The sequence below is a fragment of the Actinoplanes nipponensis genome (assembly GCF_016862275.1).
GTDB lineage: Bacteria > Actinomycetota > Actinomycetes > Mycobacteriales > Micromonosporaceae > Actinoplanes > Actinoplanes nipponensis.
The window spans coordinates 57,672-115,342 of record NZ_BOMQ01000060.1; the positions used below are offsets into that span (position 1 = coordinate 57,672).

The 57,671-nt window shown below is 66.3% G+C and carries 51 protein-coding genes (1 of these 51 only partly in view); 34 read left to right on the plus strand and 17 right to left on the minus strand.

Annotation, left to right across the window (positions count from 1 at the left end):
• On the minus strand, position 1 holds a 1-nt sliver of the coding sequence (locus Ani05nite_RS25295; protein ID WP_203772175.1) for a CDP-alcohol phosphatidyltransferase family protein. 728 nt of this gene lie to the left of the window's left edge; a 1-nt sliver of its 729-nt coding sequence is all that appears in the window; its start codon straddles the left edge of the window (only 1 of its three bases is visible, at position 1); its stop codon lies beyond the left edge, outside the window.
• Positions 2-263: 262 nt separating this feature from the next.
• On the opposite strand from Ani05nite_RS25295, the gene Ani05nite_RS25300 reads away from it, so the two are divergent.
• Together Ani05nite_RS25300 and Ani05nite_RS25305 are read left to right on the plus strand one after the other, a co-directional pair.
• Positions 264-1,004: a creatininase family protein gene (locus Ani05nite_RS25300; protein WP_239130604.1), complete on the plus strand. Its 741-nt coding sequence runs from the start codon at positions 264-266 to the stop codon at positions 1,002-1,004.
• Positions 1,001-1,843, plus strand: a complete 843-nt coding sequence (locus tag Ani05nite_RS25305; protein ID WP_203772179.1) for a carbon-nitrogen hydrolase family protein — start codon at positions 1,001-1,003, stop codon at positions 1,841-1,843. The genes Ani05nite_RS25300 and Ani05nite_RS25305 overlap by 4 nt, the downstream gene beginning before the upstream one ends.
• Before the next feature lie 144 nt (positions 1,844-1,987).
• Here the strand turns inward: Ani05nite_RS25305 and Ani05nite_RS25310 are convergent, their stop codons facing one another.
• From Ani05nite_RS25310 to Ani05nite_RS25320, 3 genes are all read right to left on the minus strand, one after another.
• Positions 1,988-2,164 carry a hypothetical protein gene (locus Ani05nite_RS25310; protein ID WP_203772181.1) on the minus strand — a complete coding sequence of 59 codons (177 nt, stop codon included), beginning with the start codon at positions 2,162-2,164 and terminating at the stop codon, positions 1,988-1,990.
• Positions 2,165-2,447: 283 nt separating this feature from the next.
• Positions 2,448-3,227, minus strand: a complete 780-nt coding sequence (locus Ani05nite_RS25315; RefSeq protein ID WP_203772183.1) for a phosphotransferase family protein — start codon at positions 3,225-3,227, stop codon at positions 2,448-2,450.
• A gap of 296 nt (positions 3,228-3,523) precedes the next feature.
• Positions 3,524-4,057 (minus strand): NUDIX domain-containing protein, encoded by a 534-nt coding sequence (locus Ani05nite_RS25320; RefSeq protein ID WP_239130605.1) that lies wholly within the window; start codon positions 4,055-4,057, stop codon positions 3,524-3,526.
• 95 nt (positions 4,058-4,152) lie between these two features.
• Here Ani05nite_RS25320 and Ani05nite_RS25325 point away from each other — a divergent pair, with 95 nt between their 5' ends.
• The 7 genes from Ani05nite_RS25325 (at position 4,153) to Ani05nite_RS25355 (ending at position 15,405) form a co-directional block, all read left to right on the plus strand.
• Positions 4,153-4,971: a hypothetical protein gene (locus tag Ani05nite_RS25325; protein ID WP_203772185.1), complete on the plus strand. Its 819-nt coding sequence runs from the start codon at positions 4,153-4,155 to the stop codon at positions 4,969-4,971.
• A gap of 375 nt (positions 4,972-5,346) precedes the next feature.
• Complete coding sequence (locus tag Ani05nite_RS25330) at positions 5,347-6,861, plus strand: DUF2397 family protein (protein WP_203772187.1); 1,515 nt, start codon at positions 5,347-5,349, stop codon at positions 6,859-6,861.
• The gene (locus Ani05nite_RS25335; RefSeq protein ID WP_203772189.1) at positions 6,858-8,159 is read left to right on the plus strand and encodes a DUF2398 family protein; all 1,302 of its coding nucleotides are present in this window, start codon (positions 6,858-6,860) and stop codon (positions 8,157-8,159) included. The genes Ani05nite_RS25330 and Ani05nite_RS25335 overlap by 4 nt, the downstream gene beginning before the upstream one ends.
• Positions 8,152-13,581 carry an SbcC/MukB-like Walker B domain-containing protein gene (locus Ani05nite_RS25340; RefSeq protein WP_203772191.1) on the plus strand — a complete coding sequence of 1,810 codons (5,430 nt, stop codon included), beginning with the start codon at positions 8,152-8,154 and terminating at the stop codon, positions 13,579-13,581. The genes Ani05nite_RS25335 and Ani05nite_RS25340 overlap by 8 nt, the downstream gene beginning before the upstream one ends.
• Positions 13,578-14,741: a DUF2399 domain-containing protein gene (locus Ani05nite_RS25345; RefSeq protein ID WP_203772193.1), complete on the plus strand. Its 1,164-nt coding sequence runs from the start codon at positions 13,578-13,580 to the stop codon at positions 14,739-14,741. Before Ani05nite_RS25340 ends, Ani05nite_RS25345 begins: the two co-directional genes overlap by 4 nt.
• Before the next feature lie 206 nt (positions 14,742-14,947).
• Positions 14,948-15,145 (plus strand): hypothetical protein, encoded by a 198-nt coding sequence (locus Ani05nite_RS25350; RefSeq protein ID WP_203772195.1) that lies wholly within the window; start codon positions 14,948-14,950, stop codon positions 15,143-15,145.
• Positions 15,142-15,405, plus strand: coding sequence for a hypothetical protein (locus Ani05nite_RS25355; protein ID WP_203772197.1), 264 nt, complete (start codon positions 15,142-15,144; stop codon positions 15,403-15,405). Before Ani05nite_RS25350 ends, Ani05nite_RS25355 begins: the two co-directional genes overlap by 4 nt.
• Positions 15,406-15,547: 142 nt before the next feature.
• Here the strand turns inward: Ani05nite_RS25355 and Ani05nite_RS25360 are convergent, their stop codons facing one another.
• Positions 15,548-15,811 (minus strand): hypothetical protein, encoded by a 264-nt coding sequence (locus Ani05nite_RS25360; protein WP_203772198.1) that lies wholly within the window; start codon positions 15,809-15,811, stop codon positions 15,548-15,550.
• Positions 15,812-16,012: 201 nt separating this feature from the next.
• On the opposite strand from Ani05nite_RS25360, the gene Ani05nite_RS25365 reads away from it, so the two are divergent.
• From Ani05nite_RS25365 to Ani05nite_RS25375, 3 genes are all read left to right on the plus strand, one after another.
• Positions 16,013-17,356, plus strand: coding sequence for a hypothetical protein (locus Ani05nite_RS25365; RefSeq protein ID WP_203772200.1), 1,344 nt, complete (start codon positions 16,013-16,015; stop codon positions 17,354-17,356).
• A gap of 420 nt (positions 17,357-17,776) precedes the next feature.
• Positions 17,777-17,989: a helix-turn-helix transcriptional regulator gene (locus Ani05nite_RS25370; RefSeq protein WP_203772201.1), complete on the plus strand. Its 213-nt coding sequence runs from the start codon at positions 17,777-17,779 to the stop codon at positions 17,987-17,989.
• Between the two features lie 194 nt (positions 17,990-18,183).
• The gene (locus tag Ani05nite_RS25375) at positions 18,184-18,990 is read left to right on the plus strand and encodes a hypothetical protein (RefSeq protein ID WP_203772203.1); all 807 of its coding nucleotides are present in this window, start codon (positions 18,184-18,186) and stop codon (positions 18,988-18,990) included.
• A 54-nt stretch (positions 18,991-19,044) separates the two neighbouring features.
• Here Ani05nite_RS25375 and Ani05nite_RS25380 read toward each other — a convergent pair whose 3' ends face one another.
• Positions 19,045-20,088, minus strand: a complete 1,044-nt coding sequence (locus Ani05nite_RS25380; RefSeq protein WP_203772205.1) for a phosphotransferase — start codon at positions 20,086-20,088, stop codon at positions 19,045-19,047.
• Positions 20,081-20,959, minus strand: a complete 879-nt coding sequence (locus Ani05nite_RS25385) for an aminoglycoside phosphotransferase family protein (RefSeq protein ID WP_203772207.1) — start codon at positions 20,957-20,959, stop codon at positions 20,081-20,083. Before Ani05nite_RS25385 ends, Ani05nite_RS25380 begins: the two co-directional genes overlap by 8 nt.
• 420 nt (positions 20,960-21,379) lie before the next feature.
• Between Ani05nite_RS25385 and Ani05nite_RS25390 the strand changes: the two genes are divergently transcribed.
• The 8 genes from Ani05nite_RS25390 to Ani05nite_RS25425 all read left to right on the plus strand — a co-directional run bounded on the left by Ani05nite_RS25390 (position 21,380) and on the right by Ani05nite_RS25425 (position 29,254).
• Positions 21,380-21,823 (plus strand): hypothetical protein, encoded by a 444-nt coding sequence (locus tag Ani05nite_RS25390; protein WP_203772209.1) that lies wholly within the window; start codon positions 21,380-21,382, stop codon positions 21,821-21,823.
• Positions 21,824-21,946: 123 nt separating this feature from the next.
• Positions 21,947-22,765, plus strand: coding sequence for an MFS transporter (locus Ani05nite_RS25395; RefSeq protein WP_203772211.1), 819 nt, complete (start codon positions 21,947-21,949; stop codon positions 22,763-22,765).
• Positions 22,726-23,310 carry an MFS transporter gene (locus Ani05nite_RS25400; RefSeq protein ID WP_203772213.1) on the plus strand — a complete coding sequence of 195 codons (585 nt, stop codon included), beginning with the start codon at positions 22,726-22,728 and terminating at the stop codon, positions 23,308-23,310. Before Ani05nite_RS25395 ends, Ani05nite_RS25400 begins: the two co-directional genes overlap by 40 nt.
• Positions 23,307-23,900, plus strand: coding sequence for a hypothetical protein (locus tag Ani05nite_RS25405; protein WP_203772215.1), 594 nt, complete (start codon positions 23,307-23,309; stop codon positions 23,898-23,900). The genes Ani05nite_RS25400 and Ani05nite_RS25405 overlap by 4 nt, the downstream gene beginning before the upstream one ends.
• Positions 23,901-24,163: 263 nt before the next feature.
• Positions 24,164-24,907, plus strand: coding sequence for a hypothetical protein (locus Ani05nite_RS25410; RefSeq protein WP_203772217.1), 744 nt, complete (start codon positions 24,164-24,166; stop codon positions 24,905-24,907).
• A gap of 432 nt (positions 24,908-25,339) precedes the next feature.
• Positions 25,340-28,141, plus strand: coding sequence for a tetratricopeptide repeat protein (locus Ani05nite_RS25415; RefSeq protein ID WP_203772219.1), 2,802 nt, complete (start codon positions 25,340-25,342; stop codon positions 28,139-28,141).
• Positions 28,050-28,361, plus strand: coding sequence for a transposase (locus Ani05nite_RS25420; RefSeq protein WP_203772221.1), 312 nt, complete (start codon positions 28,050-28,052; stop codon positions 28,359-28,361). The genes Ani05nite_RS25415 and Ani05nite_RS25420 overlap by 92 nt, the downstream gene beginning before the upstream one ends.
• Complete coding sequence (locus Ani05nite_RS25425; RefSeq protein WP_203772223.1) at positions 28,358-29,254, plus strand: IS3 family transposase; 897 nt, start codon at positions 28,358-28,360, stop codon at positions 29,252-29,254. Before Ani05nite_RS25420 ends, Ani05nite_RS25425 begins: the two co-directional genes overlap by 4 nt.
• 531 nt (positions 29,255-29,785) lie before the next feature.
• Here Ani05nite_RS25425 and Ani05nite_RS25430 read toward each other — a convergent pair.
• Both Ani05nite_RS25430 and Ani05nite_RS25435 read right to left on the minus strand, forming a co-directional pair.
• Positions 29,786-30,085, minus strand: coding sequence for a hypothetical protein (locus tag Ani05nite_RS25430; protein WP_203772225.1), 300 nt, complete (start codon positions 30,083-30,085; stop codon positions 29,786-29,788).
• A 177-nt stretch (positions 30,086-30,262) separates the two neighbouring features.
• Positions 30,263-30,646 carry a hypothetical protein gene (locus Ani05nite_RS25435; RefSeq protein WP_203772227.1) on the minus strand — a complete coding sequence of 128 codons (384 nt, stop codon included), beginning with the start codon at positions 30,644-30,646 and terminating at the stop codon, positions 30,263-30,265.
• Between the two features lie 170 nt (positions 30,647-30,816).
• Here Ani05nite_RS25435 and Ani05nite_RS25440 point away from each other — a divergent pair, with 170 nt between their 5' ends.
• Positions 30,817-31,983: an AbiJ-related protein gene (locus tag Ani05nite_RS25440; RefSeq protein WP_203772229.1), complete on the plus strand. Its 1,167-nt coding sequence runs from the start codon at positions 30,817-30,819 to the stop codon at positions 31,981-31,983.
• Positions 31,984-32,449: 466 nt separating this feature from the next.
• Here Ani05nite_RS25440 and Ani05nite_RS25445 read toward each other — a convergent pair whose 3' ends face one another.
• A complete protein-coding gene (locus tag Ani05nite_RS25445; protein ID WP_203772231.1) occupies positions 32,450-33,367 on the minus strand; it encodes a hypothetical protein in 918 nt (305 codons plus the stop codon).
• Positions 33,368-33,883: 516 nt separating this feature from the next.
• Here Ani05nite_RS25445 and Ani05nite_RS25450 point away from each other — a divergent pair.
• Entirely contained in the window at positions 33,884-34,657 is a 774-nt protein-coding gene (locus tag Ani05nite_RS25450; RefSeq protein ID WP_203772233.1) for an adenylate/guanylate cyclase domain-containing protein, read from the plus strand.
• Between the two features lie 359 nt (positions 34,658-35,016).
• Here the strand turns inward: Ani05nite_RS25450 and Ani05nite_RS25455 are convergent, their stop codons facing one another.
• The gene (locus tag Ani05nite_RS25455) at positions 35,017-36,321 is read right to left on the minus strand and encodes an MFS transporter (RefSeq protein ID WP_239130607.1); all 1,305 of its coding nucleotides are present in this window, start codon (positions 36,319-36,321) and stop codon (positions 35,017-35,019) included.
• A complete protein-coding gene (locus Ani05nite_RS25460; RefSeq protein ID WP_203772235.1) occupies positions 36,318-38,072 on the minus strand; it encodes an FAD-dependent oxidoreductase in 1,755 nt (584 codons plus the stop codon). The genes Ani05nite_RS25455 and Ani05nite_RS25460 overlap by 4 nt, the downstream gene beginning before the upstream one ends.
• Positions 38,073-38,237: 165 nt before the next feature.
• Here Ani05nite_RS25460 and Ani05nite_RS25465 point away from each other — a divergent pair, with 165 nt between their 5' ends.
• The 7 genes from Ani05nite_RS25465 (at position 38,238) to Ani05nite_RS25495 (ending at position 43,832) form a co-directional block, all read left to right on the plus strand.
• Positions 38,238-38,609 carry an ArsR/SmtB family transcription factor gene (locus tag Ani05nite_RS25465; protein WP_203772237.1) on the plus strand — a complete coding sequence of 124 codons (372 nt, stop codon included), beginning with the start codon at positions 38,238-38,240 and terminating at the stop codon, positions 38,607-38,609.
• An 88-nt stretch (positions 38,610-38,697) separates the two neighbouring features.
• On the plus strand, positions 38,698-39,381 hold the full coding sequence (locus Ani05nite_RS25470) for an arsenate reductase/protein-tyrosine-phosphatase family protein (protein WP_203772239.1): 684 nt from the start codon (positions 38,698-38,700) through the stop codon (positions 39,379-39,381).
• Complete coding sequence (locus Ani05nite_RS42140) at positions 39,378-40,034, plus strand: arsenate reductase ArsC (RefSeq protein WP_203772241.1); 657 nt, start codon at positions 39,378-39,380, stop codon at positions 40,032-40,034. Before Ani05nite_RS25470 ends, Ani05nite_RS42140 begins: the two co-directional genes overlap by 4 nt.
• Before the next feature lie 43 nt (positions 40,035-40,077).
• Entirely contained in the window at positions 40,078-40,830 is a 753-nt protein-coding gene (locus Ani05nite_RS25480) for an aquaporin (RefSeq protein WP_203772243.1), read from the plus strand.
• A gap of 121 nt (positions 40,831-40,951) precedes the next feature.
• Positions 40,952-41,359 (plus strand): arsenate reductase ArsC, encoded by a 408-nt coding sequence (locus Ani05nite_RS25485; protein ID WP_203772245.1) that lies wholly within the window; start codon positions 40,952-40,954, stop codon positions 41,357-41,359.
• A 1-nt stretch (position 41,360) separates the two neighbouring features.
• Positions 41,361-42,326 carry a thioredoxin-disulfide reductase gene (trxB, locus tag Ani05nite_RS25490; protein WP_203772247.1) on the plus strand — a complete coding sequence of 322 codons (966 nt, stop codon included), beginning with the start codon at positions 41,361-41,363 and terminating at the stop codon, positions 42,324-42,326.
• Between the two features lie 144 nt (positions 42,327-42,470).
• Positions 42,471-43,832, plus strand: a complete 1,362-nt coding sequence (locus tag Ani05nite_RS25495; protein WP_203772249.1) for an FAD-dependent oxidoreductase — start codon at positions 42,471-42,473, stop codon at positions 43,830-43,832.
• A 137-nt stretch (positions 43,833-43,969) separates the two neighbouring features.
• Here the strand turns inward: Ani05nite_RS25495 and Ani05nite_RS25500 are convergent, their stop codons facing one another.
• Complete coding sequence (locus tag Ani05nite_RS25500) at positions 43,970-44,794, minus strand: sulfite exporter TauE/SafE family protein (protein WP_203772251.1); 825 nt, start codon at positions 44,792-44,794, stop codon at positions 43,970-43,972.
• 282 nt (positions 44,795-45,076) lie between these two features.
• Here Ani05nite_RS25500 and Ani05nite_RS25505 point away from each other — a divergent pair, with 282 nt between their 5' ends.
• The gene (locus tag Ani05nite_RS25505) at positions 45,077-45,517 is read left to right on the plus strand and encodes a hypothetical protein (protein WP_203772253.1); all 441 of its coding nucleotides are present in this window, start codon (positions 45,077-45,079) and stop codon (positions 45,515-45,517) included.
• Between the two features lie 112 nt (positions 45,518-45,629).
• Here the strand turns inward: Ani05nite_RS25505 and Ani05nite_RS25510 are convergent, their stop codons facing one another.
• The 4 genes from Ani05nite_RS25510 to Ani05nite_RS25525 form a co-directional block, all read right to left on the minus strand.
• The gene (locus Ani05nite_RS25510; RefSeq protein WP_203772255.1) at positions 45,630-45,977 is read right to left on the minus strand and encodes a histone-like nucleoid-structuring protein Lsr2; all 348 of its coding nucleotides are present in this window, start codon (positions 45,975-45,977) and stop codon (positions 45,630-45,632) included.
• A 205-nt stretch (positions 45,978-46,182) separates the two neighbouring features.
• The gene (locus Ani05nite_RS25515) at positions 46,183-46,800 is read right to left on the minus strand and encodes a hypothetical protein (protein WP_203772257.1); all 618 of its coding nucleotides are present in this window, start codon (positions 46,798-46,800) and stop codon (positions 46,183-46,185) included.
• Positions 46,801-46,959: 159 nt separating this feature from the next.
• On the minus strand, positions 46,960-48,309 hold the full coding sequence (locus Ani05nite_RS25520) for a tyrosine-type recombinase/integrase (RefSeq protein WP_203772260.1): 1,350 nt from the start codon (positions 48,307-48,309) through the stop codon (positions 46,960-46,962).
• 566 nt (positions 48,310-48,875) lie between these two features.
• On the minus strand, positions 48,876-50,087 hold the full coding sequence (locus Ani05nite_RS25525; RefSeq protein WP_203772262.1) for a tyrosine-type recombinase/integrase: 1,212 nt from the start codon (positions 50,085-50,087) through the stop codon (positions 48,876-48,878).
• A 486-nt stretch (positions 50,088-50,573) separates the two neighbouring features.
• Here Ani05nite_RS25525 and Ani05nite_RS25530 point away from each other — a divergent pair, with 486 nt between their 5' ends.
• Genes Ani05nite_RS25530 through Ani05nite_RS25545 form a run of 4 tightly spaced genes read left to right on the plus strand, consistent with a single transcriptional unit; the run spans position 50,574 to position 57,590 of the window.
• On the plus strand, positions 50,574-52,106 hold the full coding sequence (locus tag Ani05nite_RS25530; RefSeq protein ID WP_203772264.1) for a DUF3375 domain-containing protein: 1,533 nt from the start codon (positions 50,574-50,576) through the stop codon (positions 52,104-52,106).
• Positions 52,103-52,843 carry a DUF4194 domain-containing protein gene (locus Ani05nite_RS25535; protein WP_203772266.1) on the plus strand — a complete coding sequence of 247 codons (741 nt, stop codon included), beginning with the start codon at positions 52,103-52,105 and terminating at the stop codon, positions 52,841-52,843. The genes Ani05nite_RS25530 and Ani05nite_RS25535 overlap by 4 nt, the downstream gene beginning before the upstream one ends.
• Positions 52,840-56,376, plus strand: coding sequence for an ATP-binding protein (locus Ani05nite_RS25540; protein ID WP_203772268.1), 3,537 nt, complete (start codon positions 52,840-52,842; stop codon positions 56,374-56,376). The genes Ani05nite_RS25535 and Ani05nite_RS25540 overlap by 4 nt, the downstream gene beginning before the upstream one ends.
• A complete protein-coding gene (locus tag Ani05nite_RS25545; protein ID WP_203772270.1) occupies positions 56,373-57,590 on the plus strand; it encodes a DUF3322 and DUF2220 domain-containing protein in 1,218 nt (405 codons plus the stop codon). The genes Ani05nite_RS25540 and Ani05nite_RS25545 overlap by 4 nt, the downstream gene beginning before the upstream one ends.
• The last annotated feature ends 81 nt before the right edge of the window (positions 57,591-57,671 follow it).

The window sequence follows — 57,671 nt, forward strand, 5'->3', positions numbered from 1 at the left end:
CCACAAAATCTCCTCATCGCGGACAAGCAGCCATCATGCCAGTTCCGAGAGGGCCTCTTGGCTTCGGCCAGCCGGCGAACGCCACGGGCGTGCGTAGTCATTGGCGATGAGGTCTACGTCGGCTGCAGTGATAGCCGGCGCGGGGTCCTGCGGAACACCAGCATCCGATGGACCCACTACGGCGACCTGCCCCCGCTGATCCACGCCGGCGAAGCACGCCATCGTCGACCACTATCAAGCCGTGGAGATGCCAGGATGAGCCGGTGGATCTGACCCCGCACACCACGACTGCTGACATACGGCGGTGCCGTCCGACGACGGCGGTCCTGCCCGTCGGCAGTTTCGAGCAACACGGCGACTTCCTGCCGCTGGCGACCGACACCCTCATCGCGACGGCCATCGCCACCCGTATCGCCGCCATTTACAACGTGCTGCTTTTGCCGGCCGTGACGATGTCCTGCTCTCACGAACACGCGGCATGGCCAGGCACCGTCAGCATCAGCCACCAGACGTTGGCCGCCATCATCACCGACGTAGCCGACTCCCTGCATGCCCAAGGTGTGCACCGCCTGGCGATCGTCAATGCACACGGCGGCAACTATGTTCTGAGCAATGTGGTCCAGGCGGCCAACGCGAACGCGCCTCGCTCGATGACGCTGTTCCCGACCCGGACGGACTGGGACACGGCCCGGCGTGACGCCGAGCTCGAGACCTCCGCGCACGACGACATGCACGCCGGCGAACTGGAGGCGTCCATCCTGGTCGCGGCATACCCCGAGGTCCTGCGTGACGGGGCGCTGGAGCAGGACCATGTCGGCGGCGATCGGTCCTTGCTCCTGGTGGGCGGTATGAGTGCCTACACGCCTAGCGGCGTCATCGGCAAGCCCTCAGCGGCAACCGCAGCTAAGGGAAAGGCCCTGCTGGACAGCCTGGCCAGCTCCTTCGGTGCCCATCTGCAGTTTCTTGACGAACAGCAGTTAATGCATGGCCGGGCGCAGAAATGAGCGCGCCCCTGCGTCTCGCTATCGGCCAAACCCGGGTGACCACCGACCCGCAGCGCAACGGTGCCACGATCCGGGCAGCGATGCGCGCCGCCGCCGCTGCAGGCGCCCAGCTGATTCAGCTGCCAGAGGGTGCTCTCACCGGCTACGTCGGCCCGGCCAAGCGCCACTACGCCGGCTGGCGCATCGACTGGACCCCAGTCACCGAACAACTCGAGGGCACTATGGCCCTGGCCGCCGAGCTCGGTATCTGGGTAGTGGTCGGCGGTAACCACCGCCTCACCGGCGACCACCGGCCGCACAACAGCCTGTGGGTAATCAGCGGCCGCGGAGAGCTAATCGACCGCTACGACAAACGCTACCTGTCGCACAACGAGGTCACCGGCTTCTACACCCCCGGCACCCAGGCCCGCGTGGTCGAAGTTGACGGCTGGCGCCTGGGCCTGTTGATCTGCATCGAGGTGAATTTCCCGGAGCTGTGGATGGAACTGGAGGAGCTTGAGGTCGACGCGGTGCTGTTCTCCACCTTCTCCGAGGACCCGATCTTCGAGGTGATCGCCCGCGGGTACGCCGCAACCCACGGGTTCTGGATCAGCACCGCCCTGCCGGCCCAATGCGCCGCATCGATGCCGTCCTCGCTGATCGGCCCTGACGGCACCGTGCTGCGCCAAGCCGCCGCCGACGGTGAAGATCTGGTCATCACTGACCTCGATCGTGACGACCCGGCCTTTAACATCGCCTTGACCAAAGCCCGGCCCTGGCGGCGTGCCGCCCGGGCCGGCGACATCTACAGGGCAGCCCGCATCGATGATCCCCGCAGCACCGACCGCACCTGCATCTGACATAGGCCAGGCTCGCTTCTCAACTGCACCTCGTGGCGCTGTCGCGAGCTCGATGCTGATTCCGGGGCGGTGCGAAAATACGTCGATCACCGGCGCGGTGCCCCGTCTCGCGGTCCACGCGACGGAGCACAGCGGTGAAGGCGACTACTCGGTGTCGTAATCGTCGTAGTTATCCGGATCCTGTGGCGGATCGTTGCGATCCGCAGCCTGTTGCGCCCGGTCATCGAAGTCGCTGGCAGCGGTCGGCGAGCTGGGATCGCGGACGGCGGCAGCACTGATGCGATCTGCTGCCTGGTGATCCATCGGTTCAAGTCGGGCCATGACGGTGTCCTCCGTCGGCTCATGCCCTCGGTTACGCCTGGGGCTTCTCGCACTCGCACCGCACCATGCGGCCGGGTGATCTGATCCCGCGGGCTACGTCGGCGCCGGGCCCGCGTCCTACGGGCTGCCCGTGCTGGTCACCGCGCACGAGATGTCCGGTGGGATCAGCCGGAGAGTCGCACCTCGTGAATCCGGCTAAGGAATGCCGGTCCCTTCCGATAGTGATCACGCTACGCCCTCCGCCGTGAAGGGGTCCGTCCAATGCCGTTAACTAGAACGTCCGTTACACGTTCCGCCCGCGGTGAGACGACCACGCGGCGAACCAGGAGGCGAGATCGCGCATCCAGGCGGCGCTGCTCTGCTGTGACTTACGCGCCCACTTCTCGGCGTTGCCTGTCACAAACAGGTCTACGACCTCGGGGTCCGTGTCAGCCCAGGTCGGGTGCTGTGCCAGCCACTGTTCGGCCTGTAACGGGGTGTGACCACTACCGATCAGCCAGGGGGCGAGCATAGCGAGTTCCAGCCACGGCGCGGCCTGGGTGGTGAACGCCCAGTCCACGACGCGTAGGCCGTTGGCGGTCACGATCAGGTTGGCCGGGTTCAGGTCGGTGTGCACGAGCGTGTCGCCGTGCAACTCCGGATGGTCGAATCCGAGTCGGGCGTGCGGGCGCAACCACGGCCCGTCCGGAGCGGGTTGGTCGGCGAGCTCGGACAGGGCCGCGGTGAGCAGGGGCAGATCGGGGCTGCCCGGTGACAGATCGCCGGGTCGGCCGTCACAGTGCTCGAACCCCGCCACCAGCCAGCCGTGTGCTTCGAGGTCCCAGAGCACCGCCGGGGCGTAACGCCGGTTGACGTTCCGGTTCGCCTGCACCTCGTAGCGCAGTGACCGCACGCCCAGCGGTGACGAGGCGCCTTTGACGAAGATCGGTCCACGCGGCCCGCTTAAGCTCACGGCGAGCTCGGCATGATCGCCGGTAGCCGCCGGGAAGACTTTGGAGCCACCGGCCCGCCGCAGGATTTCCTGTGCCACTACAGGCGGTACCGCGGTCCAGCCACGAGTCATCCGTCATTCCTTTGTGTGAGTCGACACCCTTAGCCTGATCCGGGTTGTCGAGGTGGCCTGCCGCTCAGCGCAGGGACGCGGCGCCAGCTTCTGCGTCCTACCGTGCATTTCGACAACCGGGGGAGGGCACCCCGCTATGACGCTGAAACAACTGCGCGACTCCGACCTGACACCGGTCCAGCAGACTCCGCTGTCGTACCCGCGCAGCTGCGCCGTAAGGTACCGCGATGCCGGCGGAGCTTCATCGGGCTCGCGTCGAGCCGGAGGGCCCAGCCCCGCTCGGCTGAGCACATCTCCTAACGATCGATGACGGGCTGGCCCATGCCCCGTGCTCCCGTGCTCACCTGCTCCACGTACGTGCCGTTGTGCAGATAGGCGACACCGCCGGACGTCCGCGCGGCCAGGGCAGCTTCCACCCGGTCGGCCGTATTGGCCGTGAACCGGTCCCGCAACTGGGAGCATTCGACGAACTCGACCGCGTCCAACTCTTCGGACTGCAGCTCGATCCCCGATAGGTCGGTCAGGACGCCCCCGTCGAACACGTAGCCGAACCACGCCTTGCGGACGGCGTTCGGAGCCACCCAATCCATCACCAGCAGCCGGCCCAACGCCACCTCAACCCCGAGCTCTTCGGCAATCTCTCGAGCGCAACACACGTGCGGCGGCTCGTCGGCCTCCATGATGCCGCCCGGCACGTTCCACCACGTCCGATAATTCGGCTTCACCGCCAGTACCGCAGTGCCCGCAGGATTGGTGATCAACGCGCTCGCCGAGGACAGGAAACTCGGCAGAGTCGCGTACCACTGTGCCGGCTCCAACCATTTACCCACGCCCGTGACGCTACGCGTTGCGGCAGGGGGAGGTTCGGTTGCAGACCGCGCGCCGGTCCGGACTGTCGGCAAGCGGAATGCCCATAATGTTCGGTATGGCGGGTGTGAGTGATACGAGGCAGGCCGATCCCGCGGAGCGTGGCAGCCCACAGCGGACCTGGCCGCCGAAGAGTGGGGGCGTTCTCCTCATCGACCTGGAGAACATGATCGGCCGCAATGCCAAGTCCAGCGTCCTGGCCGCACGCATCCCGGTGCTGATCGACCGGGCCGGGCCCACCGTTACGGCGGTCGCCGCGTGCGCCGGCAACCGGATCACCCCAGCCGGTATGAAGATCCTGAAGGACAACGGCATCGAACTGCTCACCGTGGATTGGTCGAAGGACGCCGCCGACGACGCGCTGCTGGCCGAAGCGCAGCGCAGGGCGGACGCCGGGTGCAGCCGGTTCGTGGCCGCGTCTAACGACAGCCGGTTCGCTCGGCTCGCCGATCTCGGCGACCTGGAGGTCCTGATCTGGGCGACGCAGAAGCCCCGCACGGCCTACATCGAGCGTGCTGTCCAGGTCTACCGGTTGCCAGTCCCCGCAGCGGCCTCCACCGTAGCGAGCACAACGCCGAGGAAGGCGCCAGCCGACCCCTCCGGAAAAGCCGGCGCCGTACGCGAAAGCCGTAGGCCCGTGTCCGCCACAACCAAGGTCATTCCGTCGACGCACAACGCCGCGCCCGACACGAGGTCTGAGCGGCCCGCTTCGGACCACCCATCAGTGCTGGCGCCATGGGGCTTTGCCATGCCACCGGCGGCCCGGCCGGTACTGGCGGGCGTGGGCGTGCTCGTCGCCGGGCTTCTCTTCGGTACCGGTGCAGCGCTCGGTGAGCTGACCGTACGCCATCTGCACCGCCAGCTCACCCTTCGTTGAATTCAGCGCTCCGAGGCCGGGGCCGTGCCGCGGTCCCCGGCCAACCAGAGATGCCGAAGACCGTTGACAGGATCGAATCCTTCGGTGCATTCGGGCAGGTCAATCACACTTCAAAATGCACGCGCCCGGCCGGATGATCTGCTTCTCGAACGGACTCGCCGCGCCCGTACCAGCCAACGAATTAGCACGTCCGTTCCACAAGGGAGGACGCGCTGCCGTGATCTTGGAAACCACTTACCTCGGGCTCGCAGCTCCCTGACCTGCAGTTTCTGATATCGCAGTATTCGCTGGGATAGCACATATGTACGTAGCCACATTTTTGTCGTACCCACCTGCCAAACTCCTGCCCGAATCAGAAACACCTTGGGGAGGATCATGAACGCGGACTGGTGGCGGGGCATCGAGCCGGATATGTGGAGGTTTGCCGGGGAGCCTCGTGGTGACGCCCGCGAAGACTACGCGGCTGTCCTGTCTGCGTTGCTCCGGCTCAGCGGCACCTCTGCGATGTCCACCATGCAGGACATCGCGGCGCAGATGGCCCAGGAGGGCTATCAGGAGCCGATGACCTCGGAGCTTCTTCGCGATCGCCTGGACGAGCTGGTTCAGATGCGGCTTGTTCTGGTGTTCCTGAGCCCGACGGCAGCGCGAGAGGATTTGCGGGACGGCAACCGCAGACAGGAAGCGTGGTCGCTCAGTAAAAAGGGCCGCATTATCGTGCGGTCGGTCCGGGATGCAATTAATGATCTTAACCGTGTGCTCGCCCTGCCGCCGCGTTTAATCGATTCTATCCAAGAAACGTTGCGTCAGCTGCTCCTGCACTTTCACGACGAGCCAATGCGGCTGGCATTGGATGTTGCGGCGGTGCGGTCACATGTCGCGCAGCTCCTCAATGCTGCTGGTGACTACTACGAGGCGACTCGCATGCTCAACCAGCACGACGTCACCGATGATGAGGTGTTCGGCGAGAGCCGGCGCCGGATCATGACGGTGCTGCGGCAGTTCGTTCAGCACACGCAAGCGGCGCTCGTTCCCCTACGGCGCAGTTTGGACGACGTCCGCCTGACGGGGTACGACGTCATTGCCGAGGCCGCCGCTCCGGGCGCCGGCGCAGTGTTCGCTGACACCACAGCCTGGGTCGATGACGCAGTGACGCAGCTGAAAAGTCTGGACGCATGGTTCGTGCAGGGCGGCAACATCGACAAGATCATCGACTCGGCGAACTTTGCCATCGACGCCCTGCTGTCTGCCATCATGCGTCGCTACCATGCCGCCCACCGCGCGAGTGATCTTGCCGCGGACTTCCGGCAGCTGGCCTACATGATTCACGCCCAGGAGAACGACTCCGACGCGTATGCGGTGTTCGCCGCGGCGACGGGGCTGTGGGCCGCTCAGCATCCCCGAGGAAGCAGCGACGAGGACGACGTGCGTCCGGTGGAATGGTCCGAGCACACACTCGGCATTGCCATGCCTGTCGTGCTCGGCCGTCGGCCGGCCACGACGACACCGGGCCCACGCGCCGCCCGGCAGCTGGAGAATCTTGCTCTCAAACGAGAGGCAGAAGAGCAGGCGGCCCTGGCAGAAATGGCGCGTTGGGCCGACTTGTCTGCCGGCTTGGTGACCCCAGGGATCGTGAACCTGGACTTCTTCACCGGCGTCGACGACGAGCACCTCGAGATCCTGGTCGAGCTGATCGAAGAGGCGATGGACAGTTTCGACCCCGATCTTGGGTACGGAGAGGCGTTGACTTTGCGATGCCGGCTTCGGCTAGCCCCGGGCCGGCCCGGTGTCGTGCACCGCGTGCTTGCGGGTGATGGCTTCCTCACAGCGCCCGACGTCCTGATCGAAATCTCACAGATCGACCATCAGCCCAGGCTGGCAGGCACGCGATGAACGACTTGGATACCGCGTTCGACCTGCCCGAAGATCCCCAAAGCAGCGAGCTGACGCCCATCATCTCGGCCCTTCTGAAAGAGCCGCTGCTGACCGAGGAGTCGAGGCCGGACATCTACCGGCTGGCTCGGCACCGCGACAAGGAGCTGCTTGGCTGGTTCCAGAGCAACGCGGGGTGGCACGTCAAGACATCGGAATTTGGGCGCTTCATCAGGCTGTTCAAACGCCGGCAGGAACCACCGCGTGACCGCTGCGTGCTCGCCGGCCCCGGTGGTGGCCCGTCATCGCCGCTGGTCCTGGTGTTGCTCAGTTTGATCGGAGAGCAGTTGTGGCGTCGACCTATGGCCACCTACGGCGGCCTGCAACGCGAAGTCATTCGAGTGTGCGCCGGCGAGTCAGCGCGAGATGCCCTGCCCGCCTTCAAAGTTGTCGCCGAAGCTGGCGAGTCGAAGGCTCGCGCCGACCAGCACCGGCGGGCGTTCGTCGAAGCGCTGGAGCTCCTGCGGCATTGGCATGTCATCAGCACCGATCGACCCCTGACGGCCGACGAGCATGCCGCCAGCAACGACGTCGTGATCACTTGTGACCCGGAACGGCTGAACGACTTCCTCGCGGTAACAGCCCTCTCCCAGATGCCTATCGACCTCGATCAACCGAAGACCCACGTCGCCGTCCTTTGCCAAGACCAGCAAGACCTGCCTGAGCACGCCTCCGAGAGCCAGCAGGACTTACAGCGACGCCACCGGGCGCTGCGGGCCGTACTCGACGACGCCGCCGTAACGCTCAACCACGAAGGCCCAGTGGCCCGCTATCTCTCCACGTCGGGTGGACGGCGGCAGGCCCTGCAGACCGCGATGGTGGCCGGACTCAACTGCTTCGTACGGCGCGATGTCTGGCTCACCTGCGACGCTGACCAAGCAACGACGGATCTGGAATTCCCGCACACTCAGTCCATCCGAGGACAGGCGGCACTCCTGATCGTGCACTGGCTCCGGGCCCACAGGCCCGAAAGCGTTCAAATTGAGCAATGCGTAGCCGTCATCGAACAAGCGATGTCCGCTCACAGTGACTGGGCGAGAAGCCACCGCGCCGCCGGCTCGATCCAAGCCCTGACCAAGGACGCGCTGGTCACTCTGGAACGGGCCGGTGTTCTCGCTCGCCGAGCCGACAATCCCGCCGAGTGGGTTCCCACCGGCGCTCACTTCTTCTGGCAGGTCCGCCTCAGCAGCCCTGAGCGACAAGCAGCGACGCCCCCCATCGCGGACGACCTTTTCACACAGGACGGTAGCCATGACTGACCAGCTCAAGCCGCCCACAGAGGTCACCTTGTTCGACGGGCTCAACACCGCTCGCCCACTGAATGTCGACGCCGAACCAGGCGCGACCGGCCGCTGGCAGCCGGTCCGGGCCGGAGTGGTGAACTCCTGGGCATGGATCGACGAACAATTTCTGTTCCGCGACGGCTGGACAGCCCTCGTCGGCCCTAACGGATCCGGCAAGTCGCTCACCAGCGGCGGTTGGGTTCCGACCATGCTCGACGGCGATGTGCGCCCGGCGGCCTTGTCGATGTCACAGCGCGCCAGTGGCACCCTGGCCGATCGCCATCACAACCGCAACCCGGATCGCGAGAAGACGGGTCTCTGGTGGCTGGAGTTCGGCCTTCGCGGCACCGACGAGGCGACGCAGTGGTTCACGCTCGGCTTGTGGATCAGGTGGCGCGGCGCTAACGCCGACCGACTGGAACAGGCATGGTTCACCGTGCCCGCCCGAGTCGGTAGCGAGCTCATTCTTCAACGTGACTCCGTACCGGCCGACATCGACGGACTCACCGAGCAGCTCACCGCACTCAACGGGCAGCTGTTCACCTCGCACGACCGTCTCCTGAAAGCCGCCAACCGGCAGCACACCAGCGTTCACGACGACTCGGCCTATGCCGAGGCCGTGCGTACTCAGCTATTCCCCATGATCGACGGCGATCAGATGGACGCGATGACCAGTGTGCTGCGGGCGCTACGCAGCGTGCGCGTCAACGACCGGATGACGGCGAACGAGATGCACAGCACTCTGACATCTGCACTGCCGGCCCTTCCGTCGCAATACACCGGGCTGCTGGCCAACAACCTCGGTCAGCTCGAGGACCTGCAAGGCAAGCTCGACAAAGCTGGTCACGAACGCGACCTGCTGGTTCGGCTCTCCCGCTTGTACGTCCGCTATGCCGACAACGCCGCAGCCGTCATCGCTTACGCCGTATTGGCTGCTGCTGCCGAGGTCCAACGAGCCGAAAAAGCGGCCGCCGACCTGGAACGTGAAACCGGTGAGGAAAAGCGCCGACAAACCGCGGCGGACGAGGCACACCGCGAGGCCGAGCAAGAACTGGCGAAGCTCCGCATCAGCGCCGAGGTGCTCAAAAACCGAACGCAAGGTCATCCGGGCGCACACCTGCCTGCGATGACCGGAATGGTCAAAGCCGCCCAGGAGACAGCAAGACTCGCCGCCTCCCATGCAGATCAGCGGCTTCAAGAGTCCGGTCGCGCCCGAAAAGAGCAAGACGAGGCCACTGAGGTTTTCACGACGAACGCCCGGCACGTGTCGACGCTTGCCAACAAGACACGCGAGCACGCCCAGGTGGTCAAGGCCGAGGCCTTCTGCGAACCCATACGACAAGTAACCACCCTGCTGACCTCAGGGCTCGATCAGGATGCGCACCTTGAAGCAAACGGCATTCCCGCTGCGGCCGAGGCGGTGTCCACCTGGGTCCATCAGCGAGAAACCACGATACAAAAGATCCACGCAGCGAACTCCGAGGTCGAGGCCCGTCAACGCGCACAAGACCAGGCTGAAGGCAGACACCACACGGCCGCGACAGAACTCCGCGACGCTCAACAGCAGGTCGAGGCAGACCAGCAACTCGTCGACACGCAAGACGCCGACGCCCAGCGAACGCTGGAAGAGTTCAACACTGAGCACGGCGCCGTGCTGGGCCGCGTCCCGATGGTCTTGCTGGCCTCGATACCGCTGAACCCCGGCGAGGTCAGTCGATGGGCAGATCAAGCACTCAACAAAGCCATCGGCGAGATCAACCTCGCAAAAGTCGAAGCCGACGCAGCAGCAGCTACTCGCCGCGCAGACTTGGCAGCACAACTGCTCGTGGCCGCCGAGGCCGACGCGGCCCGAGCGGTCGACGCTGCACAACGGTCAGGAAGCCAACTCACCGCGACACTCGCAGACCTGCCGGACGCCCCGTCGACGACAATCCGATGGGCCACCACCCTCCAGGACGCTGCAGTCACCGACGACTTCGAACAACCCACCGGCGACGATCAGGCCATCACCGACGCGGACGAGCGCGCACGGGCGCTGCGGCGGGCCAGCGACGACATCGGTGAAGCGCAAGGCCATCAGCACCGCGCGGACGAGGACGCCGCCCATGCCGGTGCCACGGCAGAGAACCTTTCGCAGGCCAGTGAGATCCATCGGCGGCAGCTGACCCGGCGCGACGACGAGGTCGCAGCATTCCTGGGTCAGGTTCAGCAGTGGACGTCCGGCCTGCGCGTCCTCGTGCTCGAACCTGATGAGATACCGGACCTTTCAGCCGCCCGCGATGGTGACCTCTCCTCCCACGCGCTGCGCGTGGCCGACGCCCAGAGACGCGCAGAACCTCCGCTGCGGGACCGCATCATGCACGCCGAGCGCGCCGCCGAGCAGCTCGGCGTCGAACGTAACCAACTGCTCGTCAAGATCGCTGAACGGGAAACCGGCCAAGCGACGCCGCCTGCGCCGAGCTGGAGGCCCGACCGATCTAGCCGACAAGGCGCGCCATTCTGGGATCTCGTCGACTTCGCGCCATCAATCACCGAGGACCGCCAAGCCGCAATCGAAGGTGCCTTGCTGGTCGGCGGACTCCTAGACGCCTGGGTCGACCCCCACTGCGTAAACGCTGACCCGGGCGACACCTTGCTTCGGCCAGCTCCGGCAGTGAGCGGGCCCAGCCTCGCTGATGTTCTCGTGGCGCACCCGAACGCCGAGACCAACGCTGAACACATCGAGCAGATCCTGCGCGGCATCTCGCTGAGCGCTCCGACAATCGACGGAACCGTTTTAGCCGCAGACCAGTGGCACACACCCTGGCTGACAGCAGCGGCGCCGGCAGGATGGCAACCCCAATACATCGGCGCAGCCGCACGCGCCGAACGGCAACGCCAGGAGCTGGAACAGCTACGCGCGCAGCTTGCCGAGCTGGAGCCGCGAGTTATGGCAGCATCGGACAAGGTCGTCGAGCTGCGAGAGCTCCTTGCCGTTCTTGGCCAGGAGGCGCATCTGCCGAACTTCGACAGCCTCGTACGCGAGCGCGACCAGCTAGTCGCGACCAACGCCGCAGTGGTGGCCGCACAGTCGGCCAACCGCGACGCCACGACGCGGGCCGGCATCAGCGCCAAGAAAGCCGAGGACGCTTGGCAGACGGCAGCCGCCTCGTGTGCAACCGCTCGCGTTCCGGTCGACGCCGCCGCCATCGAAGCGGCCGCCCGAGCGTGCGCGACGGCGATCCGGCACCTGCACGAGAGCCGGACCGTGGTCCAACTTCTCGTCGCCGCCCAGTCGGCCAACCACGACGCCACGACGCGGGCCGGCATCAGCACCCAGAAAGCCGAGGACGCTTGGCAGACGGCAGCCGCCTCGTGTGCAACCGCCCGCGTTCCGGTCGACGCCACCGCCATCGAAGCCGCCGCCCGAGCGTGCGCGACGGCGATCCGGCAGCTGCACGAGAGCCGGACCGTGGTCCAACTTCTCGTCGCCGCGATGACCAGCCGCACTGCTCAAATCGGCGAGAAGGCGGCACTCGATTCCGAACTTGACGCCGCGCAGCTCGCCCTGACGGCGGCAGAGCAGCGCGACCGGCAGGTCCGTTCCAGTCGAGCAGCACTGCCCCATTTCACCGAGCTGGAAGCCGGTCTCCAGGAGCTCGCCGCCTCGGAAGTGCGCAAGGAGCAGGCCGAAGCAGCCGAACGGCGAACCCGTGGCGACTATGAACAAGCCCGCACGGCGACCGACCTTTCCCGCACCGAGCGCCGACGGGTGGCTACCACCCAGGACGGTCGCCAGCTACCGGTAGAACGTGATGCCCTGGACCACTTCAGGGCAGATGTCCGGCGACTGGCCGCCTCGTGTGCTGCGTGGGTTCAGAGCAGTGAGCGGCTGCAGCTGGAACGCGGCCACGCCCAGAAGGCTGTAGTCGCGGCAACCGAGGCCCTCCGCCAAGCCAAGCGCGCCGAAGTTGAAGCCCAGAACAGACAAGAAGCCGCCGACGCTAAGCAGTACCAGCTCGATGAGGAAACCAGGCTCTACGAGAAGCCCTATCGAGACATGCTCGAAGAGCTCCGCATTAACGGCGAAGCCCAAGAGGAACTCGGACGGCAGTCCGAGCGTCACCGTGAACTGAGGCGCGCCGCAGAGATTCTGCTGGGCCGTCTCGAAGAACGAGCGACGACGACCGCGACCGTACTCAACGCAGCCCACGAGGATCGGCGCATCGCCGACGAGCAACTCAACGAGCTGTTCGACCACAACATGATCGCCGACATCACCGACGGCGACAGCTACCAACGCCCAGCGGACTCACAACAGAGCAGCAAGCTCGCACAACGGTTGACACGGCACAGCAATACTGAGCACGCCCGCGACCAACTCAAGCGTGAGGGCCACCTGCTCAACACCGAACTGCGCCGGGTAGCCGAGGTGTTCCTCCGTATGGGCCGTCACATCATCGACCAAGAATTCGGCACCGCCGGCCTGCGGCGAATCGTGCTCGCTGAGAGCGTTACCGCCGCGGACACCGGTAACGGCAAGTCGCTCAAGCAGGCTGTCGACGAGATCAGCGACCGGCTCGAACGTCTACAGAACGACTACGACGAGCAGTTGCGCAAAGAGATCAAGGGATCTCTGCTCGAGCAGCTCCGCGGTCAGATCCTCACCCGGATCCAGCTCGCTGACGACATCGTTAAAGGCATCTCTAAAACGCTCAAAGGAGTGAGGACCGGCGTCGAGAACGTCGGCGTCCGCATCGCGTGGGACCGCCGGACCGACGATCCCGAAGCTGTGGAAGCGCTCTACCACATCGAAAAGCCCAACGCCGACGGCAACTACGACGACATGTACAACTTCTTCACGACGCGGCTGAGGACCGAGTCCGGCAATGAGACGACCGCCGAGCGGATCGCCCGCGTCTTCGACTACCGCAACTGGTTCGCCTGGAAGATCGAAGTCACCCACAAGGCTTTCTCCGACGACGCCCACCCCGGAGAAGTCTTCAAAGAGATCACCAGCCGCAGAAACCCGCTCGATACCTTGTCCACCGGCGAGAAGCGCCTCGCCAGCATGCTGCCGCTGCTCGCCGCCATCCGTTCCTTCTACGCGACCCCCGGCCACAACGGCCCTCGGCTCGCCTATATCGACGAACTTGACGCGGCGTTGGACAAAACCAATCTACGTATGCTCCTTCACCTTCTTCGCGACTGGGACTTCGATGTCATCTCCACACTTCCCAGCATGAACAAACTCCTCGTGCCCGAGGTGCGCTCGACCGCCATCCACAAGATCATCAAGAGCTCGGGCGGCAACCGGTTCAGCATCCCGTACATCTGGGACGGGACCGGGTTGCCCCAAGCTGTACGCATCGCTGTGCCAGGAGCCAACGCCAGCGACGAAGGCGGCCCCGCCGCATGAGCGACCTGAACGACCCTCACCTCTTGCCCCTGTGGCACGCCATCAAAAGCAGGCTGATCGATACCGGTGACCTCACGAAAATACGCACCGTCAGAGTCGAGCTGAGCACCGCTGGGCTTGCCCGGCTAAACGGATGGTTCGCCCAGAGCCGAGCCGCCAGGCTGTCCGCCAGCAATGGTTGGGTGAGAGTGCCTCTCGACAAACTTGCAGCAGCTCTGGGTCCCGAGACCGATCTCCACACCATCCTGCAAGACACTGTCGGACTGCCCGACGTCGTCCAGCCACGACGTCGGCTGCGAACAATGAAGGCTGACTTCTGGACCTCTGCTAAACTTCGCCTGCCCAAGACCCCCGCCTTGGTTCATTACCTGAGAAGCGGTGGGCTGACCGACACTACCCTCGAACAGCGCGGACGCTTAATCAACGCGCTGTCGCGCGCCCACGACGCGCTTCCCCTGCGGCGGCCCGTCCCGCTGCCGAGACTCGCGTATTACTGCGCGGCGGATCCCCACTACTTCGACTTCAGCCATCCGGGGAACGGCTCCAAGCTCGTCCTCCTTGCTGCCGAACTTCTCGGTGAGGAGCCCGCGGTCGCCAGAACCCCGCTCGAACGCTTCCACCTGCTGACACGCTGCGGCATTGTCCCCGACCGCATCAGCAGTACCGTGATTGTGCTTGGCGTCGATGCCGTCGGGCAGGGCCAGATCGACAATGTTATGCGCCAGGCACGAGCTGCACCTCGACCACTGCATCTCAGCCTGCACGATCTGACGATGAACCCACCGAAATTCTCCAACGCCGAAACGGTCCGCGTGGTCGAGAACCCGTCGGTTCTGGAAGAAGCGCTAATTCGCCGCTACCGTGGACCGCTGGCCTGCACCTCCGGCACGCTGTCCGCCGTCGACCACTGCTTCCTCCAAAAGCTGGTCGACGACGGAGTCCATATCGTCTATAGCGGTGACGAGGACCCCTCTGGCAGATTGATCACTCAGGCGGTCCATAACCGCTACGGCGCAGAACCCCTAATTTTCAGGTCCTCGCCAGAGAGTGAATTTGCTGGCGATTCTCCAATCTATCAGGAAGACCACCGCATCCTCGATGCGCTTCTCAGCGTGGATTCCAATGACCCACTTCGAGAAAGTCCGCAATGGACGCTTTAGTAGGCGGCCGCCCGTTCGCGGATTTCGTCCTGCCGGCAAGGCGCCGCGATGCTCAGTGGCGATCTGGAATCGAGTATTCAACTGTCGCGGATTGCCTTCGTCGTACCCTTCCGAACAGGTCAGCAGGCGAGGCGGTGAAGGGCGTAGCGCCCGCATACGGCGATCTACCTTGCACTGCGACCAATCGGGAGCAGGGGCCAGCGGCGATGACGCTGGAGCAACGACGCGGAACCACCCTGACGGCGGCACAGCACACCCTGCTCGCCTACATCCACGGCTGCGCCACCGTCTCGGAAGTCAACGCCCAGCCGCCGGGGTGGGCGTTCCGCTCCACCTGGCACCTGCTCGCCGCGCACGGCGCGTTCTTCACCGCCGCTCGGCGTCCGATCGAGTGCCTAAGTTGACCGACCGGCTGTACTACGGCAACGCCGCGACAACGGCGGCCACGTACGCCGCCGAGGGTCCGCTGTACGCCGAGGGTTTCGCTACCGCCACCGTAGGGAGCCGGCAGCTGTCTTTGGCCCACGGTTGGTGCGTCACTGCGGACGGGACCGTGGTCGATCCCACCTGGGACTTCGATCCGAGCACGGTCTACTTCGGCATCGTCTTCCGGGAGCCGACAATGTGGCCGTACGACGGCGGACGGCGTGCTCACCGAACCTGATCGGCTGCTCCCGCTGCTGTGCGACGGCCTGCCCGCGGCCTCGCCGACCAGCTGCCAGGGGTGAATTTACCGCGCCTGGTGTCCTGGTCTGCCGGCCCGGTCCTTCTCCGGCGTCATGGTGGCTGCGGTGCACCATGGGGCCCTACCGGTGGCGGCGAACGGCGTCGTAGGCGCGCCGTGCACTCAGCATCTGCCCGAGCGCTTCGTGCAGTTCCTGCAGCACCTGCACGTCTTGCACCTGCCACTCCCGCACGTCGTGAGCGCTGCGGCCCGGATCGACCGGCACCCCGCGGGCGATCACTGTGGCAAACGCGCTCACGTAGCGGCGCGCCGCCGCGACGTACGTCGTACGCGCCAGCGGCTCCTCGCGCTCAGGCCGGGTCGATCCCACCAGCGGATCGTACATGTGTTCGAAGTCGTCCCTGGTGAAGGTCTCACCCGGGCTCTCGTTCAGCGCGAGGATCGCCTCTGTGCGGCCGATGCGGGAGGGGCCGGTGCGTTGGGCCGCCGTCGCAGCACCCCGTTTACGCGCCGCGGGGGCGCGGGGAATTTACTTGTCCGCTCTTCCGTGACCAGCGAGAATGCGCACCGAAGAAACGGATGGGACATGGGTGACTCGCTAGTCGAACGGCTGGGCCAGGGGCAAGCGGAGGATCTGCTTACCCACCCGGTTCACCGGTGGGCCATCGGAAAGCTGGTCGAGCTGGTACGCGAGCTTCGGCAATGCGGGTCGCCGGAGGACGCTTACCACTTCCAGCAGCGCCTGCTTGACCTGTTGCTGCAAGTAGAACAAGACCGCGGTGCCGTCAGCAGAGCCCGCAAGATGCTGCGCAAGAAACCGGGCAAGATCCCGAACCATGCTCCTGAACTGCGCAGCGGACTCGATCCCCTCGATCTTTACTCATGGGAGCTTGAGTACGAGGTGTTCGAACGGGTCTGCCGCCAGCTGCGTACCGTCGGCGACGGTCTGGCCTGGCGCATGTTCGGCTACGAACGCAACATCATCTTCGCGCTGTCGCGCAGCGACCCAGCTGGGCCGATGTTCGACAAAAAGGGACTCGAGCGGGAGCGCGAGATCATCGCGGAAGCTTGGCGGGACAACGGCGAGTTCGTGCTGCACCACGACTCGACCTCTGCCCTGCGTATCGGCGACCTCAGCATCTTCGGCAAGGACGGCGGGGTCCTGCTGCGCGAGATCAAGACCAACGATCGGTATCGCGACAAGGCGCAGGATCAGAAGATCCTCGACACTGTCAACGCCTTGATCAACGGCGGCCCGCTGGCGGCCGGCGGCTATACCCTGGTTCCGTCCAACGTCGCTTATCGAGCCAACATGAAGGGCTTGCGCGAGATCTTGATTCTCGCCCATAAGCGGGGTATCCAGGGAGCCCAGCTTCCCGGACGACGGGCGATCGTGGCGGTGAATTTTTCCTCTGCCCCCGACCACTTCTCGCCTCATCAGTTCAACGCCCGCTTCGCAGCTGAGACCAAGCGGCAACAGCGCCGGGCCGCGATCCGCTCGGAACACCACATCATCGCGCTCAACAGCGTGGACCGAGCCGCCCGGTCACCGGCCGAGCCGCCCTGGGCGATCTACCCGATCGAGCCGGAACTAGCCGTCGGGCTCATCACCGACGTGATTTTCTACACCGTCTGCATGGCCCCGGAAACTTTGCTTGACGCGCTCGCCAAAGTCGGCGTTCAAGGCCGCTGGCTTCAACAGCTGAACGGCACCGAAAACCCGGCGAAGCCGCTGCTGCAGGTGTCGATGCGTACCGGCAATAAGCTGAGCTACACCAGCATGAACGTCATCGAGCTGGCCCGGCTGTTGATCGAGCTAGTAGACCTACCCACCTGGTGCCAGCATCTATCGGTGCTGTTACAGGCGGACCTGCCCGCCGGGACCCGGCCCTGGACCTACTTCGCCGGCGAGAACAACGTCTGGTGCTGAACACCGCACACGCCGGTCAGCACACGGAAGCCCGAGTCGTCGAAGCCAGGCCTTATCTGCCCGTCGTGCTCGTCCTGCCTGTCGCCCCGGCGTTGCTCGCCATCGCCTACGCAGACTTCAATGTCCCGGAACCCATCCGGAGACCACGGCGGCAGGCATGGGGTGGGCAAGCCCTGTCGGCACGGCAAGCCGCGCATCAGCTGACCTACCGCCGTCATAGCTGCGCTAGGTTGGCCTGCCGAATTCACCGGAGCTCGGTCACGTCCCCGCCGAAGCTGATGGTGCAGGTGGGCACGGGACTCGACGGCGCCTGGAGCAAGGTCCGGAATCGCTGCCAACGCGTCTGCGCAAGCCCCGACCAAGCGCCTGGATGTGCGATACGCGGTTGGCTGCTACTAGTCTAGAGACTAGGATTGTCGCATGACGGGTCGAAGTATTCGACTGTTGGGCGCCCACGAGATCCGCATCCGACTCGGCGGGGTGAGCCGGCAGCGGACCTACCAGATCACCTGCCGCGATGATTTCCCCCGGCCTGTTGCTGACCTGGCGCAAGGAAAGGTCTGGTTCGCGGAGGATGTCGACGACTGGATCAGAACGCACCGGCAGCATCAAGCGGCTGTCGCCGAACCGTGACCCCTTCTTCGCAGCACGTCGAACGAGGATCCGTTGTCCCGGCTCGTGTGGTGTGAAGTTCCGGTCGAGCGCAGGTCGTGCGGCCAGCTCGGGGCGCACTGGCGGGTACGGTAGTCGCGCTGTCGCTGAGGTCACTCGGTGTCGCGACTGGTGAAGAAGCGAGCCGTGCCGTGCGGTCGGCGAAGGGAGCAGTCGTGGTGATCGTACGTACGCGCTACGAGTCTTTGCCGTTGACGGTGCGGTCGCTGATCGAAGAGTCCACCGGGTCGGTCCTCGCCGTCGAACCGGTTGAGGGTGGTCTCAACAACGCGCTCTCGGCCAGGTTACGTACCGCCGGTGGGGAGTTCTTCGTCAAGGGCTTGCCTGCTGATCACCGCTGGGTGTGGACACAACAGCGCGAGGCAGATCTCGCTCCGCACCTGAAGTTCGTGGCGCCGTCACTGGTGACGCACGTTGTCGCTCGGGGCTGGGACGTCCTGGTGTTCGCTGCGGTGACGGCCCGTCCCGCCGACTATCGGCCGGGTTCGCCCGACGTGCGAGTGGTCGCCGGTCTGCTGCAGCAGCTCGCCACGATCGCGGCGCCGCCGCTGGAGCTGCGTCGCGCCGAGCAGCGGCTCGCCGCCTACGTCGAGCGGCCCGACGATGCAGCCTTGTTCGCTGGCGACGCGTTGCTGCATACCGACTGGAACAACACCAACGTCTTGATCGGCGAACGGACCTGGCTGGTCGACTGGGGGTGGGCCACCCGCGGCGCAGCGTGGCTCGACGCCGCCTACTGGATCATCTGGCTGATCGCCGCCGGCCACCAGCCCGACGCGGCGGAAGGCATCGCCGCGCGGGTGCCGGCGTTCGCCGTGGCGCCGATTGCTGCAGTGACTGCATTCGCGGAGGCGAACGAGCGGCTGTGGGCGGAAACCGCCGGCACTGGCGTTGACGAGTGGACGTCGCGCCTGCATAAGGCCAATCAGGCATGGGTCCGTCACCGACACGACGTGCGTTGACCCCGTCCATGCCGGCTCGACGGCGGCAGTCGGAGCCCGCGTCGGGAGGCTTATTCAGCGTGGAGCCGTGCTCGCGGTGAGCGCGGTGTTGACTGCCTCGGTGCGGGTGAGCCACCACCGCAGTAGCCGTCCGTCGGAGAAGAGCAGGTGATCGCAGCCGCGGTCGTGCTGCTCGTAGTGCAAACGCAGTTGCCAGGTGCCTGTGAGCAGGTGCCACCAGCGGCGCTGCGAGGCATCGAGTAACTGCTCGTCGCTGATCGAGCGGCGGGTGCGGTAGCCGTGGATGAAGGCGGCGATGCGGTCGAGGTCGAGGGCGCCCGTGCCGGTGTCGGTGAACCAAATTGTCGCAGTCCGTACGATCTCGGCGGCGTAGCCGCGCGTTTCCAGCCGATCCCAGTCAAGGATCGCGCTCACCTGAGCAGTGCTCGGGTCAATGAGGATGTTCAGCGGCTGCAAGTCCCCGTGCGTCCACCCGGCCGGTCCGATCTCTCCGGCGGGTGGCTGACGGTCTGCGACACGGTCCAGCAGAGCGTGCCGCTGGCGGATCTCGCGGCGGGCCAGCTCGTCGAAGTTGTCCCCTGCGCTGCTGGCGGCCCGCGCGTAGTTCTCCAGCCGGGCCCGGGCCTCCCCGACCCCGGTCGGACGGTCGAGCAGCCGTTCAGGCGCCTCGGGCAAGACCGACGCGAGGGCGTCGTGCAGCCGGCCGATCAGCTCGCCGAGCTGCGCGCACGCCGTCATCGTGAGGTCGTGGCCGTGGAGGTGGGTACCGGGCAGCCAATCGCTGGCGGAGTACCACTGGCCGTTGAGGCCCAGCACCGTGTCGCCCTGGGTGGTGGTGCGGGGCAGCGGGACCGGAATGCCGTGCTCGGCGAGCCGAGGCAGGACCTGGTGGACGTCGCGCACTGTTTCTGCAGGCCGATCGTGGAGCTGTTTGATCGCATAGCTGCCGGTGGTGGTTGTCATCCGCCAGTTCGGGTTCATCAAACCTTGGGGGATCTGCTGGCACGACAGCACCCGGCCGAGTCCGAACCGCTCCGCGATGCACCCGGCGAGGGGCGCCGCGAGGGTGTGGTCCGGCATCGACGCGGCCTCAGTCACGGCCTGCGGTCCGGCGTAGCCCGGTGATCGCGTCAGCGATTTGGTCGTCGAGCCACTGCCGGTGCTCGTGGTCGTCGACCATGTCGAACAGAGTTTGGTAGAGCCGCTGCTCGCGGGCGAGCCACAGCACCCGCATCGCCCGGTAACGGTGCAGCGATCCGCCGGCCTCGGCGATCTGGGCGCACCGCTGCTCGGCGCGCGGGTCGTGGCGGCCCAGCCACAACCCGAGAAGCGCAAGGTCAGCGCCGGGCGGATACATGCCGGCGAACTCGAAGTCGATGAAGATCAGCGTATGACCGGCACCGGCCAAGGCGTTGCTGGCCAACGGATCGCCGTGGCCGAAGACCAGCGGAGCGCTGGCAACCGCTTCCAGTAGCGGTTGCTGAACGTCGTTGGGCAGATCCCCGGCCGCGGCGTAGCGGCGGATCCGTGCCGGCCAGTCGGTGGCGGGCACGCTCAGCGGTCCTGGGGGAGGCTGCCACGCCGCGAAGCCTGTCAGCGCGTCGATCATGGCTGTCACGGTGGGCTCGGCCAGCAGGGGTGGGTATCGGTCTGTGTTCGGGGACGCCCCGGGCAGCCGCTCAATGATCAGCAGACGCTGGCTGGCGTATTGGAGTTGCGGTACCGGCCATGGTGGCGGCGTGGCCTCGAACGCTCGGTAGGCGCTGACCTCGTGCGCGAAGCGTTTGACCCAATGCCGCTCGGAACTGGTCAGCTGCTTGGCGACCACGTCACGACCGCGCCAGCGGCCAGCAGTGGTGACGGCCTTGTCGGTTCGTCGCAGCTGCTCGCCCGGCTGCCAATCGGGCAGATGATCGACGGTGTCAACGTCGGCGGAAACCTGACTCGAAGAGCTGACTGTCTCGTGCACACGACCATCCTGCTGACCGGCGAAGCAATGGTCGAGGACCCGGCGAGCCCGAGTGAACCGCGCCGCTTGACGAGTCGGCGCCGAGCGCGCCGCTGATGCCTTGGTACGCCGGACCGCGGCTGCCGACCGGGCATCGCGCCACGCTTGCGCGTGCCGACCCGGTCGAGGATCACCGCGTTGCAGGACAGCCCAAGACAGCTACGGACAGCTATATCGCGGAGCTCTGAGCAGGCAGGGTCGTCAAGGAAGCGATACCCAGCCCGGCACCCGTCTCGACCCGCACCGTATCCAACGGCGCTGCTCCCGCCGAGACGGCGGACACCTGTCGGTGCGGTCGCGGCCGGCTCAGGTGACGCCGTCACCGATCACTGCTCGTGCCGCGGCTTCGGAGACCACCATCCCTCCCGGAAAGAGGCAGCCATGAACAACACCCTCGCTCGTGCCGCCGCCGTTGCCGCCGCCGCGCTGGGCCTGACCTTCACCGTGGCCACGCCCGCGCTGGCCAGCGCCGACAAGTGCAAGGGCGACGCCTACGCCAGCTGCGTGGCCGTCAACGGCACCAAGCTCCACGTCAACTCGATCAAGAGCCGCGTCGCGCTCTACGCCAAGACGTGCCGGTACGGCCACAGCCAAGTGCTGATCAACGGCAAGCACTACGCCGACTCCAACGGCGGCAACGACAAGGAGTACTGCTCCAAGTCGATCTTCGGTGCCGAGGTCACCACCGGCACCTGGAACGTCAACCGCAACTACGCCAAGGGCACCAAGATCTGCTCCAAGTTCTGGCGCTACACCGGCGCGACCGGGCCCGGCACGTCCAACGGCTACTCCAGCTACGGCACTGCCTGCGCCACCATCGGCTGAACCGCACGGCTGACCGCAGCGGCCGGTGATGCCGCCGGCATCACCGGCCCCCGAGCCGGCACCGCACGCGAGGTCCTTTCTGCTGCGCCGTAACCCCACCTTCCCCTCCGTGGAGTTCTTTCCATGACCATCGCCCTCAGTCCTGAGTCCAGCACGAGCATCGGTGTCTCCGAGGTGCTGCGCCGCTACCGACTCGCGATCAGCCTGATGTTCGCCATCGCCGGCATGACCATCGGCACCTGGACCGCTCGGATCCCCACCATCCAGCACAACATCAAGATGGCCGACGGCAAGCTGAGCATCTGCCTGCTCCTCCTGGCCGCCGGCGGCCTGCTCGGCATGCGCGCCGCCGGCCGGCTCATCGACCGGCACGGCAGCACTACGGTCATGGTCCTCCCGTCACTGGCCCTCGGCGGGGCGCTCCTGCTCGCCGGCCACGCCCCAACGTGGACGACGCTGGCCGCCGCCCTGCTCACCTTCGGCATCCTGCACGGCACCCTCAACGTGGCGATGAACGCCGCCGCGGTCTCGTGCCAGGCCGCGTACGGCCGGCCGATCATGACCTCGTTCCACGCGCTGTTCAGCATCGGCGGTGTTGCCGGGGCACTGCTGTCGGCCGCCTGCGCCCATATCGGTCTCAGCGTCGCCGACGCCTTCGCCGCTGCCGCGGTCATGTCTACCGCTGCGGCCGGGTGGGCGATCCACCGCTTCATCCCCGCGCCTATTGTGAGCACCGACAGTCAGGAAGCCACCGCCACGGCGGCGCCGGCGCAGCGCCGGCCGCGAACCCGGATCCTGCTGCTCGGCCTGCTCGCCTTCAGCGCGTTGCCGAGGCCGATGTGCATGGCGGCGCCGCCGACTGGGCCAGCACCTACCTCACCCGCCTCGGCGCGACACCCGCCATGGCCGCCACCGCCTACGCCGCCTTCGCCGCGAGCATGACCCTCGGCAGGCTCGTCGGCGACCGGCTCACCGCCGCCGTCGCCCCCGCCGCCCTGCTGCGCGGCTGCGGCCTGATCGGCGGAGGCGGCCTCGCCCTGGGCCTGATCGGCGGCACCCCGCTCACTGCGATCGCCGGATTCGCCTGCCTCGGCGCCGGACTGTCCTGCGTGGTCCCGCTGCTCTACTCCACCGCAGGCGGCCTAGACCCGGCACGACCCGGCGCGGCGCTGTCACGCGTTGCTGCGCTGGGCTACCTCGGCTACGTCACCGGGCCGGCCATCATCGGCGGCGCCGCCATGCACATCGGCCTCGGCAACGCGCTGCTCATCCTCCCGGTCCTCGCGACGCTGCTGGTCATCGCCGCCCCCGTTGTGCACCGCAGTACCGGACGGCACCACCGACAGGCGAAAGCCCGCAGCAATACCACGCTCGCGCTGGCCTCGAGCGACGACACGACGCGCCCCACCGGCCAGGTTCTCACGCCTGAGTTCATCACCAACCGCATCGACCACCCGGTCACCGAGCTCGAAGGAGCACTGCGATGAACACCACCCTGACCCGCACCGCCACCACGGCCGTCGCCGACGCCGCCGCACCGCTGGCCCGGCATGACACGACGATCAGCGCGACCCGGGTGACGGCCCGGAAACGCCGGCGCACCCCGCTGCTGGTGATCTTCGCTGCCGCGGTCGCCGCGGCCCTGCCGCTAATGGGCGCCACCCCCGCGCAAGCCGCCACCTACCGAGACCCGACCCCCGGCTCGGGCAAGCTGTCGACCCTGGCCGCCTCCGGATGCAGGGCGTCCCCGTATTCGTTCCACTTCGACGGCTACGGCAGCCTGGCCTTCCCCGAAGACCCCACCGGCCAGTACAACTACTCGGTCACGCCGGTGCTCAAGACCACCAGCCAGTGCCGCGACATCAACGTCAAGAACACGACGCGAGGCAAGATCCGCGTCTGCGTGATGTTCGGCAAGACCAGCAACACCTGCAACTACTACACCACCATCGCAGCCGGCGCCTGGGCCAACGCGGCCACGAACGTCAAGGACGGCACGTACTTCCGGATGCGGGCCGGGATCTTGTACAACACCTCCGGCTGGGCCACCGGCGCGACCGGCGTGTCCGACTTCTGAGGCGGCGTACGCGCCAGCGGAAGTCCCCAGATCGGCGGCAGGGTGTCGTCGCGGTTCGCAGCGACACCCTGCCGTCCCACCGAAATGGCGGCCACCCGGCCCGCCATGGCCCGGACAACCGACCCACCTCTTCCGACGCCGACCAGCTCGACCAGCTCGCCGCCGCGGATCCACCCACCCGGCGGTGCCATCGGGCCACGACGCCGCCTTACCGCGATCACACACCCATCGGTAGAACCCACTCCCGGGAGGCACCCGCCACCATGCGACGACGCACCCTTACCGCCGGCACCTTCGCCGCAACCGCCGTCCTGGCCCTGACCGCTTGCACCGGCACCGAGCAGCGCGAGTCCCGCACGAGTACGCCACCGACGAAGACGCCCGCCGCCCAGCTCGCCGACGCCGCCAGCCGGCTCAAGAACGACACCTTCCAGATGATCATGATCGTCAAGATCGACACCACCGATGCCCGGCTCGACGGCGCCATGGACCCGGCGAAGAAGATCGGCGCCTTCACCGCCACGACCAAACGCGACGGCGGCACCTCGATCATCGAATGGCGCGTCCTGGGCGACGTCGTCTACCTCAAGACCAACACCCCCAGCCTGCCCGGCAGCACGAACAAGCCCTGGCGGCGCATCAACCAGGCCGAATCAGCCACCCTCGCCGAGGGCTTCGACGGCGCCAAGATGGCCAACCCGCTCACCCAAGCCACCAACGTGCAGCGGCCCAGCGCCCGCCACTTCACCGGCGCCTTCGCCACCGCCGCCGTCGCCAAGGCACTGAGCGTGCCGACCCCAAGCAGCGGCTCCAGCGCCGCACCGGCACCGACCGTGGCCTTCACCGCCGACCTCGACAACCAGGGCCGCCTCACCCGCTACCACCTCGACGTCCCCAGAACCAAAGGCGGCACGTACCCGCTAGACCTGACCTACTCCGACTTCGGCACTCCGGTCACCGTGCAAGCACCACCGGCAGAGCAGATCGCCGGTTCGAGCGGTATCTGACGGGACAGAGGCAGACGCGGCTCACCCTCGTGACGAGGTGGGCCGCATCCGCATGCCCTCGGGCAACACCTGCCGGCTCATCACTGACTGATAGGAATCCGAAGCGGCGATCATGCCGAGGTGACTAACGAAACGCCGTCGAGCATAGGTGAAGCTCGATACTGTCGAGGCAGGCGGAGTAGTGGTCGCTACAACGGTGATATGCATCCGGAGCCAGCTGTCGTCGCCGCCCACTGATGGCCGGTCCCGAAGGTATGTCGTACCCCTTCGATAGCCTGCGTGTCGCGGGGCAGCCGGGGATGCAACAACATCTGAAGCTCCTTGCACTGGTGCCGTGGCACGAGTGACCTGGCGAGTTCTCTGCGCCTACACCGATGGGGTTTGGATCAATTGGCTGGCCGGCGACGCGTTTCCTTCCTTCCGACACTCACAGTGGCACTGCTGACATCTCTGATTGGCACGGCACTGTCCATCACGGGCAACCTTGCCAGTGATGTGATCAAGCTGCCGCCCTGGCTGTCATGGGTGCAGCACCACCCGGTCTGGGCCTCGCTCGCGCTCACCATGGTCATGTTCGCCTTGTGGGCCACCGGCTACTTCCTTAGCGAGGCCGAGCCGCAACCAGCCACCGGCGACGAGCTGGCAGATACGGCCGAGGGCCTACACGATCAGCTTGGCCGGATCGAAATCAGCCAGATGGAGAGCGACGACCGCGTACTCAAACGACTGCCACCTCTCGCCCGGCAACTCATCGAGGGCGACATCGACCACCAGGGCACTTGGCAGGTCGTCGTCGGTTTCACCCGAGACGCGACCGACCCCTTCCTAATGGCGCGGGAATGGGCCGCAGCGCCTCCCGCGGGTGCTGCTGGGCTGTCGGCCGACGGGCAGCTCTGCATAGCGGAGATCCTGCTGGCATACGGGCAGCCGAAGGCAGCGCTCCGGTTCATCCGTGCCGCGCTCGATCTTGGTGTCACTCCGCGCTTGTTCTGGCTATTCCGCGCCCATCAAACCGCCGGTGCCGCAGAGGATGAAACCACCGCACTCGCTTTGCTCGACGAAGCTGACCAGATCGATCCCAGCTATCCTCTGACCGCCGCGGCACGACTGAACCACGCTAGCGAATGGAACGAGGCCGCTTCGGTTCTCGCCCAATTTCGGCCCACGACGGACTGGGAACGTGACGCAGCAGCGTTAGTCGCGTCGGTCGTATTCGCAAACCTCGAGCGACTCAATGACGCCGTCACCGCCCTCGACTCGATAGCCGATCGCACCCTCTGGTCGGGCAACCTACTCACCCTCGCACGGCTGCTCATGCAGCGATCACAGACAGGGGGAGGAGACAGCCGGTGGAAAGATGCCGCCCGCGCCCGGGAACTGGCCCTCCACGCACGAAACATGCGCCGTTCGTGGCGAGGCGACAGCGCAGAGGCGGTCGCCGCCGCAGCTGAGGCGATGTTTGTCGGCGATGACCCTGCCGCAGTATGGACCATCACGCGTCCACCACCCGACGGTGAGGCAACGCCGGCTGAAGCGGCTGACGCCCGCGTACTCTCCCTCGCCGCCATCGCAGCAGCGGTGACTGGGCGGCCCGTGCAGGCAGAGCAGCTAGCCGCCGAGTCCGGGGACGAATTCGTCAAGTTGCAGGTCAACGCCCAAATCCTGTCCGGGCCGTCACTTGATGGCCAACCCCGCCCTCCTGAATCAGCCATCGAAGCATGGAGGCGGGTGGCCGACGCAGCCACCACCGACGGGCAACGCCTCCACGCATTGAGATATCTAGCCCTCTCCGGCGCCTCCCACCCTTGCGCCGAAGGAATGAGGGAAAAGTATCCCGACGCCATGGCGGATATAGACCAAGTTCGGGAGATCTTCCTGCTCGACGGAACCGACGCCGACAACCGGCTACGCGGGCTGGAGCTCAAATCGCCGTTGGCCTCTATCCGACGCGCCGAACTTATCCGCGCTGCGGGTGACCTGCCTCGCGCAGCGCAAGTGCTCGTGGACGCCACCCAACGTTGGAAAGACCCCCGGCTACTGCTGATGGCTACCGACTGCTACATGCAGGACGGAGACTGGGTAAGCGCTAAAGAGGTCGCCCGACAAACTATTGCCGAAGCAGGGAGCCTCTGGCCCGGCCGAGCGACTGCTCTGCGCCGGCTGGTCGACATCGAAATCGCCCTCCATGACTGGACAAGTGCCATCGCCGCGTGCCGCTCGCTGCTCGAACTCGACGACGAAGACGACGACGCCCGTTGGAACCTAGCCCTCTGCCAATTCCGTGATGGTGATCCACAGGCTGCCCTGCAGACCATGCAGCGTCATGGGCTGCCCCAGCCCACCACCCCACAACGCGCGATGTTCCTGCTCGACCTCGTCCGCAGGTTCGGCGACGCGGCCGAAGTCGCCAGAACTGCCCTGGCACAGCTACGCGCCTTCCCCGATGACGAAGCTCTGCACCTGGCGGCGATGAACGCGATCAACACCCGCATCGACCGCACTGACCTGCCGGAGCCGATGAGCCTCGAAGTGTCTGATGCTTGGACCACGTTCTTCGAGCGGTATCCGGACAGCAACCGCATCACTACATACACCTTCGACGACAACGTGGTGCCCGCCGATATGGAGGCGATGCTGCGCGCGCAAGCAGCCAACTACCAAACAATCCGCAATGCCATCGTCGACGATCTGCTGCCAATAGGCATGCTGTCGCCACTGGTAGGCAAGCCCTATGCGGCGATCTTCCCGTACCGGCCACTCGGGTACAACAGGATCGCCTCACCAATCCAGCAAGACCTGCTCATAGAGGCTCAGCATGCACGAGACGCCATAGACCACGACTGCCTCCTCGACGCCAGCGCCCTATTCACGCTGGCACTCATACCCGATGTAGCAACCACACTGCTGCAGCTGCTCGGCCGAGGACTCACCACCGCCGCTGGCCTCGAAGACATCCTCTCCGCCGACGACCACTTCAACCTGCCGTCCGCCGGAACCCTGGGATTCGACCCCGACCAAGATCGCCTCTTCGCCACCGAGACCGACGACGACATACGCCAACGTCAACAACAATGGGCGTGCCCCGTTTTGACGGACATCCAAGATCAGGGGACCTGGGGTCTCCGGGAGGATGTCCATCATCATGGAGAACATGGCAAAAAAGCGGGCACGGCCGCGCCGGTCGTTCACGCCGGAGTTCAAGGCCGAGATCGTCGAGTTGTGCCAGCGTGGTGACCGCACGCTGCGGCAGGTCAGCCAGGACTTCGACCTGACCGAGACCGCTGTGCGTGACTGGGTCAAGCAGGCTGATCTCGACACCGGCACCCGCACCGACGGGCTGAGCAGCACCGAACGCGACGAACTCGCCCAGCTGCGCCGGGAGAACCGCCGACTGCGTGAAGACGTCGATATTTTGAAGCGGGCGACGGCTTTCTTCGCCAAGGAGACCCGGTGAGCGTGTTCCCGTTCATCGAGGCGGAGCAAGCCGGCAAGCACAACGTCAAACGCGCGTGCGAGCTGTTCGAAGTCTCCAGATCCGCCTACTACCAGCAGAAGACCGGCGCGAAGTCCCGCCGAAAGCGCGTCGACGCTCAGCTCACCGCGCGGATCACCGCCGTGCATGCGGTGTCGAAAGGCACCTACGGGGCGCCGCGGATCCATGCTGACCTCGCCGAAGCGGGGCTGCGTCATGGCCGTAAACGCGTCGCCCGGCTGATGCGCGCCGCTGGGCTGGCCGGCAAGAGCCCTCGCCGGTGGCGGACCACCACCATCGCGGACCCGAACGCCGGTATACGTCCCGATCTGGTTGGCCGTGACTTCAGCGTCGACGCGGCCGCGGCCGATACCCGGTGGTGCGGGGACATCACCTACATCGCCACGTGGCAGGGCTGGCTGTATCTGGCCACCGTCATCGACCTGGCCTCACGCCGCATCGTGGGCTGGGCCGTCGCCGACCATCTCAAGACCGACCTGGTCGACACCGCTCTGTCCGACGCTCTCGCCCGGCGCCGGCCCGCGTCCGGGCTGGTCTTTCATTCCGATCGCGGCTGTCAATACACCAGCGCCCAGCACGCCCGTCTCGCCGCGGCCCACGGTGTTCGCCTGTCGGTTGGCCGTCGTGGACAGTGCTGGGACAACGCAGTCGCCGAATCGTTCTTCTCCACGATCAAGACCGAACTCATCCACCGGCAACCGTGGCCGACATATACCGCCGCCCGCCAGGCAATATTCGAGTACATCGAAGGCTGGTACAACACCCGACGTCGGCACTCGAGCCTCGGCTACCTCAGCCCTGCGGCATTTGAAGCCACCGGCCGTCATCCGCAACCAACCAGTCAGGCCGCCTAACTAAGATCAACACATCGACCCTGTCCGTCAAATCGGGTCAAGCCCACAACAGATCACCGCGATGCTCACCCACGCACGCCACCTGCGGCGCGTCGGCCACCCCGCACTGCTGCACCTCCCCACACACTTCGGTGACCCGGCACCCACGTGGCTGATCAACACCGACGCAGCCAAATTCCACGACATCGCCTTCTGGTGCGACGACCTCGGCCTACGCCGACTCGCCCACGCCCACGGCGTACGCACCTTCGGCACCGCCTCGCTCCTCGACGCAGCGGTGGAAGGCGGTCACCTTGACGACAGCGCCCGCCGACGAGCACTACATACCTCACGGTCGAGTACGCCGTCGACCTACCCTTTGACCTGCAGCTACTTACCGACGTCGCCGCAGAAGGACAATGGCAACCCGGTCCCGTCACGACCATTCTCAGTCGACCAGCCGCCTGGACCCATCCCGAACAAGCAGCGGCAGTCCTTCGCGCAGCACTTCGGCAAGCGCCGCCGGACGCCACACCAGCCTGGATCCAGCTATCACTTCGCGGGCTCCACGACGCCTCCCCAGAAGAACACCGCCGCACGAACCTCATCGGAGTAGCCACCGCTCTGATCTGCGAACCTTGGGCGCGTCCTGAACATCTCCAAGCAATCGAGAACGCCCTGCAAAAACTCATTCCGGAGACGGCCGACGAGGCACTCCAGGTGATCTTCAAGGATGTCTGGCACCGCCTGGCGAAACAGCACCCCGTCGACGAAGCAGTATTGATCATCGTGCACCTCATCAGTGCGCTCACCGACATCAGACGGCAAGCTGCAATCCAGATCGTCTTGCAAACTGGCCAGCCGTAGTCCGACCGGCAGATCTCATTGGCCGTAGCGCGTGTTGAGGCCCTACGGCCGCAGCGTCAAGGAACAGGGACTGGCGCCGTGGCGGCCTCGAGTCACCCGATAAAGCTGCGGATCAGCGCCGCCGGACGTCACTGTCAAAAGCCGAGGCGCGGTTTGCAGCGACTAGCGAAGCTTCATCCCTTCGTTTGCCACCGACCCGACGGCCGCGTCCCAACCCCACGGATTGGCGTTCACGTACAAGCACGGGGCGGTTGAACTGAGGTCGTCTCGCATTCGAGGTAAGTCCACCCCCGGGATGCGGATTCGCACCGTCGTACCGTCGGAGATTGGCAGGCTCCAGGCGAACCAGCCGTCGCGATCGTCATCCGGTGTGCGTACCGGCTCACCGTCGATCCTGGCGACGCGATGCCGAATCGGCAGCTGCTCAAGCTCGTCCGCGCGCTCACGGACCGCGGCGAGGAACACCTTAAGCGCAGCTGCGGCGAAGTCCTCGCGGGCGTCGGAGATAGGCAGCGCTCCAGGGTAGTTCGCTCCGGGATTGATCATGCCCCGACGATACGGCGGACTCGTTGCTCCCAGGGCAGAGTCGAGCGCCAGCAGATTCGCGCCTCAGGCAGCAGGCGAACTCGCACTCTGTCGGTCCGGTTGGACAGCGCCCAGCGGCGGGCGGTAAGACTCCCAGAGGGCCGCTCGTCGGCGACCCGTCCTTCGATGCCTTGCCGGAGGCCCCGATCGCTGCGGACCGATACATCACCGAGGTCACCCGCCGCCGCCTGCTCGACGGCATGGCCTGGCTGCGCGCCACCGTGCCGAACGACCTGCGGGAGTTTCTGACGCCGGCGTACACCTTCTGGAGTGGCGCTCTGCCGGAGACCGACTTCCTCGCCCGGCTCTATGACCTCGACGAGCTGCCCAGCCACGACTCCCGGTACACCACGGCGGGTCAAGACATCGTTCAGCACCGCGTCATGAACGAGGACTGGGACGACGACTGGATCTTCAGCGACCCGCGGTTCGGACTGGCCAACAGCGACAAGGCACTGCTGCGGTTTCTAGGCGAGATGCTGCACCCCGCCGTACGCACCGACCTGGCTGAGGTCGAGCGGCTGCGCGAGTTCTTCAACGGCGTGCTGGTGCACGACGGCTACGAGCTAGTCCAGGTCGACGACATCAGCGGCGCCCCGTTGTTCGCCCACCGCCGCATCGGTGGCGGCGTCCGCGGCGCTATGAAGAACCTGATCTTCGCCGCGGTCGGGCCCAAGCCCGAGATCGTGCTGGTCGACGCGCTCAACAACGACCTGCGCATTACCCGCAATGCGGACAACTGCCTGGTCTATGACCGGCCGCTGGCGGCGCATGGGCTGACCTGGACCGAGCTGACCGGCTGGTGGGCCGACCGGGAAGGCATGACCGGCGCCGACGATTGGGCCGTCTCCTCGAGCCTGTACCGGCGGCTGGACAGGTCCTTGGGCGACAACGATGCCGAGCGGCGGGTGCTCCGCGCCTACGCCGACCGGTACCTGCGCCTCGGCCCGGACATCCCGGCGCTGATCCCGCAGGTCTACCTGCACTACGACCCGCACGTGCGCAGCCACTACCAGCCTGGCTCGGCGCCACTGCCGCGCCAGCGGATGGACTTCCTGATGCTGCTGCCGCATCGGGCCCGAGTGGTGATCGAGTGCGACGGCCGGCAGCACTACGCCGACGACAACGGCCGCGCCAGCCCTCAACGGTACGCCGAGATGGTGGCCGAGGACCGCGAGCTGCAGCTGACCGGCTACGAGGTCTACCGCTTCGGCGGCGCCGAGCTCGTCGACGGCCCCGACACAGCACGTCGGCTCGACGCCTTCTTCGACCGGCTCGCCGAGCGGTACCCCGCCTGACCCCCGCTTGGCCGGGCGGCTGCAGGGACAGAAACGACGGACCCCCGGACCACATGGGTGAGTGTGGCCTTCAAGGACTCATTGCTTCCGTGTGACCGAGCGTCCGTCGGTGTTCGTCCTCAGCGAAGTTGATCCAACAGACGGCGTCGACCTGGGGCGGATCAGTTTGATTGAGACGAGCGTGAGCCGGTTCGTCTCAATCAAACTGATCCTCTCTACCTTGGGGTGCCATCGCGTGAAGTGGCCAGCTTGCATCGTCGACCGCCCAGGCATCGGCCCCGATCAAGTGAGTCGCGGGCCGACCCGCGGTTACGTAGAGTGGTGGTTCGGCGGCCCATGCGCACGCTCGGCGGCATGTGAGTAAGTCGGCTCGGGCATGAACGGTAACGCCGAGCGTACCCATGAGGCAGAACATGCGGTCCGACAGCGTTGCTTCATACGGTGACGACTCGGTGGACCCGCCGATCTACGCAAGGAACTGGTATGCGCTGACGAAGACTTCGCCGGTCCGTGCAGCGTGCTGCCTCTTGCGCCTAAGGAGATCGGGAAGTTCGAGTCGCCCATCGATCACCGCGTTTAAGTCTCCGCCATCCATTAGGATGACGTTAGGGCGGCGCTGTCTGGCCATCTCGAACACAGTGTCCTGAAAACCGTTCATGGAGATAAAGAGGCCGAGAGTGTTGTCGAGCCGACGTCCGATTTTGCCATAGAAAATTTCGAGGTCACCGTGGGGCGTCTTCTCCTGGTGCCACTTCGCTTCGAGTATATATTCACCCTCGAATGTGAATGCGCCATCGATTTGCTCACCCTTTAAGGCGAACGGCGCCTTGGCGTCTATGTCAAAAAGCGCGAAGAACTGATTTAGGAACGCTTCCAACGCGTATCCACGCGGCTGAGGTGCCAGAGTGTGGATCTCATGGAACTTTTGCTTAAGCTCCTCCAACTTAGCCTTCATAGCCTGGAAAGACTCGGCTCGAACTCGGTCCGCTTCGCGTCGGCGCGCGGCCTCCTCGTGTTCGGAGCGCAGTAGCCGGTAAGGGCCGACCGACTCGCTGAGGACCTTGATGGCCGCCACAGCGTTGGCATACTTTGATTCACCGTCATCGAGCCGTTTTAGGTGGGCTGGATCAGGGATGTCTGCAGTTGCCAGAATTAGATTGAGCAACTCGTCAAAGTAGCGATGCTGGTCTGCCGCTAAGGTGTCAACAAGCTGGTCGACAATTGCGCGCTTGTACTGCCCTTCCCAATCGAACTGCGCCACGAAAGCTCGATCGTTAAGGCACGAGTTCAGGAAGGCACGCAGGTCTTTCTTGAACCAATACGCATATATCAGCGCTTCCTTCAAGGGGTGAAGCACTGCCGGACTAATGCGCTTGGTGGTCATCGCGACATCCTAAGTGAACACCTCGCTGTTGTCATCGGGCCTCGTGCCGCAGAGGGGTCCGATACGTTGATCAATTGGCCAGGATCACGACTACACCTAGCAGCTCTTGACGTACTTCGTAAGATCGTGACCGGCCGCAGCGCATCGACGACTATGTCCTGGGCGAGCGCGAGAGCCCTACATGCCGCCTAGCTTGGGAGATGCGTGCAAGTGCTGCTGCTCGGGCCGCACTTCGCGGGCTCCACGCCCCTCGGCGGGATGCTCGTTTAGCAGGCGGTCTCCCGCCGATGCCCGTGCTCCCCGACATCCCGGCTCGCGCCATACGCGTCCACTCAGTGTGCCAGTCCAACGTCCGGATGTCGTCGGCGAGACACCGTTCGAGCGGCGGTACTGGCACAAGGTCTTCTGGACGCGGAACGCATGCGGCAGAGGAGTGCGATCCTGCTTGACGGGTTCTATGCAAAACTTCGCCTATAACCCCGCGACCTGAGTCTCCGCAACATAAAATTTCTACCCATGGGCCTTGGGCAGCGATTTCACTCACTTGAAGACTTTCTAGCCTCGCATGCAAGCAACGTAGACGCCGCAATAGATTGCGGGGATGGATCATCCGTTCCAATTAAGGGAACGGAGATAGAAGCCGCGATCCTCTTTGCCGACATCAGTAGATTTTCAACACGCACGATTGGCATGAGTCCAGTTGAGACGCTGGTCTTTGTGCAAATATTCTTCGGATGGGTCACGTCTCAGGCCCTTAAGGGCCGCCCTGGGATTGTCGACAAATATATCGGCGACGAGGTGATGGTCATATTTTCCAAAGACTTCGGATCCGAAGACCCGGTCCTCGATGCGATCCAAGCCGCGATTGACATGTCCAGGAACGATCCGCATGCGTACCGCCCGCATATCGGAATTGCCTTTGGTCGTACGATCGTGGGTTACGCTGGCACCCCACTCCGTTACAACGTTTCGGTATTCGGCTCTGCGGTCGCCCTGGCAGCACGATGCGCAGGAATCAAGTCAGAGAACCCGGACGGAGGTTCGCCCGCAATTGCACTGCCCAGCGCAGATTGGGGAGATCGTTCTTTCGATGACGTGAACCCTCCTAGTGAGATCCCCACCGTTCTTGAGCTTCATCCGGCCAGGACGGTCCCCCTAAAGGGGTTCGGTGACATCCCTGTTAGGGAAATCTACAACCCAGCTGCCTGGAAGCCTGATTTGACAGCCGAGGAACGCACCACATTCGCTCTTGATGAAATACGTGCGAATAACCGCTATTGGCCCCGATAGCAGGCCCTCGCCAACGCGCTCACATCGGCAGATTCGAACCCCGCCAGCTCTCCCGTGGAGTTACGCTCGGTAGCCGAACTGCGTACTGGCGAGGGCCGGTCATTAGCTCGCGGCCACCTCTGCGAATCTCGATGGCTGCGGCCGGCTCGGTCGCGCGAGCGCGTCCCTTCTGCCGGCCGTACGCCATCATGTGGGGCTCAGGCGGCGTCCGGATCAGTTCGACGAGCCTGGAACAGATCCGTTGCGAAACCACAGCCGGTCCTTCCACGATCGCGTCTGCCCAGCTCAGCGGCAATATTTTGATTAAAGAACAGTGATGTAGTTCGGCTGTGCCCGAGCGTGCTGCCGGTACGAAATGGTCATTCCGGCACGCCGAGCGCACCATGATCGTTGCATCGAGAGGTACTGGGACCGCCCATCGAGCCGATGCGCTGCGTCGGTCTCGTGGAGGCGATGGCTGCGGCGCTGAGTGCGCAGCACGCGGCCACCGTGATCAAAACCGGCGTGTAGCTGCCGGCCCGAGTGTGTAGGCCGGCGGCGGCGAGGGGTGCTGCGGCCTTGGCGAGGGTCATGGGGACGACCAAGATGCCGGCGAGGGTGGCGTAGCGGCGGGTGTCGTAGCGCTCGGCGAGCAGGACGGGCTTGGCGATGGTGGCGACGCCGAAGCCGAGCCCGAAGCCGATGACGGCGCCGATCGCGCCGCCGGTGTTCGCGCCGACGAACGGTAGGAGCAGTGCGGCGGCGGCTTGGACGCTGAAAACGGCGGCGGTGACAGTGGTGGTGCGGTAGCGGCGTTGAAGTCCGGTGGTCAGCAGGCGCCCAGCGACAGACAGTGCGCCGAGGAGTCCGGCGATGGTGGCGGCGAATGTGGGTGGGTGTCCCCAGGAGATCAGGGCGGCGACGAGGTGCACCGTGACCGCAGTGATCGCGGCGGTGTGCGCGGTGAACCCGAGTGCGAGGAGCCAGAATCCGCGGTCGGCCAGCGCCGCGCGTACCGCTCCGACCCCGGGGCGAGACTCGTCATCGCGGGCAGGGTTCATGTGGTGGTGATTCGCGGGTCGCTGTACGGCGAAGGCATGCAAGGGGACGGCCAGGGCCTGGATTCCGGCGAGGACGAGGATGGCGGTGCGCCAGCCGTGGTTGGCGACGAGCCACCCGGTCAGGGGTAGGAAGACGGTGCTGGAGAAGCCGGCGACGACGGTGAGCGTGAGTAGGGCGTTGGAGCGGTGTGCCGTGCTGGTGGCGGCGATGACGATGGCGAACGCGGCTTCGTAGAGGCTGGCGGCGCTGGCTGCGCCGATGCCGATTTGCACGAGGTAGAGCTGCCAGAGGGTGTCGACTTGGGACCAGGCGAGTAGGAGCAGGACGCCGGCGGCGGATCCGGCGGTCATTAGCAGTCGGCCGCCGTGGCGGTCGAGCCACCTGCCGACGGGCACAGCGAGGGCGGCGCCGGTGAGGACGCTGGCGGTGTATGCGCCGGTGACGGCGGTGGTGCTGGTGTGCAGGTGGGCGGCTACCGGGGCGAGGAGCACGGCGAAGGCGTAGTACAGGGTGCCGTAGCCGATGGTCTGGCTGATCGCCAGCGACGCGACGAGGGTGGTGCGGCGGCGCCCGCCGGTGAGTTCACTGGCGGGCGCTACCGGTTGGGTGGTGGGTGTGGTCACGAGCAGCAGGCGCCACCGGCGGCCGGGGCGAGGCTGATCAGGCCGGCCACGCTGGGCAGAGCACCGGGCTGCTCGGTGAGCGCGGCAATCTGCAGGGCGACCTCGGTGTCCAGTCCGATCTCGGCGGCGGCGGCGCGGACGGCATCGCCGGTGCTGGCCGAGGTCGGCAGCAGCGCCATGGTGGCCGCCGCGAGCATGGCCGGCACGTCGGCAGCGAGGCCGAAGCGGGCGGCGATGTCGCGGGAGGCGGCCTCGGCGGCGAGGTTGGAGCCGCACACCCCGGTCTCGGGCAGGTCGAGCTGCACGTCATCGGCAGCCTCGAAGTCACCCGCGAGGGCGGCGGCGATGGAGCGGACCTGCTCGTAGCCGGTGGCCATGAGGAACGTCGGCGCCCGGCCGTAGGACTTCATGCCGACGGCGTAGTAGTTCGGTTCGGGCTGGCCGAGTTCGCGGTAGCCGTGCGGGGCGACGGTGCCGCAGGAGTGTTCGTTGGGGTCGATCAGGTCGGCCAGGGTGCGGGTGCAGCCGAGGATCGGGTCGAGGTCCAGGCGCAGCTCACCGGCGATGCTGTGGTCCGGCCGGAACCCGGTCGCGGACACCACCCGGTCGGCGGTGACGGTGCGCCCGTCGGCGGCGATCAGCTCGATGCCGTGGTCGGCGCGTCGTGCGGTGTGCACGCCGAACGCTTCGACGAGGGTGACCTTGCCGGTGTCGACCAGGGCGCGCAGGCCGCTGCCCAGGGCACCGCGGGCGGGCAGCTCGTCGGCGTCCTCGCCGCCGAACGCGCGCGTCGCGGACCCGCCGCGTACGGCCCAGGTGATCTGGGTGCCGGGTGCGGTGTCGGCGAGGCGGGCGAGGTCCAGCAGCGTGTTGGCGGCGGAGTGCCCGGCGCCGACGACGATGGTGTGCTTGCCGGCGTGGGCGTCGCGGTCGGCGCCGAGCACGTCGGGCAGGGCGTGGTCGATCAGGTCGGCCAGGTCGCTCTCACCGTGTGCGGGCAGCCCGTTGACACCCAGGGGGTTGGGGGTGCGCCAGGTGCCGGACGCGTCGATGACGGCGCTGGCGGTGATGTCGGTGCCGTCGGCGAGCCGGACGATGAACGGCTGGTCGGCCCGGCCGTCGGTGCGGACCCGGTCCACGCTGGTGCGGGTCATCGCGACGACGCGGGCGCCGAAGCGCAGGTGCGGTGCGATCGCGGGCAGCTTGGCCAGGGGCTGCAGGTAGTCCTCGAGCAGTTCCGCGCCGGTGGGTAGGGCTTCGTCGTCGGGGGCGGCCCAACCGGCGGCGTCGAGCAGCCGGCGGGCGGCGGAGTCGATGTTGTAACGCCATGGGCTGAACAGCCCCACGTGCGCCCACTGACGTACCGACGCGGCGATCTCGGTGCCGGCTTCGAGCACGAGGAACGGCATGCCCTGCTCGTGCAGGTGCGCGGCGGCGGCCAAACCGACCGGGCCGGCGCCGATGACCACGACGGGCGCGTCCTGCGGCGACCAGGCCGTGCGGGCGGGGTCGGGCTGCGTCAGCCGGATCGGGGAGGCGATGACCTGCACGGTGCTCGTGGCCGGGGCGCAACAGCCTCCCGCGTCGGCCGCCTGTGCATCGGTGGCGGGCGCGCAGCAGTCAGCGCCTGCGGCGACGGCTTCGGTCTTCGCGGCCGGGGCGCAGCAGGCGTCAGCCTGCACGGCGGCTTCGGTCGTGCCGCAGCACGGCTCCTGCCCGGTGGCCGGGGTGCCGGTGATGTCGCTACTCATGGTCGCGGAGCTCCTTCGTCTGGACGGTCGAGCGGTTCGAGCGGTGGCCTGCGCTGAGCGGCTGGAACCTCTCATCGGTCATCCCACCGCCGCAACGGCTTAGATAATCGTCAAAACCACGAGTCCTATGTTGCACTCGGCTTCGACAAGTGTCAACCTCGACACATGTCGAAACCAGCTGAGGTCACCCTGACGGATCTCGTCGGGCAGGACTGCTGCGCGCCGATCAACGCCGGACGCATGCCGGCACCTGCAGCGGTGGCGTTGGCTCCGGCATTCAAGGCCCTGGGTGATCCGGTCCGGTTGCAGCTGATGTCGATGATCGCCTCCGCCGACGGCGGGGAGATCTGCGTGTGCGACCTGACGCCCGCGTTCGAGTTGTCCGGGCCGACCATCTCGCACCACCTGCGCACGCTGCGCGAGGCGGGCCTGGTCAGCGCCGAACGTCGCGGAAGCTGGGTCTACTACCAGGCCGACCCGCTCGTGTTGCGCTTGCTCGGCGGCCTGCTCGGCACGCCCGTCGCCGTCGCCGGCTAAGCCGAGCCCGCACCGCGAACATGACCATCGGGTGAACAACCCGGCGACCTCTTGCCCTTATCCGACTTACTCAGTGACCATTGAGTCAATGAACACTGAGCAGCAGTCACTGAGGGAGCGGGCGCGGATCCACGCCGCACTCGGCGACCCGGCACGTCTCGCGATCGTGGACGCGCTGAGCCTCGGTGACGCCTCACCCGGCGAGATCGCCCAGGACCTGCAGATGCCGACGAACCTGGTCGCCCACCACGTCAAGGTCCTGGCCGACGCCGGGCTGATCGAGCGCACCCGCTCGGAGGCCGATAAGCGCCGCACCTACCTACGGCTACGACCGGACACCCTCGCCCTGCTCACCCCGCCCCGGCTGCCCGACACGGCCCGGGTGGTGTTCGTCTGCACCCACAACTCGGCCCGCTCACAGCTCGCTGCAGCGCTGTGGACCGACCGCACCCACCGGCCCGCCGCATCGGCCGGCACGCATCCGGCTCAACGGGTGCATCCCCGCGCCGTCACCGTCGCCCAACGCCACGGCCTGCACCTGGAGGCGACAGGGACCGCCCACGTCAGCGACGTGATCACCGACAACGACCTGGTCATCGCGGTCTGCGACAGCGCCCACGAAGACCTGACCGGCACGGTCCGGCCCCGGTTGCACTGGTCGGTGCCCGACCCGGTGCGCGCCGACACCGACGCCGCGTTCGAGACCGCCTTCACCGACCTGGCCGGGCGCATCGAGCGCCTCGCGCCCACCCTCATCGGAGACCCGTCATGACCGACACCACCGCGTACTGGCGTCCCGACCTCTCGATCGACCAAGCCCTCGCGTTGAAGACCGCGGCGACGCGCCTCGCCGCCGAGTTCGACGGCACCTACGGTGCGGAGACGATCGAACGGTTCCTGCACTCCAGCTACGACCAGTTCGCCACGATCGGTGCCATCCCGAACTTCCTGCCGCTGCTCGCCGAACGGTTCGCCCGGCAACGCCTGCAGGCCCTAGCCCGGGTGGAAGGGCATCACCGTGACGGTAAGCCGGTGGTGTTGTTCCTGTGCACCCACAACGCCGGCCGTTCGCAGATGGCGTTGGGGTTCTTCACCCAACTGGCCGGTGACAACGCCATAGCCTGGTCCGGTGGCTCCGAGCCCGGCAACCAGATCAACGCTGCCGCCGTCGCCGCGATGGCCGAACGCGGTATCGACATTGCCGGCGAGTACCCCAAGCCCTGGACCGACGAAGTCGTCCGTGCCGCCGACGTAGTCATCACCATGGGGTGTGGTGACGCCTGCCCGGTGTTCCCCGGCACCCGGTACGAGAACTGGGACCTCGAAGACCCGGCCGGCCTGGACGTCGCCGACGTGCGGCCCATCCGCGACGAACTCGAACGCCGCGTCCGCCGGCTCCTCGACGACCTGCACGTCCCCGCCTGAACCCCGTCCGCATCTGCCCTGAGCATCTGGAGAGCCTGCACTCATGAACCCTGTTGCGACTTGGCGGCGGCTGCTGGCCGAGTTCGTCGGCACCGCGCTGCTGGTCACCGCCGTCGTCGGCTCCGGCATCATGGCGACCACCCTGTCGCCGAACGACGTCGGCCTGCAGCTGCTGGAGAACTCGGTGGCCACCGCGTTCGCGCTCGGCGCGCTGATCCTGACGTTCGGGCCGATCTCCGGGGCGCACTTCAACCCCGTCGTGTCCGCCGCAGACTGGTTCCTCGGCCGCCGGACCGGCACCGGCATGAGCGCCGCCCACCTCGGCGGGTACGCCATCGCCCAAACGCTCGGGGCGATCGCCGGGTCGATCCTGGCGAACCTGATGTTCGACCTGGCCGCCGTCGACTTCTCCGGCAAAGACCGGGCCGCCGGGCACCTGTGGCTCGGTGAAGTCGTCGCCACCACCGGGCTGATCCTGCTGATCTTCGCCCTGGCCCGCTCCGGCCGGTCCGCGGTCGCCCCGGCTGCCGTTGGCGCGTATATCGGCGGCGCGTACTGGTTCACCTCCTCGACCAGCTTCGCCAACCCGGCCGTCACGATCGGCCGGGCATTCACCGACACCTTCGCCGGGATCGCCCCCGCCTCCGTACCCGGCTTCATCGGCGCCCAGATCATCGGCCTGATCATCGGCGCCGGGCTCCTGCTGGCCCTTTACCCCGGTGTCGGACAGAGCGCCGACGAGGTCGTCGTCCACCACGACACGACGGACGCGACTGCACCCCCGGCCCGGCTATGACCCGGCCATGACCAGCTCTGCCGAGCACCCCACTGACCCATTCGGTGCACTGATCAACGCCGACCGCGGCACCGACTACCACCGCGCATTGAACGCCAACAGCAATCAGGAGAGACACCCGATGAGTGACAAGCCCAGCGTCCTGTTCGTCTGCGTGCACAACGCCGGCCGTTCCCAGATGGCCGCCGGCTGGCTGCGCCATCTGGCCGGCGACGCCGTCGAGGTCCGCTCGGCCGGTTCTGCCCCGGCGGAGACGATCAACCCGGCCGCGGTCGAGGCGATGGCCGAGGTCGGCATCGACATCACCGACCAGAAGCCGAAGATCCTGGAGTACGACACCGTCGAGTCCTCCGATGTGATCGTCACGATGGGCTGCGGGGACGCCTGCCCGTACTTCCCGGGCAAGCGCTACGAGGACTGGAAGCTCGACGACCCGGCCGGCCAGGGCGTTGTGGCAGTCCGCCCGATCCGCGACGAGATCAAGACCCGGATCGAGAAGCTGCTCGCCGACTTGGTCCCGGCCGCCTGACATGGAGCTCGACGTGGTCCGGAACCTGATCATCATCGGCTCGGGTCCGTCCGGTTACACCGCGGCGCTCTACGCGGCCCGGGCGAATCTCAAGCCGCTGGTCATTGAGGGTGTGCAGTCCGGTGGTGCGCTGATGACCACCACCGAGGTGGAGAACTTCCCGGGTCACCCGGACGGCATCATGGGCCCCGAGCTCATGGACAACATGCGCAAGCAGGCCGAGAAGTTCGGCGCCGAGTTCATCACCGACGACGTCACCCGCGTCGAGCTGGGCGACCGCCCCACCGAGGCCGGCACCGAGGGTCTCAAAACCGTCTGGGTGGGCAAAAAGGAATACTTCGCCCGCGCCGTCATCCTCTCCACCGGCTCGGCCTGGCGCCTGCTGGGTGTGCCCGGCGAGCAGGAGCTGCTCGGTCACGGCGTGTCGTCGTGTGCCACCTGTGACGGCTTCTTCTTCCGCAAGCAGGACATCATCGTGGTGGGCGGTGGCGACTCCGCGATGGAGGAGGCCACGTTCCTCACCCGCTTCGCCGACACGGTGACGATCGTGCACCGCCGGGACTCGTTCCGGGCCAGCAAGGTGATGGCTCTGCGGGCGAGCAGCAACCCGAAGATCAAGGTCGAGTGGAACAGCGTCGTCGAGGAGATCCTCGGTGGCGACGGCAAGGTGGTCGGCGCCCGGCTGCGCAACCTGCAGACCGACGAGACCAAGGTCCTCGACGTCACCGGCGTCTTCGTCGCCATCGGCCACGACCCCCGCAGCGAGCTGTTCAAGGGTCAGGTCGAAATGGACGACGAGGGCTACGTCAAGGTCGACCACCCGAGCACGCGCACCAATGTTCCGGGCGTGTTCGCGGCCGGCGACCTCGTCGACCACACCTACCGCCAGGCCATCACGGCCTCCGGCACCGGCTGCGCCGCCGCCCTGGATGCCGAGCGCTTCATCGCCTCGTTCCTCGAGCTCTAGGTTCTCTCGCACTGCAACGAGCCGGTCCTTCCTCCCGCACCGCACAACAGCGGCGGGTTTCCGCCGGCTTCGCCACGCCTGACCACCTCCAGGACGCAGGCTCACCATGGCGCCTGCCCGCCCAACCCGAGAAAGGGCGTCGTCATGCACCTGCTCGTCATCGGCGGCAGCGACGCCGGCATCAGCGCCGGCCTCGCCGCCCGCGAACGCGACCCCAGCGCCGAGGTGACGCTGCTGGTCGCCGACCGATACCCGAACTTCAGCATCTGCGGCATCCCCTACCACGTCTCCGGCGACGTGCCGTACTGGCGATCACTCGCGCACCGCAGCACCACCGACCTGTTGCATGCCGGACTCAACCTGCGTCTCGAGCACCGCGCCACCGCCATCGACCCCGACGCCCACACCGTCACGGTCACCACCCCGCAAGCCGACACAGTCACGTTCGCCTACGACCGGCTGATCATCGGCACCGGTGCCGTGCCAGCCCTGCCACCGATCGACGGCCTCGACACGCTCGGCCCTGCCGACGGCGTCCACGTCCTGCACTCCATGGGCGACATGTTCGCCGTCCTGAACTCCCTCGAACGCCGTCAAGCCCGCACCGCAGTCATTGTCGGCGCCGGCTACATCGGCCTGGAAATGGCCGAAGCCCTCACCACCCGCGGCCTGACGGTGACCCTGGTCGAGCAACTCGACCAGGTCATGCCCACCATCGACGGCGAACTCGCCGCCCCACTGGCCGAACACCTGCGCGAGCACGGCGTCGACGTCCAGCACGGCACGAAGGTTCAGGCCATCCATGCCGACGATGCTGGGCTCACGGTCGAGACCGACCGTGGGAATCACCCCGGTGACATCGTCCTGGTCGTCACCGGCGTGCGCCCCGACACCGAGCTCGCCGCCGCCGCGGGCACCCGGCTCGGCATCCGCGGCACCATCGCCGTCGACCGGCAGATGCGCACCAACCTGCCCGACATCTACGCCGCCGGCGACTGCGTTCACACCTACCACCGGCTCCTCGACCAGCATGTGTACCTACCGCTGGGCAGCACCGCCCACAAACAAGGCCGCGTCGCCGGAATAAACGCCCTAGGCGGCACTGCCAAGTTCGCCGGCTCACTGGGCACCCAGGCCGTCAAGGTGTTCGACCTCGTCGCCGCCGGCACCGGTCTACGCGACGGCGACGCCCGCCAAGCCGGTTACGACCCGATCACCATCGAAACCACCGCCGACGACCACAAGGCCTACTACCCGGGCGCCACCGCCATCCGGATCCGCGTCACCGGCGACCGCGCCACCGGACGGCTCCTCGGCGCCCAACTGCTCGGCTCCCGAGGCGCGGAGATCGCCAAGCGCATCGACATCTACGCCACCGCGATCAGCTACGGCGCCGCGGTCGCCGACATCTCTGACCTCGACCTGTCATACACCCCACCGCTAGGCAGCCCCTGGGACGCCGCCCAAATCGCTGCCACGGCCTGGCAACAGGCAACAGGACGCTGACCCGCGGGAGTAGACCATTGCATTCCGTCGAGCAGGGAATCAGCAGGCGTCATGGGCTACCAAGGCAGGGGCCTGCGGTGGGACAGCCATCGGCGTTTGTGGGTGGGTCGCCGTTCGGCCGTCGACGGACAGGTCGATTAGACGTTGGCGTGACGCCAGACTTTGACCGACGACAGTACGAGCAGCAGCGCCAGCCCAGGGACGAGGATGGCCTCAGGTACGACGCCGAGGAGGAGCCCGCCGAGGATGGTTCCGGCGACAGAGCCAAGAGCAAGGACGATCCCGACGCGGGCGTAGCGCCGCAGGACGGTGAAGCTACCGTCGCGGCTGTAGCGAGCGAACGCGACCAACATGGTGGGCAGCGACACGGCGAGCGAGAGGCTGCCAGCGATCTTGATGTCGGTGCCGAACAGCAGCACGATTGTCGGGATCAGCAGCTCACCGCCGGCGACGCCCATGATGGCAGCGACGACGCCGATGAAGAACCCGGCGATCACGCCGGCGATGACAGTGGCGGCGGTAGGCATGTCGACGTAGTGCAAGGTGCCGACGTGGTTGGCGATCAGCGCGGCGGCGATGAGGACGAGTAGCACAGCGAGTACGCGGTAGAGGGTGGAGGAGCGCATCCGAGTGGCCCAGGAGGCGCCGGCCCATGCGCCCGCGAGGCTGCCGACGAGCAGGTTGACGACCACGCCCCAGTGTGGGGTCAGCGCAGATAACGGCACAGCGGCCAGCCGGGCAGGCAGAGCGGTGAGAACCACGACGAGGCTGAGCGCCTTGTTCAGGATGACCGCCTGCAGAGCGGCGAATCCGAAAAGCATTATCAGCAGTGGGAGGCGGAACTCGGCGCCGCCGAGGCCGATCATGCCGCCGAGCACGCCGACCGCGGCTCCGGCCATAAAGGCCAGCGGCAGCGCTGACCGGATAGCAGGCTGGCTCGCTGCCTGCGGAGTTGTCTGCACGGCTCGACCCTACGGCGTGTTCGACGCCGTCTTCGGCGTACTTACCGGGGTCGAGGTGCCGGCACTGGCAGCCATGTCGCCATGGCCAGCTCAGATGATGACAGATCGGGAACGTTAGGCCAGGAGCGGTAAATGAGGCCAGCCAGGGTGGTCCGAGAGACGGAATAGGGCTCTTGAACGACGGCCCTCACATAGATGGCCTCGGAAGCCGACCGAAAGCCAGACAGCCGGTCGGGGTGCTCGACGCCGAAAAGTGTCATAGCCTGCCGTCACTATGGACCCATGGCTGAACCTGCCGCCCCGATACCTCGCCGCCGTATCGAACTGCCACTGCTCGAAGTACGGACGAGATTGATCCAGATCGTGCGGCTGACTCCTGTCACCAGCCAAGTCACGGTGATCACGGATCGAGGGCGCCCGGTAGCCGCGATCGTCCCGGTAGATGCGGTGCGCGGCGACGAGCCATCCCCGGTCCAAGAGACTCGCACGGAGAATGCTGCTGCCGGTTGGATGCGGCGAACCGAACAGGTCCGAGAGGCGGTACGCCGTCAGCACGCCATGCGAATTGGCGAACTGGAACACGCGTTGACCGACGCCTGGGCTGTCCTCGACCGGGTTGTACCCCGCGGATCAGACCGTGCTGCTGATGAGCTGCGCGTCGCCCAGCGGGACGTGCTGGCGATGCCGCCCCCGGCCACCGGCTCTCCGGCGCGGCCGAGCTGAGGGTGCCGGTATCGACTAAGCTCGTTGAGACGCCGTTGCGAGTTCTTCCCCCGTGGAATTCGCAACGGCGTCTCGTTCGCCCCTCCTGGGACCGGGCCGTCCTGCTGAAGACTCAGCGAGTGGCGTGAAACGCCTCGACCACCCCAGTCGGGATCCGGCCCCGGTCCGAGACCTCGTGACCGTTCTTCTTCGCCCACTCCCGGATCGCCTGGTTCTGGTCACGGCTGGACCGGCTCGGCTGGGCAGCGGCGCTACGGGACGTGATACGGCCGGTAGCCGATCCCCTTCCGACCCGGACCGCCTTCTCGAGGTAGGGGTCGAGCACCTTGCGGAGCTTGCCTGCGTTCTTCTCCGACAGGTCGATGCTGTAGTTCACCCCATCCAGCCCGAACTCCACGGTGCGATCGGCTTCGCCGCCGTCGAGATCGTCCGTCAATAGGGTAATGACTTGCTTCGCCATGAGATCAACACTCCCGTTTTCACAACCTGTTCGGTCGTTGCCGTAACAGCTTCCACCATAGTCGTAACGTGCGGACATTCAGCGGGCCGCCATAGGCACTGGCCAGGTATCGAGTGCCGAACGCAGTCGGATAGCGAGGCGAAAGCCTTCGCTGCCAAGCTGCCGTAACCGCCGGCAGACACCGCAATGCGCTCCAAAGTGCGAGCTAGTGCAAAACCCCCGCGGACGACGGCCGCACAGACAGCCCCCTCTGTTGACGGCGCTGTTGAGCCACCGAGATCAGCGCAGAGGCGAGCCCGCTCGCAGCCACGGTCGTCGGCGCACCAGCGCCGTAGACGCTGACGACACCGCACCGACGGCAGTACCACGACCGCCGCCAGAGCCCGACCGCCTCGTCAACCAACGGACCCATCACCTGGACGCGACGCTGCCGCGTCCGAAGCACCCAACCACTGCCGGCCGCCACGGCGAGAAAGAACACCAGCCCGAACCACGCCGTACCGCCAGCCGGATCCGACACCGCCACCAGCAAATTCCACAACGCCAGCAGGGCAGACCCACCGAACACGACGGCCGGCCCGGTGGCGGCACGCGGCCGCCTCGGCGCCGCCAACGCACGAGCCAACGCACTGACCTGGACCACCCGACCGCTCACAGGAACGTCGTAGCCGAACCGGCCAGTCACGCTGCCTCGCACCACGCCGGTGGAATGACCGGCACGTACCGCAGCCGGCACGCTCACCAACTGATCAAGGCGACGGCACCGCAAACACACCGAGTCGTGTGACCGCTGCCGCGGGAGCTGCTTATCGCCCATGCCCATACCTCCATTATGGAACCCAAAACCTTCCAGGCACCCGCAATACCGGACGAAGTATCGAGTGAGCTGCGCGCGAGCCGGCCCCGAAAGGTCACTGAACCCTCAACAACTCACGCGCAGCACCAAGAGCCTCGACACCCCCCTCTCGGATGAGGGGCCGCGTCAAGCAGCCTCGCCCATCCCTTCGATGAAGGGTGAGATATTGCCCTTCGACTTCTTCGCCGCCTTCTTGCGGCCCTTCTTCGCGCTCTGCATGTCCGTGACCGTCCCATCGGTGAGCCGCTCGTCAAGCGCCTTCAGGCGGGCCTTGTCACCGCGCGTCAACCGGTGACCGTAGACATCAAACGTCGTCTTGATCGATGCGTGCCCGATGTGGTGCTGAATGACGAAGAAATCCCACCCGGCGTCAATAAGGTACGCAACATGCGAATGACGCAGGTCATGGAAGCGCGGCCGCTGATGCAGCCGCGTCTTGCACTCGCACGACGACACCGCCAAGTCACTGACTCGCCGCACCTTCTTGCCATTGCCGACCTTCGCCAGGGTCGGCGGATGAGCTACGCACCGCTGAGCCGCCGCAACAGCCTTCTCCCAGTACCTCGAACGGAAATTGTTCGCATCCCACGGCTTACCCCCAGGAGCAGCGAAAACCAGATCACCGCGGCGCTTGTTCTTGGTCCGTTCGGCCAGCAACGCGGCAACCGTCTTCGGCAGCAAGATGGACCGCCTCGACCGCTCCGACTTCGGCTCAGCGAACGTGCCACCACGGCGCAACGTCTGCTCGACGTAAAGCACCGGCCGCTCGCCACGCAGTTCCAAAGATCCCACCCGCAAGCCGAAAATCTCGCCCATCCGCATCCCCGTCCCCAACGCCACCCGCACAAGATCACGGATCGCGTCCGGGCACACAGCGACAAGCAGACGCGCCTCCTCGGTCGACAGGAAGCACGCGTTGTACTTGTAGACCTTCGGCAGTCCGTTGCTCCGATGCCCCGGCTGCCGGTCGAGCGGGTTGTCAGGCCGGAACCGCGGTACCGCATCGCGCATGACCATGCTCAGCACCGCCCAGTGCTTCTGCACGCCGGCGGGCATCAGATCCGCCGACAGGTTCACCTTCCACGGGTCGATGTCCTTGTCCCGGCTGATCTCGTCCACCCGCAGGTCGCCAAGGACGGGCACCACCCGCCCCCGCAACATGCGGGCGTACTCCTTATGGGTGCTTTCCGCAACGTCGACCTTCAGCGTCAGCCACTCATCCACCCAGGCGCCAAGTGTCGGGCTGCGCTCCGCCTCCTCCCTCTGCTCGTCCTCCGGCTCGTCGTCGACCCTGTCGATGCCCAGGAGCGCGGCGTACACGTCTGTGTCGCTGATCTTGTGGTGACGCGCCTCGGCGAGATCCTTGGCCGCCTGCGCCAGCTTCTCGGTAGAGAACGTGCACGTCTGCCAGTCGCCCTGGCGACCCGAACGCCACCGAACCTCGTAAGACCGCCCACGCGGTTTCATAGATGCCATGTCCAGGAAAGTAGGCCGAACAGGTGTACGCATGCGAACACCAACGGGGCATGTCGGTTCCTACTGAGCGTAAGAACCAGCACCCTGAAAACCTCCTGACCAGGACTTGCTTGCAAACGCACAGGTCACAGCGTGTATAAGTTCGAACTGGCAGTGTGGGGGTCAGGAAGGGCCGACGACCTCGCCCAGGTGGCAGTCACGGGGTCTCAGGGGACGTCCATAGTGGCATCTAAATGCGCTTACGGCTTTGGCTGATTCGCTCTTCATTATTGAGGCGGGCCCTGTGGATTCCAAACACTTGACAGAACAAGCTCATACCCAGGTTCCTAGGATGCTTTGCAGGATGTGACCGCCGCTGCCGTGTGTCGGCGGCGGCGGCTGTCCGGGTGGCTGTAGCACATCGCCGGGTTCCGGGTTTGGGCGCTGTTGGCGGTGAGGGCGAGCCCGGGATCGGCAGCATCGGTCTAGCTTCGAAGGAGAGATCGAGGCGTCCGACGATCGGGTGGCTGGAACCGTTTAATGCCGGGGGTGGTGCAGGCGTACGTCCACCTATTCCATACCTGCACCTACTTAGGAGAAGCCCCGGCGAGCCATGCGTCGAGCGCGGTCAGCCGGTCGTGCTCCCCGTGTGGCAGCAGGTGACCGTAGGTATCGAACGTCGTACGGATCGACGCGTGCCCTAACCGCAACTGGATCATGTAGAAATCCCAGCCGGCGGCGATCAACCGGGCGACGTGTGAGTGCCGCAGATCGTGAAAACGCGGACGTGTGTGCAGCCGCTCCGGGCATCCGCAGGTGGACGCAGATGTACGGCTGCTCCAGCTGGATGGGTTTGCCGGTAGGTGCTGCGGGCAACGCTGGGCAGCGATCACGGCGGGCTGCCAGTACCGCTGTCGCAGATTGCTGACTGTCCATGGCCTGCCGTTTGGGGCGGCGAAGACCGGATGATCGGGCAGCTTGTCCTCGAGGAGCTCGGCGAAGACCGCGGCGGTCGAGGCGGCGAGAGTGATCGTGCGCCGCGACGCCGGTGTCTTCGGTGGTCCGAACCCGCCGCCACGATGCAGCACCTGCGTTACCCGTACGGATGGCGCCTGACCGCGAAGGCACACGTCGACGGCCCGGAGGCCGAGCAGCTCACCCAGTCGCATCCCCGTCCCGAGCGCCGCCACGACGAGACCGCGCGCCGGCGGTGCGCAACAGTCGATCAGCAGCCGCGCCTGAGCCCTTGAGAGCAGGCACACTTGGCACGGCGCCGGCCGCGGCAGCCCGTTGCCGCGATGCCCGTACGGGCGCTGCAGCGGATTATCGGGCCGCCATTGCGGCACCGCGTCGCGCATGACCTCGCTGAGCACCGCCCAATGCTTCCGTACCCCGGCCGGCATCAACTCTGCGGCGAGGGCCGCCTTCCACGAATCCAGGTGCGCGTGCCGGCTGATGTCACCGACGCGAAGATCACCGAGGTCCCGGACCACTCGGTGGCGCAGCAGACGGGTGTACTCGGCGTGTGTGGTGGGGGAGACGTCGATCTTCAGCGCGAGCCACCGCTCGATCCAATCGCGCAGCAGCGGCGACTGCGGCCGGTGCTGCGCCTTCGGCGAGCCCGGGTCGATCGCCGCGTACACCGCGGCGCTGAAGAGCTGGTGGGCTTGCGCTTCGACGTACTGCTTCGCCGCGAGAGCCTTCGCCGGTGAGGGGCCGCGGAATGTGCAGCACTGCAACCGGCCCGCGTAACGCCACCGCAGGCAGAACGACGTATTTCTTCTCGTCATGGAAGCCATGACCCGAGCTTTGCTCGCCGGCCCCGGCCGCCGTGTACCCCAAAGGGGTAGGTCGATCATCTTGATGACCCGCGCCGGCCCGTTCGCGCGGGACGCGGGTGAGCTGTTGTCCTTCTTGTCGGGGATTCCAATCACCCGACCGGGCTTACCTGGTTGGGGTGCCCGTGATATCAGACGCAGTACAGAACAGGGCAGATCCGCAATTGCGCGCCTCGGCCGATGATCCAAATCAATGAAAGATGACCGCGTTAGGGTCCGGGCTTCGTAGGACATTCGTTCGAGTAAGAAAATTGTCGTAGCCCCCTGGCATCATCAAGGCCGCACCGGCGAGCAATCGATGGGATGCGACGTGGAGCTGATGATCGTTTTAGGCGCTATGCCTTCTGAGCTGTGGGACCTGACGGGGCGCGTGGTTCTCCGAGGCGCTGGCCGTCGGTTCTCGCCCTCGGACCCGCGGCTACCGGCAGCCGGACATGGGGTGCGTTGATGGCCGACATCGTGGGGGAACTCGCCCGGGTGGCGGGCGCCTTCGACCAGCCGACGCTCACCTTGCTCTACAAGGGCCACGCCCGAGTCGTGATCGCCGTGTTTCGCACCGTCTTCAGCCGCGACGTGCGTACGGTCCCGACCGCCCGGTTGCACGAGCAGGTCGACACCTACCTCGATCACCTTCGCAGCGCCGGCATTTCCGACCTCCCGGCTGGCTCCGGCCGCGATCTGTGTCTGCGGTGGATGAGGGGCCGATGGCTGGTGCGAAGCGTCGAAGACGGCGGCACCGAGGTGTACACGCTGACCAGCCACGCCCAGGACGCCCTCAACCTTGTCACGAGTCTGACGCGGGAACGCGGGAGTTTGAGCGAGCACCGCATCGCCACGATCGTCAACGCAGTCCGCCGTTTCAACACCGAAGTCAACCCCGATCGCGCAGCACGGGTCAGCATCCTCAACAGCGAGATCGAACGGCTGTCTGCTGAACGTGACCGCCTCCTTGGCGGAGGTGTCCTGCCGCAGGTATCGGCTGACTACATGCTGGAAGGATTCGGCGAACTACTGCAGCTCGTGGCCGCGCTGCCCAGCGACTTCGCCCGGGTGCAAGAGGCATTCGCCATGCTGCGCGCGCAGATCCTCGCCTCGTTCCGCGCCGACAACCGGCCGACCGGAGAAGTGATCGACGACTACCTTCGCCGCACCGATTCACTGATGAGCGCCACCGCGGAGGGGCGAGCCTTTGAAGGCGCTTTCACACTTCTGCGCGATGACGGTTTGCTCCTGCAGTTGCGGGAGGATTTGACCGCGCTGCTCGATCATCCCGTGGCCGACGACATCTTGAACGCCGCTGATCGCCGTGACCTGCGCGGCACAGTCACCTTGATCCGCAACGGCATCGATGGAGTGCTCACTCAACGCAACCGTGTCACCGCGACACTGCGGGAATACATACAGACCCATAACACCGCCCGTGACCGTGAACTGGACGCCACGCTGCGGCAGCTCGACGCAGAATTGGCCCGATGGATGAACGCTGCCGGCCCTCGCAGCGCCGTCGACTTGCCTCTGCTGCCGCCACGCCTGGACATCCACCATCTGAGGGAACGGTTCCACAACCCGAACGACGAAGCCGAATTGCCTGCGCTGCGCGACGTCGGCGATCACCGCCCCGACCGGCTGTCTCTGGCGCAGCTCCTCGCGCAGGGCGGGCCGTCGCTAGACCAGTTGCGGGCTGCAATCGAGCAGGCCTTCAGCGCTGATGAGCCTGTGAACTCGCTGGGGCAGTTGTTCGGCGGGCTCGAGATTCCGTTGCGCCGACCCGTTGAGATCTTCGGATTGCTGCACTTGGCCGCGAATCTAGGCGGTTTCAACCAGCAGCACGACCACGACGAGGTCTACCGCGCCGTGCGCCCAGACGGCTCTGCTCGAGACCTGAACGTCCCCCTCATCGCTGTCAACCGGCACGAGCCCGGCCGCATGTCCGCCGACGATGACAACCGTGAACACCCCGGACAGCAGGAGCCTGAGTGACCATCGACGACACCGCCAACACCCAGTCTCTCGTATCGGACGACCCAGACGCCCCAGACCGTGAGCTGAGCAGCAGCGTCGCGCTATTCGAGGGCGACGAAGGCGCCCTGGAAATCCCGCAGCGGCGCGCCCTCGTCGCGTTGCTCAAGAATCGCTTCATCACCGCGCGCAGCCACCCGAAGGAATGGCACACCCTGATAGCTGATCCGCGGCTGATCCGGTCCCGGCTCAACGACCAGTTCATGGACCTGCACCTCGACCTCACCCGGGAAGTCGCTTACAAACGGCAGGCCGTTCCCGAGGGCGGCGGGCGCTTCCCGACGCTGCTGCACGACACAGCATGGAGCCGCGAGGAAACCATCCTGCTGGTCTACCTGCGCAGCCGTGCCCGTTCCGAAGAGGCAGCAGGCACGTCTCGCACCCTGGTGGACCGCCAGGACCTGCTCGAGCATGTCGCATCCCTACGCCCCGAGCACGCCACCGATCAGGCCGGCGACGCACGCCGGACCGCCAATGCCATCGAGAACCTGAACCGTGCGGGTCTGCTCGTCGGAGCGAGCGCCGCCGAACAGTTCGAGGTCAGCCCGGCTGTTGATGTGGTGCTCCCGCTGGAGAAACTGCAGGAGCTGCTGCGTTGGCTGCAATCGCAGAACTCCGACCCCGGCACCGGTGTGGACCCCGCCGACCTGACGGCCTACGCCGGCGACACCGACATCAGCGACGAGGACGCCCGGTGACCATCAGCGAGCACGAACAGCCTCCACTGCTTGCCGCCGGGCCGCTGCTGTATCAGCAGCAGCCCGCAGCCGGCCAGCTTCCCTTCCCGGTGACTAGGCCGACGCCCCCGTCCACTGACGGGCTCTTGCAATGGAGAGCCGAGTCCTTCCAACTGGTGAACTGGGGAGGCTTCGAAGGCCAAGCACGCTTCGACTTCCACCGCGGCGCCACCCTCATCTCCGGAGCCTCCGGCACGGGCAAGAGCACCCTGTTGGACGCCTACATCGCGTTAATGATGCCCGCCGACACCCCTTTCAACGGCGCCTCCAACGATGCCGTCACCGGCCGCGCCCGCAGCGCTGAGCAACGCAGCCTGCTGTCGTATCTGCGAGGGCAGACCGACACCACCGCCGACGAGCACGGGCGTGAACGGCCCAAGCTGCTGCGTGGGGCCGGCCGGCCGACCTGGGGAGCGGTCGCGATGACCTTCGTCGACGATCACGATCGCCGGTTCACCGCCCTGCGCGCTTACTTCGTCCCGGCTCGCGCCGCCCAGGTGGTCGACATCGTCATGCGCATGGCCACCATCGACGGGCGCTTCGACCTGACGGAGCTGGCGGGCTATGCCGACGAGCAGTTCCAGCCACGACTGCTCAAGGCTGCGTTTCCCGGTCTGCTCACCCACACGACCTACGCGTCGTTCGCGGCCCGGCTGCACACGCAGTTGGGCATCGGCGCCAACGGCGACGGCGAAAAGGCGCTGCGGCTGCTGGTGCGTATCCAAGCCGGGCACCAGATCCGTACCGTCGACGAGCTGTACAAGGAAATGGTCCTTGAACGACCCGCCACCTACGAGGCCGCTGACCGGGCGATCAGCCACTTCGACGACCTGGAAGCCGCCTACCTGGCGATGCACACCGAACAGCAGAAGGCCGACCTGCTCGCCCCGATCACCGCCAAACACACCCTGCTGCAGACCGCGCACACCACCGTGGAACAGATCAACACCTTCGGCCCCGACCGCACAGGCGACACGCCCATCCTGCTCTGGTCGCTGCGCCGCGAGGACCGCCTGCTTGCTGGCGCCCTCGACGCCAACCAGCGGGAGCAGAAGAGCACCGCCGCGCAACTGACTAGCGCCGTCACATCGGTGAACACTTTGGAGAAGGAGCACAGCGCCGCCGCGCAGGCCCACCGCGAAGCCGGCGGCGGACAGCTCGAAGACTTGGCCCAGCAGATCAATCAGGAACAACAACGCCGCGACGAACGACTGGCCCGCCGCGCGGTGCTGGCCGAACGCACGACAGCTCTGGATGCGCCGCTGGCCGACCAGGACGCCTTCGCCGCATTGCAGCAACAAGCTGCGGTGTTCCTCGACAACTATCCCCAGGCCGCCCACGACCTGACCGTTGACCGTGACGCGATCATGGCACGGCAGCTTCCGCTGCTGCAGCGCCGCACCGTCCTCACCGAGGAACGCGCCTCCCTCGCCGGGCGCGCTGGCCGCGTACCCAAGCACTTGGACGACATGCGCCGCGAGGTCGCCCACGCATCCGGCATCGATGTCGCAGACCTGCCGTTTCTCGCCGAACTCATCGATGTCCCTGCTGAACACGTGGCGTGGAGGACCGCGATCGAAACGGTGTTGGGCGCCAGCGCCCGGCTGCTTCTGGTACCCAAGCACGAGCTTGCGGCGTTCTCGGCAGCGATCGACCCGCTTCGCCTCAAAGGTCGGCTGACCTTCGAAGGAGTGCCGACCGGCGACGACGGCCACGTCGAGCGTGACCCGGACCGGATCGCCGGGAAACTTCTGTTCAAGGAGTCGCCATATTCCGGATGGGTGCGACGGCATCTGTCCGAGCCTGCCCGTAACGCTCTGTGCGTCACGACACCGGAGCAGCTCAACAGCGGCGGCTACCGTGTCACCCTCGCCGGACAGACCCGCAACGGCAGCCGCGGAACCCACGGCCGCAACGACCAGGCCAACATCATCGGGTTCAGCAACACCGAAACCTTGGCCGACATCGACCGTGAACTCGGCTCGATCGCTTCCACGCTCGGCCAGATCGACCGTGACCTCACCAGCAACAACGCCCGCCGCACCGACCTTGACGATCAGCGCAGCGCCTACGACGCCATCTATGCCACCGTTTTCACCGACATTGACGTAGTCGGCTCCGACGAGCGCATCGAACACCTGCACCGAGCACGCCGCGCCGTCCTCGACGCCGATGACCGGCTGCAGGAGTTGCAAACGCGCATCGAGCAGCTGCACGACCAGCTGGAAGGGGCCCGCGAACACCGTTACCGCGTCAAACAACACGCCGACGAGCTGCACGAGCACGCCGAAACGCTCACCGACCGACATGCGACCGTGAGCGCGGACCTGCAACGCCTCGGCAGTGATCAACACGTGGTGCTCACCGCAGAACAAGCCGAAGTCCTCGACGAGCACTTCGTCAATGCTGTACGCCCCGACGACCCCAGCAACCTGAAGCAGTTCATCACGAACCTCGCCCGGCTACGCCAGCGCCTGCTCACCTCCGCCGAATCGGCCCGCCGACAGATCACCAGCCTCGAGGCCGACCTCGCGGCGATCTTCACCGCCTACCTGGTCAAATTCGACGACCCCAACCTCGGACGCACCGCCGCGTCATACCCCGATTACGCCGCGATCCTCGACGCCATCCTCACCACCGGATTGCACGAACGCCGCGAAGAATGGCGCCGGCGCCTGATGGCCTGGAGCGGCGAGGACCTCGTCCCCCTCGCCGGCAGCATGGAGGCGTCCATCGAGGAGATCGAGGAACGCCTCGAACCGATTAACGCCATCCTGCACGAGCTGCCTTTCGGCGCCAACCGCGACCGGCTGCGGATCAACCTGCGCCGCACGACCCCGGAGACCGTGGCACAGTTCCGCCGCGATCTGCGGGCCCTGTCCTCTGCCGCGACCCGAGACCTGCCCGAACAGCTCATGCAGCAACGCTTCCAGCAACTGCAGCAGTTCATGGGCCGCCTGCGCCGCCGTAACGACCCGCGGGCCATACCCGAGCTGAGCAACCGTGATCAGCTGCTCGACGTCCGGCGCCACGTCGCTATCACCGCCGAGCGCTACGACGCCGCCGGACAACTGCTGAGCATCCACTCCTCCCTCGGCGGCAAGAGCGGTGGCGAGAGTCAAGAACTGGTGGCCTTCATCGTCGGCGCCGCATTGCGGTTCCGCCTGGGCGACGAACTGCGATCCCGGCCCCGATTCGCGCCGGTTTTCCTCGACGAGGGCTTCGTCAAATCTGACGCCGAGTTCGCCGGCCGCGCCGTACAAGCATGGAAAGGTCTCGGTTTCCAGCTCATTGTCGGCGCACCTCTGGACAAGGTCACCGCCCTGGAACCGCACATGGACGAGTTGCTGGCGATCACGAAGAACACCAACACCCACTACTCCTTCGTCACCCGGATCAGCGACATCGACCAAGCGGCGCTCATCCCCAGAAGACGTGAGCCACTCACCGTCACCATGCCTCCAGGGTCATCGACGGAGGCCAAGCGCGAATGAAGACGATCGATCAGGTCCTCGCCGACATACAGCGCCGCCTCGCCAACACGTGGCCGCAAAGCACCACCATTGCGCCAGCCGAGCTGCCAAGCCGCGCCGCGGACCAAGACCAGGACCCGGCAGCAGCCTGGCCGCACGCCTTCGCACTCGGTAAACCCGCCTCGGCCCAACTGGCCGACAACTTCGCTGCAGCTGCAGCGTGGGCAGCCACCTGGCGTAGCTGGAGCGCTGGTCATGACGTAGCGCTACGAACCGCCAGTCGCCGGGTCCACGGCACCGACCAAGCCCTTCCCACCCACGTCATCGTCATGCACGCCGATCAAGCAGCGCACCTGGTTGGCGGGGCTTGGCCACACAGACTCGAGCAAGGACGTCGTCGTGCCAGCATCCTGGCCGCCGACTTTCCTCACCTCGCGGCCCCGACCCTGCTCGCCCCGACCGTCGCCGCCGTCGACACCCTCGACGACGTGGACTTCGACCTGCTACGGCGCGCCGCCACCTGGTTTCGTACTAACGACGCCACCGGGCTGACTCCGCGACAGGTACCGATCGAGGGCCTGCACGCCAAGTGGCTCAACCATCGCCACCATTTGGTACGGCGGCTGTCCGGAAGCGACGATCTGCGCTTACTGCCACCGCACCCACCTCGGGTGCACTTCACCTACCTCGACCCGACCCACCGCGGCGCCGGTGGCCGGCATCACGACTCCGCCACCCTCGGCGACGCCATTGTGCCGGCCTACCAGCCCGAAGTCGTGATCATCTCCGAGAACAAAGACACCGCCATCCACTTCCCCGAACTGGACGCCGGAATCAGCATCGAAGGCGTCGGACGCGGTGGCACCACCATCGCCGGCCTGCCCTGGCTGACCCATGCCGACCACGTCATCTACTGGGGCGACATGGACGCCGACGGCCTGGAGATCCTCAACGAGTTCCGCGCCGCCGGCATCCCTGCCACCTCGATTCTCATGGTCCCCTCCGCCTACGAACGGTGGGAGAAGTACGGCACCAACCTCGACGCCCGAGGCCGACCGCTGCAGGCCCGAACACCGCGTCCCGTACCGCTGCTGACCGCCGCAGAAACCGAGCTCTACCTCAACCTGATCGCCGAGGACTGGACCGGACACCGACGCGTGGAGCAGGAACGGATTCCGCTCGCCGTGGCCGCCTCAGCCGTACGGCACCTCATCACTGCCGTACGTGCAGGTTGACGGCCGGTCTTTGTGTCGGCCATGGCTGCCGCCCGACGATGAGGTCAACCTTGTCGGCAATCCCACCGAACCATCCGGGCA

Excerpts from the sequence above, each read along its gene's own strand:
- Ani05nite_RS25325 (WP_203772185.1), top strand. The coding sequence starts at position 4,153 with ATGGCGGGTGTGAGTGATACGAGGCAGGCCGATCCCGCGGAGCGTGGC.
- Ani05nite_RS25420 (WP_203772221.1), top strand. The coding sequence starts at position 28,050 with ATGGAGAACATGGCAAAAAAGCGGGCACGGCCGCGCCGGTCGTTCACG.
- Ani05nite_RS25470 (WP_203772239.1), top strand. The coding sequence starts at position 38,698 with ATGAACACTGAGCAGCAGTCACTGAGGGAGCGGGCGCGGATCCACGCC.
- Ani05nite_RS25305 (WP_203772179.1), top strand. The coding sequence starts at position 1,001 with ATGAGCGCGCCCCTGCGTCTCGCTATCGGCCAAACCCGGGTGACCACC.
- Ani05nite_RS25465 (WP_203772237.1), top strand. The coding sequence starts at position 38,238 with ATGTCGAAACCAGCTGAGGTCACCCTGACGGATCTCGTCGGGCAGGAC.
- Ani05nite_RS25460 (WP_203772235.1), bottom strand. The coding sequence starts at position 38,072 with ATGAGTAGCGACATCACCGGCACCCCGGCCACCGGGCAGGAGCCGTGC.
- Ani05nite_RS25410 (WP_203772217.1), top strand. The coding sequence starts at position 24,164 with ATGCGACGACGCACCCTTACCGCCGGCACCTTCGCCGCAACCGCCGTC.
- Ani05nite_RS25495 (WP_203772249.1), top strand. The coding sequence starts at position 42,471 with ATGCACCTGCTCGTCATCGGCGGCAGCGACGCCGGCATCAGCGCCGGC.
- Ani05nite_RS25390 (WP_203772209.1), top strand. The coding sequence starts at position 21,380 with ATGAACAACACCCTCGCTCGTGCCGCCGCCGTTGCCGCCGCCGCGCTG.
- Ani05nite_RS25330 (WP_203772187.1), top strand. The coding sequence starts at position 5,347 with ATGAACGCGGACTGGTGGCGGGGCATCGAGCCGGATATGTGGAGGTTT.
- trxB (WP_203772247.1), top strand. The coding sequence starts at position 41,361 with ATGGAGCTCGACGTGGTCCGGAACCTGATCATCATCGGCTCGGGTCCG.
- Ani05nite_RS25485 (WP_203772245.1), top strand. The coding sequence starts at position 40,952 with ATGAGTGACAAGCCCAGCGTCCTGTTCGTCTGCGTGCACAACGCCGGC.
- Ani05nite_RS25370 (WP_203772201.1), top strand. The coding sequence starts at position 17,777 with ATGACGGGTCGAAGTATTCGACTGTTGGGCGCCCACGAGATCCGCATC.
- Ani05nite_RS42140 (WP_203772241.1), top strand. The coding sequence starts at position 39,378 with ATGACCGACACCACCGCGTACTGGCGTCCCGACCTCTCGATCGACCAA.
- Ani05nite_RS25435 (WP_203772227.1), bottom strand. The coding sequence starts at position 30,646 with ATGATCAATCCCGGAGCGAACTACCCTGGAGCGCTGCCTATCTCCGAC.
- Ani05nite_RS25445 (WP_203772231.1), bottom strand. The coding sequence starts at position 33,367 with ATGACCACCAAGCGCATTAGTCCGGCAGTGCTTCACCCCTTGAAGGAA.
- Ani05nite_RS25525 (WP_203772262.1), bottom strand. The coding sequence starts at position 50,087 with ATGGCTTCCATGACGAGAAGAAATACGTCGTTCTGCCTGCGGTGGCGT.
- Ani05nite_RS25520 (WP_203772260.1), bottom strand. The coding sequence starts at position 48,309 with ATGGCATCTATGAAACCGCGTGGGCGGTCTTACGAGGTTCGGTGGCGT.
- Ani05nite_RS25340 (WP_203772191.1), top strand. The coding sequence starts at position 8,152 with ATGACTGACCAGCTCAAGCCGCCCACAGAGGTCACCTTGTTCGACGGG.
- Ani05nite_RS25365 (WP_203772200.1), top strand. The coding sequence starts at position 16,013 with ATGGGTGACTCGCTAGTCGAACGGCTGGGCCAGGGGCAAGCGGAGGAT.
- Ani05nite_RS25310 (WP_203772181.1), bottom strand. The coding sequence starts at position 2,164 with ATGGCCCGACTTGAACCGATGGATCACCAGGCAGCAGATCGCATCAGT.
- Ani05nite_RS25360 (WP_203772198.1), bottom strand. The coding sequence starts at position 15,811 with ATGTACGATCCGCTGGTGGGATCGACCCGGCCTGAGCGCGAGGAGCCG.
- Ani05nite_RS25405 (WP_203772215.1), top strand. The coding sequence starts at position 23,307 with ATGAACACCACCCTGACCCGCACCGCCACCACGGCCGTCGCCGACGCC.
- Ani05nite_RS25400 (WP_203772213.1), top strand. The coding sequence starts at position 22,726 with ATGGCCGCCACCGCCTACGCCGCCTTCGCCGCGAGCATGACCCTCGGC.
- Ani05nite_RS25350 (WP_203772195.1), top strand. The coding sequence starts at position 14,948 with ATGACGCTGGAGCAACGACGCGGAACCACCCTGACGGCGGCACAGCAC.
- Ani05nite_RS25345 (WP_203772193.1), top strand. The coding sequence starts at position 13,578 with ATGAGCGACCTGAACGACCCTCACCTCTTGCCCCTGTGGCACGCCATC.
- Ani05nite_RS25505 (WP_203772253.1), top strand. The coding sequence starts at position 45,077 with ATGGCTGAACCTGCCGCCCCGATACCTCGCCGCCGTATCGAACTGCCA.
- Ani05nite_RS25480 (WP_203772243.1), top strand. The coding sequence starts at position 40,078 with ATGAACCCTGTTGCGACTTGGCGGCGGCTGCTGGCCGAGTTCGTCGGC.
- Ani05nite_RS25335 (WP_203772189.1), top strand. The coding sequence starts at position 6,858 with ATGAACGACTTGGATACCGCGTTCGACCTGCCCGAAGATCCCCAAAGC.
- Ani05nite_RS25515 (WP_203772257.1), bottom strand. The coding sequence starts at position 46,800 with ATGGGCATGGGCGATAAGCAGCTCCCGCGGCAGCGGTCACACGACTCG.
- Ani05nite_RS25545 (WP_203772270.1), top strand. The coding sequence starts at position 56,373 with ATGAAGACGATCGATCAGGTCCTCGCCGACATACAGCGCCGCCTCGCC.
- Ani05nite_RS25395 (WP_203772211.1), top strand. The coding sequence starts at position 21,947 with ATGACCATCGCCCTCAGTCCTGAGTCCAGCACGAGCATCGGTGTCTCC.
- Ani05nite_RS25530 (WP_203772264.1), top strand. The coding sequence starts at position 50,574 with ATGGCCGACATCGTGGGGGAACTCGCCCGGGTGGCGGGCGCCTTCGAC.
- Ani05nite_RS25315 (WP_203772183.1), bottom strand. The coding sequence starts at position 3,227 with ATGACTCGTGGCTGGACCGCGGTACCGCCTGTAGTGGCACAGGAAATC.
- Ani05nite_RS25510 (WP_203772255.1), bottom strand. The coding sequence starts at position 45,977 with ATGGCGAAGCAAGTCATTACCCTATTGACGGACGATCTCGACGGCGGC.
- Ani05nite_RS25450 (WP_203772233.1), top strand. The coding sequence starts at position 33,884 with ATGGGCCTTGGGCAGCGATTTCACTCACTTGAAGACTTTCTAGCCTCG.